This window comes from Rickettsiales bacterium, assembly GCA_041396965.1.
Classification (GTDB): domain Bacteria; phylum Pseudomonadota; class Alphaproteobacteria; order Rickettsiales; family SXRF01; genus SXRF01.
Window position 1 is genome coordinate 1,668,840 of record JAWKXN010000001.1, and the last position, 57,671, is coordinate 1,726,510.

The 57,671-nt window shown below is 39.8% G+C and carries 64 protein-coding genes, 2 rRNA genes and 1 pseudogene (2 of these 67 cut by a window edge); 37 read left to right on the top strand and 30 right to left on the bottom strand.

The window, feature by feature from the left end:
• The 6 genes from R3D71_08790 to R3D71_08815 all read left to right on the top strand — a co-directional run.
• Positions 1 to 873, top strand: a 23S ribosomal RNA gene (locus tag R3D71_08790); it begins 1,872 nt to the left of the window's first position.
• A 266-nt stretch (positions 874 to 1,139) separates the two neighbouring features.
• Positions 1,140 to 1,255: ribosomal RNA gene (rrf, locus tag R3D71_08795) — 5S ribosomal RNA — on the top strand.
• Complete coding sequence (locus tag R3D71_08800) at positions 1,241 to 1,795, top strand: hypothetical protein (protein ID MEZ5691745.1); 555 nt, start codon at positions 1,241 to 1,243, stop codon at positions 1,793 to 1,795. Before rrf ends, R3D71_08800 begins: the two co-directional genes overlap by 15 nt.
• 173 nt (positions 1,796 to 1,968) lie before the next feature.
• Positions 1,969 to 2,205 carry a type II toxin-antitoxin system prevent-host-death family antitoxin gene (locus tag R3D71_08805; GenBank protein MEZ5691746.1) on the top strand — a complete coding sequence of 79 codons (237 nt, stop codon included), beginning with the start codon at positions 1,969 to 1,971 and terminating at the stop codon, positions 2,203 to 2,205.
• Positions 2,202 to 2,615 (top strand): type II toxin-antitoxin system VapC family toxin, encoded by a 414-nt coding sequence (locus R3D71_08810; GenBank protein MEZ5691747.1) that lies wholly within the window; start codon positions 2,202 to 2,204, stop codon positions 2,613 to 2,615. Before R3D71_08805 ends, R3D71_08810 begins: the two co-directional genes overlap by 4 nt.
• 206 nt (positions 2,616 to 2,821) lie before the next feature.
• A complete protein-coding gene (locus tag R3D71_08815; protein ID MEZ5691748.1) occupies positions 2,822 to 4,108 on the top strand; it encodes a hypothetical protein in 1,287 nt (428 codons plus the stop codon).
• Here the strand turns inward: R3D71_08815 and tnpA are convergent.
• Positions 4,041 to 4,472 (bottom strand): IS200/IS605 family transposase, encoded by a 432-nt coding sequence (gene tnpA / locus R3D71_08820; protein ID MEZ5691749.1) that lies wholly within the window; start codon positions 4,470 to 4,472, stop codon positions 4,041 to 4,043. The two genes, R3D71_08815 and tnpA, sit on opposite strands and share 68 nt — an antisense overlap.
• An 841-nt stretch (positions 4,473 to 5,313) precedes the next feature.
• On the opposite strand from tnpA, the gene R3D71_08825 reads away from it, so the two are divergent.
• Positions 5,314 to 5,553: a DUF2061 domain-containing protein gene (locus tag R3D71_08825; protein ID MEZ5691750.1), complete on the top strand. Its 240-nt coding sequence runs from the start codon at positions 5,314 to 5,316 to the stop codon at positions 5,551 to 5,553.
• Positions 5,554 to 5,704: 151 nt separating this feature from the next.
• Here R3D71_08825 and R3D71_08830 read toward each other — a convergent pair whose 3' ends face one another.
• A complete protein-coding gene (locus R3D71_08830) occupies positions 5,705 to 6,157 on the bottom strand; it encodes an FYDLN acid domain-containing protein (protein MEZ5691751.1) in 453 nt (150 codons plus the stop codon).
• A gap of 174 nt (positions 6,158 to 6,331) precedes the next feature.
• On the opposite strand from R3D71_08830, the gene grpE reads away from it, so the two are divergent.
• The 11 genes from grpE to R3D71_08885 all read left to right on the top strand — a co-directional run bounded on the left by grpE (position 6,332) and on the right by R3D71_08885 (position 14,965).
• Positions 6,332 to 6,958: a nucleotide exchange factor GrpE gene (grpE, locus tag R3D71_08835; protein MEZ5691752.1), complete on the top strand. Its 627-nt coding sequence runs from the start codon at positions 6,332 to 6,334 to the stop codon at positions 6,956 to 6,958.
• Between the two features lie 125 nt (positions 6,959 to 7,083).
• A complete protein-coding gene (locus R3D71_08840; protein MEZ5691753.1) occupies positions 7,084 to 7,956 on the top strand; it encodes an FtsX-like permease family protein in 873 nt (290 codons plus the stop codon).
• A 20-nt stretch (positions 7,957 to 7,976) separates the two neighbouring features.
• Complete coding sequence (locus R3D71_08845; GenBank protein MEZ5691754.1) at positions 7,977 to 8,537, top strand: YdcF family protein; 561 nt, start codon at positions 7,977 to 7,979, stop codon at positions 8,535 to 8,537.
• Between the two features lie 14 nt (positions 8,538 to 8,551).
• Positions 8,552 to 9,346 carry a lysophospholipid acyltransferase family protein gene (locus tag R3D71_08850; GenBank protein MEZ5691755.1) on the top strand — a complete coding sequence of 265 codons (795 nt, stop codon included), beginning with the start codon at positions 8,552 to 8,554 and terminating at the stop codon, positions 9,344 to 9,346.
• Positions 9,339 to 9,896: a tetratricopeptide repeat protein gene (locus tag R3D71_08855; GenBank protein ID MEZ5691756.1), complete on the top strand. Its 558-nt coding sequence runs from the start codon at positions 9,339 to 9,341 to the stop codon at positions 9,894 to 9,896. The genes R3D71_08850 and R3D71_08855 overlap by 8 nt, the downstream gene beginning before the upstream one ends.
• Entirely contained in the window at positions 9,897 to 10,628 is a 732-nt protein-coding gene (gene rph / locus R3D71_08860) for a ribonuclease PH (protein MEZ5691757.1), read from the top strand.
• A gap of 29 nt (positions 10,629 to 10,657) precedes the next feature.
• Positions 10,658 to 11,290 carry an RdgB/HAM1 family non-canonical purine NTP pyrophosphatase gene (gene rdgB / locus R3D71_08865; GenBank protein MEZ5691758.1) on the top strand — a complete coding sequence of 211 codons (633 nt, stop codon included), beginning with the start codon at positions 10,658 to 10,660 and terminating at the stop codon, positions 11,288 to 11,290.
• Entirely contained in the window at positions 11,291 to 11,842 is a 552-nt protein-coding gene (locus tag R3D71_08870) for an NAD(P)H-dependent oxidoreductase (protein MEZ5691759.1), read from the top strand.
• Between the two features lie 54 nt (positions 11,843 to 11,896).
• Positions 11,897 to 12,508, top strand: a complete 612-nt coding sequence (locus R3D71_08875) for a YceI family protein (protein MEZ5691760.1) — start codon at positions 11,897 to 11,899, stop codon at positions 12,506 to 12,508.
• A gap of 13 nt (positions 12,509 to 12,521) precedes the next feature.
• A complete protein-coding gene (locus tag R3D71_08880; protein MEZ5691761.1) occupies positions 12,522 to 14,351 on the top strand; it encodes a protein-disulfide reductase DsbD family protein in 1,830 nt (609 codons plus the stop codon).
• A complete protein-coding gene (locus R3D71_08885; protein MEZ5691762.1) occupies positions 14,348 to 14,965 on the top strand; it encodes a DNA-3-methyladenine glycosylase in 618 nt (205 codons plus the stop codon). The genes R3D71_08880 and R3D71_08885 overlap by 4 nt, the downstream gene beginning before the upstream one ends.
• Positions 14,966 to 14,977: 12 nt before the next feature.
• Here R3D71_08885 and R3D71_08890 read toward each other — a convergent pair whose 3' ends face one another.
• Together R3D71_08890 and R3D71_08895 are read right to left on the bottom strand one after the other, a co-directional pair.
• Positions 14,978 to 15,274, bottom strand: a complete 297-nt coding sequence (locus R3D71_08890) for a helix-turn-helix domain-containing protein (protein MEZ5691763.1) — start codon at positions 15,272 to 15,274, stop codon at positions 14,978 to 14,980.
• A gap of 14 nt (positions 15,275 to 15,288) precedes the next feature.
• Positions 15,289 to 15,597 carry a transcriptional regulator gene (locus R3D71_08895; GenBank protein MEZ5691764.1) on the bottom strand — a complete coding sequence of 103 codons (309 nt, stop codon included), beginning with the start codon at positions 15,595 to 15,597 and terminating at the stop codon, positions 15,289 to 15,291.
• Between the two features lie 142 nt (positions 15,598 to 15,739).
• On the opposite strand from R3D71_08895, the gene purB reads away from it, so the two are divergent.
• Positions 15,740 to 17,032 (top strand): adenylosuccinate lyase, encoded by a 1,293-nt coding sequence (purB, locus tag R3D71_08900; protein ID MEZ5691765.1) that lies wholly within the window; start codon positions 15,740 to 15,742, stop codon positions 17,030 to 17,032.
• Between the two features lie 112 nt (positions 17,033 to 17,144).
• Here purB and R3D71_08905 read toward each other — a convergent pair whose 3' ends face one another.
• Positions 17,145 to 18,650, bottom strand: a complete 1,506-nt coding sequence (locus R3D71_08905; GenBank protein MEZ5691766.1) for a hypothetical protein — start codon at positions 18,648 to 18,650, stop codon at positions 17,145 to 17,147.
• Positions 18,651 to 18,882: 232 nt separating this feature from the next.
• On the opposite strand from R3D71_08905, the gene ilvC reads away from it, so the two are divergent.
• From ilvC to era, 5 genes are read left to right on the top strand one after another with little or no spacing between them, the layout of a single operon-like run.
• Positions 18,883 to 19,902: a ketol-acid reductoisomerase gene (ilvC, locus tag R3D71_08910; protein MEZ5691767.1), complete on the top strand. Its 1,020-nt coding sequence runs from the start codon at positions 18,883 to 18,885 to the stop codon at positions 19,900 to 19,902.
• 36 nt (positions 19,903 to 19,938) lie between these two features.
• The gene (locus R3D71_08915; GenBank protein MEZ5691768.1) at positions 19,939 to 20,184 is read left to right on the top strand and encodes a YMGG-like glycine zipper-containing protein; all 246 of its coding nucleotides are present in this window, start codon (positions 19,939 to 19,941) and stop codon (positions 20,182 to 20,184) included.
• A gap of 18 nt (positions 20,185 to 20,202) precedes the next feature.
• Positions 20,203 to 21,006: a signal peptidase I gene (lepB, locus tag R3D71_08920; protein ID MEZ5691769.1), complete on the top strand. Its 804-nt coding sequence runs from the start codon at positions 20,203 to 20,205 to the stop codon at positions 21,004 to 21,006.
• Complete coding sequence (gene rnc / locus R3D71_08925) at positions 21,006 to 21,665, top strand: ribonuclease III (protein MEZ5691770.1); 660 nt, start codon at positions 21,006 to 21,008, stop codon at positions 21,663 to 21,665. The genes lepB and rnc overlap by 1 nt, the downstream gene beginning before the upstream one ends.
• Entirely contained in the window at positions 21,662 to 22,579 is a 918-nt protein-coding gene (era, locus tag R3D71_08930) for a GTPase Era (GenBank protein ID MEZ5691771.1), read from the top strand. Before rnc ends, era begins: the two co-directional genes overlap by 4 nt.
• Before the next feature lie 12 nt (positions 22,580 to 22,591).
• On the opposite strand, the gene R3D71_08935 is transcribed toward era, so the two are convergent.
• Entirely contained in the window at positions 22,592 to 22,801 is a 210-nt protein-coding gene (locus tag R3D71_08935; protein MEZ5691772.1) for a hypothetical protein, read from the bottom strand.
• Between the two features lie 258 nt (positions 22,802 to 23,059).
• Complete coding sequence (locus R3D71_08940) at positions 23,060 to 24,358, bottom strand: DNA recombination protein RmuC (GenBank protein MEZ5691773.1); 1,299 nt, start codon at positions 24,356 to 24,358, stop codon at positions 23,060 to 23,062.
• 128 nt (positions 24,359 to 24,486) lie between these two features.
• Here R3D71_08940 and glmU point away from each other — a divergent pair, with 128 nt between their 5' ends.
• Both glmU and R3D71_08950 read left to right on the top strand, forming a co-directional pair.
• Positions 24,487 to 25,797 carry a bifunctional UDP-N-acetylglucosamine diphosphorylase/glucosamine-1-phosphate N-acetyltransferase GlmU gene (glmU, locus tag R3D71_08945; GenBank protein ID MEZ5691774.1) on the top strand — a complete coding sequence of 437 codons (1,311 nt, stop codon included), beginning with the start codon at positions 24,487 to 24,489 and terminating at the stop codon, positions 25,795 to 25,797.
• Positions 25,798 to 25,799: 2 nt separating this feature from the next.
• Entirely contained in the window at positions 25,800 to 26,165 is a 366-nt protein-coding gene (locus R3D71_08950) for a DUF983 domain-containing protein (protein MEZ5691775.1), read from the top strand.
• Positions 26,166 to 26,181: 16 nt separating this feature from the next.
• Here R3D71_08950 and R3D71_08955 read toward each other — a convergent pair whose 3' ends face one another.
• Positions 26,182 to 27,468 (bottom strand): L,D-transpeptidase family protein, encoded by a 1,287-nt coding sequence (locus R3D71_08955; protein ID MEZ5691776.1) that lies wholly within the window; start codon positions 27,466 to 27,468, stop codon positions 26,182 to 26,184.
• Between the two features lie 101 nt (positions 27,469 to 27,569).
• On the opposite strand from R3D71_08955, the gene R3D71_08960 reads away from it, so the two are divergent.
• Complete coding sequence (locus R3D71_08960; GenBank protein ID MEZ5691777.1) at positions 27,570 to 28,397, top strand: carbon-nitrogen hydrolase family protein; 828 nt, start codon at positions 27,570 to 27,572, stop codon at positions 28,395 to 28,397.
• Positions 28,398 to 28,526: 129 nt separating this feature from the next.
• Positions 28,527 to 29,561, top strand: coding sequence for an EAL domain-containing protein (locus R3D71_08965; protein ID MEZ5691778.1), 1,035 nt, complete (start codon positions 28,527 to 28,529; stop codon positions 29,559 to 29,561).
• A gap of 1 nt (position 29,562) precedes the next feature.
• Here the strand turns inward: R3D71_08965 and R3D71_08970 are convergent, their stop codons facing one another.
• The 9 genes from R3D71_08970 to R3D71_09010 form a co-directional block, all read right to left on the bottom strand.
• Positions 29,563 to 30,057 carry a hypothetical protein gene (locus R3D71_08970; GenBank protein ID MEZ5691779.1) on the bottom strand — a complete coding sequence of 165 codons (495 nt, stop codon included), beginning with the start codon at positions 30,055 to 30,057 and terminating at the stop codon, positions 29,563 to 29,565.
• 227 nt (positions 30,058 to 30,284) lie between these two features.
• Positions 30,285 to 30,926: a Holliday junction branch migration protein RuvA gene (gene ruvA, locus R3D71_08975; GenBank protein MEZ5691780.1), complete on the bottom strand. Its 642-nt coding sequence runs from the start codon at positions 30,924 to 30,926 to the stop codon at positions 30,285 to 30,287.
• Positions 30,923 to 31,429, bottom strand: coding sequence for a crossover junction endodeoxyribonuclease RuvC (ruvC, locus tag R3D71_08980; GenBank protein MEZ5691781.1), 507 nt, complete (start codon positions 31,427 to 31,429; stop codon positions 30,923 to 30,925). The genes ruvA and ruvC overlap by 4 nt, the downstream gene beginning before the upstream one ends.
• An 11-nt stretch (positions 31,430 to 31,440) precedes the next feature.
• Positions 31,441 to 32,190: a YebC/PmpR family DNA-binding transcriptional regulator gene (locus R3D71_08985; protein ID MEZ5691782.1), complete on the bottom strand. Its 750-nt coding sequence runs from the start codon at positions 32,188 to 32,190 to the stop codon at positions 31,441 to 31,443.
• A gap of 32 nt (positions 32,191 to 32,222) precedes the next feature.
• Positions 32,223 to 33,674 (bottom strand): hypothetical protein, encoded by a 1,452-nt coding sequence (locus tag R3D71_08990; protein MEZ5691783.1) that lies wholly within the window; start codon positions 33,672 to 33,674, stop codon positions 32,223 to 32,225.
• A 119-nt stretch (positions 33,675 to 33,793) separates the two neighbouring features.
• Entirely contained in the window at positions 33,794 to 34,576 is a 783-nt protein-coding gene (locus tag R3D71_08995; GenBank protein MEZ5691784.1) for an inositol monophosphatase family protein, read from the bottom strand.
• A 112-nt stretch (positions 34,577 to 34,688) separates the two neighbouring features.
• Entirely contained in the window at positions 34,689 to 35,255 is a 567-nt protein-coding gene (gene efp, locus R3D71_09000) for an elongation factor P (GenBank protein MEZ5691785.1), read from the bottom strand.
• Entirely contained in the window at positions 35,245 to 35,907 is a 663-nt protein-coding gene (thiE, locus tag R3D71_09005; GenBank protein ID MEZ5691786.1) for a thiamine phosphate synthase, read from the bottom strand. Before thiE ends, efp begins: the two co-directional genes overlap by 11 nt.
• On the bottom strand, positions 35,908 to 36,837 hold the full coding sequence (locus R3D71_09010) for a class I fructose-bisphosphate aldolase (GenBank protein MEZ5691787.1): 930 nt from the start codon (positions 36,835 to 36,837) through the stop codon (positions 35,908 to 35,910).
• A gap of 464 nt (positions 36,838 to 37,301) precedes the next feature.
• Between R3D71_09010 and R3D71_09015 the strand changes: the two genes are divergently transcribed.
• From R3D71_09015 to R3D71_09045, 7 genes are all read left to right on the top strand, one after another.
• Positions 37,302 to 38,480: a hypothetical protein gene (locus tag R3D71_09015; protein MEZ5691788.1), complete on the top strand. Its 1,179-nt coding sequence runs from the start codon at positions 37,302 to 37,304 to the stop codon at positions 38,478 to 38,480.
• A 3-nt stretch (positions 38,481 to 38,483) separates the two neighbouring features.
• Complete coding sequence (locus R3D71_09020; protein ID MEZ5691789.1) at positions 38,484 to 40,016, top strand: hypothetical protein; 1,533 nt, start codon at positions 38,484 to 38,486, stop codon at positions 40,014 to 40,016.
• Between the two features lie 232 nt (positions 40,017 to 40,248).
• On the top strand, positions 40,249 to 41,199 hold the full coding sequence (gene rpsB / locus R3D71_09025) for a 30S ribosomal protein S2 (protein MEZ5691790.1): 951 nt from the start codon (positions 40,249 to 40,251) through the stop codon (positions 41,197 to 41,199).
• 144 nt (positions 41,200 to 41,343) lie between these two features.
• The gene (gene tsf / locus R3D71_09030; protein ID MEZ5691791.1) at positions 41,344 to 42,519 is read left to right on the top strand and encodes a translation elongation factor Ts; all 1,176 of its coding nucleotides are present in this window, start codon (positions 41,344 to 41,346) and stop codon (positions 42,517 to 42,519) included.
• Positions 42,520 to 42,744: 225 nt separating this feature from the next.
• Positions 42,745 to 43,167, top strand: coding sequence for a hypothetical protein (locus R3D71_09035; GenBank protein ID MEZ5691792.1), 423 nt, complete (start codon positions 42,745 to 42,747; stop codon positions 43,165 to 43,167).
• Between the two features lie 147 nt (positions 43,168 to 43,314).
• Positions 43,315 to 43,620, top strand: a complete 306-nt coding sequence (locus R3D71_09040; GenBank protein MEZ5691793.1) for a hypothetical protein — start codon at positions 43,315 to 43,317, stop codon at positions 43,618 to 43,620.
• A gap of 242 nt (positions 43,621 to 43,862) precedes the next feature.
• On the top strand, positions 43,863 to 44,753 hold the full coding sequence (locus R3D71_09045) for a hypothetical protein (protein ID MEZ5691794.1): 891 nt from the start codon (positions 43,863 to 43,865) through the stop codon (positions 44,751 to 44,753).
• A 77-nt stretch (positions 44,754 to 44,830) separates the two neighbouring features.
• Here the strand turns inward: R3D71_09045 and R3D71_09050 are convergent, their stop codons facing one another.
• From R3D71_09050 to pdhA, 12 genes and pseudogenes are all read right to left on the bottom strand, one after another.
• Positions 44,831 to 45,784 (bottom strand): prepilin-type N-terminal cleavage/methylation domain-containing protein, encoded by a 954-nt coding sequence (locus R3D71_09050; protein MEZ5691795.1) that lies wholly within the window; start codon positions 45,782 to 45,784, stop codon positions 44,831 to 44,833.
• Between the two features lie 20 nt (positions 45,785 to 45,804).
• On the bottom strand, positions 45,805 to 47,208 hold the full coding sequence (gene lpdA / locus R3D71_09055) for a dihydrolipoyl dehydrogenase (GenBank protein MEZ5691796.1): 1,404 nt from the start codon (positions 47,206 to 47,208) through the stop codon (positions 45,805 to 45,807).
• A 58-nt stretch (positions 47,209 to 47,266) separates the two neighbouring features.
• Positions 47,267 to 47,566, bottom strand: coding sequence for a hypothetical protein (locus R3D71_09060; GenBank protein MEZ5691797.1), 300 nt, complete (start codon positions 47,564 to 47,566; stop codon positions 47,267 to 47,269).
• 15 nt (positions 47,567 to 47,581) lie between these two features.
• Positions 47,582 to 48,031: a DUF4440 domain-containing protein gene (locus tag R3D71_09065; protein MEZ5691798.1), complete on the bottom strand. Its 450-nt coding sequence runs from the start codon at positions 48,029 to 48,031 to the stop codon at positions 47,582 to 47,584.
• Between the two features lie 126 nt (positions 48,032 to 48,157).
• Positions 48,158 to 49,438, bottom strand: a complete 1,281-nt coding sequence (locus tag R3D71_09070) for a pyruvate dehydrogenase complex dihydrolipoamide acetyltransferase (protein ID MEZ5691799.1) — start codon at positions 49,436 to 49,438, stop codon at positions 48,158 to 48,160.
• Positions 49,439 to 49,498: 60 nt separating this feature from the next.
• On the bottom strand, positions 49,499 to 49,978 hold the full coding sequence (locus R3D71_09075; protein ID MEZ5691800.1) for a hypothetical protein: 480 nt from the start codon (positions 49,976 to 49,978) through the stop codon (positions 49,499 to 49,501).
• 21 nt (positions 49,979 to 49,999) lie between these two features.
• Positions 50,000 to 50,236 (bottom strand): annotated as a pseudogene (locus tag R3D71_09080) (HepT-like ribonuclease domain-containing protein).
• A 123-nt stretch (positions 50,237 to 50,359) separates the two neighbouring features.
• Positions 50,360 to 50,581: a hypothetical protein gene (locus tag R3D71_09085; protein ID MEZ5691801.1), complete on the bottom strand. Its 222-nt coding sequence runs from the start codon at positions 50,579 to 50,581 to the stop codon at positions 50,360 to 50,362.
• 9 nt (positions 50,582 to 50,590) lie between these two features.
• Complete coding sequence (locus R3D71_09090; GenBank protein MEZ5691802.1) at positions 50,591 to 51,586, bottom strand: pyruvate dehydrogenase complex E1 component subunit beta; 996 nt, start codon at positions 51,584 to 51,586, stop codon at positions 50,591 to 50,593.
• 308 nt (positions 51,587 to 51,894) lie between these two features.
• The gene (locus R3D71_09095) at positions 51,895 to 52,179 is read right to left on the bottom strand and encodes a hypothetical protein (GenBank protein MEZ5691803.1); all 285 of its coding nucleotides are present in this window, start codon (positions 52,177 to 52,179) and stop codon (positions 51,895 to 51,897) included.
• A gap of 63 nt (positions 52,180 to 52,242) precedes the next feature.
• A complete protein-coding gene (locus R3D71_09100; GenBank protein ID MEZ5691804.1) occupies positions 52,243 to 52,425 on the bottom strand; it encodes a hypothetical protein in 183 nt (60 codons plus the stop codon).
• Positions 52,391 to 53,371, bottom strand: coding sequence for a pyruvate dehydrogenase (acetyl-transferring) E1 component subunit alpha (gene pdhA / locus R3D71_09105; GenBank protein ID MEZ5691805.1), 981 nt, complete (start codon positions 53,369 to 53,371; stop codon positions 52,391 to 52,393). The genes R3D71_09100 and pdhA overlap by 35 nt, the downstream gene beginning before the upstream one ends.
• Before the next feature lie 360 nt (positions 53,372 to 53,731).
• Between pdhA and R3D71_09110 the strand changes: the two genes are divergently transcribed.
• The gene (locus R3D71_09110) at positions 53,732 to 54,142 is read left to right on the top strand and encodes an ABZJ_00895 family protein (GenBank protein MEZ5691806.1); all 411 of its coding nucleotides are present in this window, start codon (positions 53,732 to 53,734) and stop codon (positions 54,140 to 54,142) included.
• A 329-nt stretch (positions 54,143 to 54,471) separates the two neighbouring features.
• Positions 54,472 to 56,451: a DNA topoisomerase IV subunit B gene (parE, locus tag R3D71_09115; protein ID MEZ5691807.1), complete on the top strand. Its 1,980-nt coding sequence runs from the start codon at positions 54,472 to 54,474 to the stop codon at positions 56,449 to 56,451.
• Between the two features lie 65 nt (positions 56,452 to 56,516).
• Here parE and R3D71_09120 read toward each other — a convergent pair whose 3' ends face one another.
• On the bottom strand, positions 56,517 to 57,671 hold the 3' portion of the coding sequence (locus R3D71_09120) for a S8 family serine peptidase (protein MEZ5691808.1). 633 nt of this gene lie beyond the right edge of the window; 1,155 of the gene's 1,788 nt are visible here — the last part of the coding sequence; its start codon lies beyond the right edge, outside the window; it ends in the stop codon at positions 56,517 to 56,519.

Genomic DNA, 57,671 nt, shown 5'->3' on the forward strand with positions numbered 1-57,671 from the left:
GAATTCTCCGTGAAGATGCGGAGTTCCCGCGGTTAGACGGAAAGACCCCGTGCACCTTTACTGTAGCTTTGCACTGGCATTATGAAATATTTGTGTAGGATAGGTGGGAGACTTTGAAACTTGGGCGCCAGCTCGGGTGGAGTCATCCTTGAAATACCACCCTGATGTTTTGTGATGTCTAACCATGATCCGTTATCCGGGTCTGGGACCATGCATGGTAGGCAGTTTGACTGGGGCGGTCGCCTCCTAAAGAGTAACGGAGGCGCGCGATGGTAAGCTCAGGTTGGTCGGAAATCAACCTTTAGAGTGCAATGGCAAAAGCTTGCCTGACTGCGAGACCCACAAGTCGAGCAGAGACGAAAGTCGGTCATAGTGATCCGGTGGTTCCATGTGGAAGGGCCATCGCTCAACGGATAAAAGGTACGCCGGGGATAACAGGCTGATCTCCCCCAAGAGTCCATATCGACGGGGAGGTTTGGCACCTCGATGTCGGCTCATCACATCCTGGGGCTGTAGAAGGTCCCAAGGGTACGGCTGTTCGCCGTTTAAAGTGGTACGTGAGCTGGGTTTAGAACGTCGTGAGACAGTTCGGTCCCTATCTGCCGTGGGTGTAGGAAAATTGAGAGGAGCTGTCCTTAGTACGAGAGGACCGGGATGGACGCACCGCTGGTGTACCTGTTGTTCTGCCAAGAGCATACGCAGGGTAGCTACGTGCTGAAGGGATAACCGCTGAAAGCATCTAAGCGGGAAACCCACCTCAAAACAAGTTTTCCCCATTAGGGTCGTGGTAGACCACCACGTTGATAGGCTGGGTGTGTAAGTGTGGTAACATACTAAGCTAACCAGTACTAATAACCCGATTGATTTATTTATCACTGATGTCTGATTATAACGTACAGTGCCAAGCGGCTTAATTGCTCGTAAGAACTGTCAATAAAATAATCTGATTATATCAGAGCCTCATTAGTTCAGAAAAACCTATATCGCATATAAAGCAAAATTTTTAATGGCTTTATATGAGATGGATGTTAAGCAATTTTGTTCACAGCGAATAAACGTACCTATATGGTACGTGTTGGGCGAGTACAAAATTAACGACACAGACACTCATAGAAAACATTAATAGTGGGCTTATATGACTTGGTGATTATAGCAAGGAAGGTCCCACCCGTTCCCATTCCGAACACGACCGTGAAACTCCTTAGCGCAGATGGTACTATGTCTCAAGGCATGGGAGAGTATGTCGTCGCCAAGTCTTATAAGCCCATTTTTTTTTGGAGGTTTTATGAGTTTCCTAAAATGGTTGTTGTACCCATTTGATAATATAAGAGAGTCCAAAAAAAATGCTATGTTGATTTACAGGACGCCACGTATTGTCCTAATTATAGTATTTTTAATCTTTATTGCTCTTGATTTGATTGTAATCAAACTTAACATATCCAGTTTTTTTGCTGTGCTTTTTGCATATGTAAGCGCATTAATTTTGTTATTGGAACTTATCCATGAAACTGGAATAAAGGTATTCTCTGAACATCTTGGTATGTCAAAAAATCAAAAAAATATTGATGATAAAAAAAACTTAGACTTGAAAATTCCTTTTTTCTACTGGTCATTAACATATTTATGGTTTGTTACACCAGTTAACAATTTTATAAGAAAAATAATAGGAGTACAATTATTTGGATGGTCAAAGGAAGAAGACATGATAAATACTTATAAACTGCGTTTTATAGCTTTCATATTTTTAATTTTTGCTATTAATTTTGATGTTTGCACACGTATATTTGGCAAATAATTTCTAACACGACCGTGAAACTCCTTAGCGCAGATGGTACTATGTCTTAAGGCATGGGAGAGTATGTCGTCGCCAAGTCTTATAAGCCCATTTTTTTGTTTAAGTTGACATTTTATATATAAATGCTAGACTAGTTATCTAGTTAGATTAATAAAAGCTATTTATGTGTATTTATGGAAAAAGTTGGAATTTTTGAAGTAAAAGCTAACTTATCACACCTTATTGAAAGGGTAATAGCCGGTGAGGAGATCACTATTTCTAGACGTGGCGTTCCTGTCGCCTTGCTCAGCCCAATTGAGAATAAATCCAAGAAAAAGAAAACTTTACAATCTCTAAAAAAATTCCGTGACAACCATAACACCAACGGTATTAGCATCAAGGAACTGATTACGGAAGGGCGTAAATATTGAAAAAACTGGTTATAGACGCCTCCGTAGCCATTTCTCTTTGCTTAAAAGATGAAGGTTCAACACTTACCGAGGATTTATTAACTGAATTAGATAATTATCAGCTGTTAGTACCTCCACATTGGAGTGTAGAAGTTGCCAATGCTCTTTTTATGGCATTTCGTAGGAAAAGACTTGAATTTACAGAAATATCCGTAGCGTTTAACCTACTTATGGATTTAGAACCCAAAATTATCTCTCTCCCCTACACCGCTATATCAGCAAATATGTTTACCCTAGCTGAAAAACATGGGCTTACTATATATGACACCTACTACCTACAAGTTGCTATAAATAACTCTGCTATTTTAGCGACCCTTGATAAAGAGCTTCACAAAGCAGCCTTAAACGAAAATATAAAAATATTTGAATAATCAACCAACTATTAAAGGAATATATCATCTATTCTCACATTCCGACACTCTTCCGCAACAAGCGCGAGACGAAACTCCTTGAGATTATTATGGTAACTTAAGTCTTAAGGCATCCACCTTCGCTAAAGCTGCGGCGGACAAGTGGAAGAGTATGTCGCCCGTAAGTCTTATAAGCCTATTTTTTGTTTTAATTATAAATTATAAAAATGCATGTTGATTTTATAGAACTGGAAAAGAATGAGCTATTCCGCAGTGATATGCTCTATTTTATCCGTATGGCGAATCCCTATATAAAAACTATTTTTTGGGATATTTTTTCAGTACACAATAAAAACCGTAGAAAACTCCTCTATCAAATCGCTGAAGCTAATCTAGCCAAAAAGAATAAAAACGGAAATTATAATCTAAACGAAAAATATCTGCTAGACTCTATTATCCCAGACCATAACAACAATGGTCGCCGCAGTCCATTACCTATGGATTGTATAAGCAGCACATTTGTTAATAAAATATTGAATATTATTGCCAAAGAGGAAAATGGCAATTTTATTTATGAAGGATTAGTAAAAACCTTTAATGAAAAACTCAGGGAAAACTTTGCCATTTTTGGCAAGAACGGGAAAGATAGCTTCACCATTTTTAGAGAAGCTATAACTACCTTGTATAAAAGACGTAATTTATTGGAACATTATAACGATCCATATAAAAAAAGTGAACCTCTCTCACAGAAATCTAATAATAAAAACCGTAATGACACTAAGTCTAAAAAAGGTGAATTTCTACATACTGATGAAAAACTTATAGAAGCTCTTGGTTTGTTCTTGCTCCCAGACATCACATCGCACCTAGTGGGAAGAATTATTCATTATGAAAAAGCAATGAAAATTGATAGGGAAAAGCTCCAGTCTCATTTTGTAAGGGAGATGTTTATAAAACATACAGCAGAAAGAAAAGGAAGTACAAAACTACTGTTTTCTAGTGAGAGAACAAGAAAGAATATAAAAGATAAGCGTAAAAGAAAATCTATGGTAAATGAGTCATCCCTGCGTAAAAAACCATGGTATATCGCATACGAAAATGAATATAAGAAACTACCTAATAATAAAACAAATTACCGTGTCCATGAGTTCAAGTTACGCTATTATTTTATCGGAGAAAATAATATAGCCAAAATTAAAAACTTACTGAGTGAAAGCGATAACAGCCTATCTTTCAAACATGATATAGAAGCGTTTTATATTTTGACCGCGAAGATAAACCTATTCATCCAGCGTTATCTTTTTATAGCCTTAAACAACTATAACGGGTTACCAGACGAAAACCTATCAACCACCCTAAAAGATATACGCAATAGAATCGCTCACAATGGCTTCTTTTGGGATGTAAGAAAACAAAGTGAATCTCCGCCAGCTTACGCAGGCGGTTTCACTCTAGTTCAAGCTTCGCTTGGCCACAATCTTCCTGCCCTTGTTTTTCTATATAACGCTGTATAATCTTTTCATTTATCCCCACCGTAGAAACAAAATAACTGCCCGACCATATACTATCTGTACCCCAATACACCTTTTTGAGAAACGGAAACTTTACCTTGATTTTGCGTGCTGTATTCGTCTTAATTATTCGTACAACATCTCCTACGCTCATCTTTGGAGGAATAGACACAAGAATATGTATATGATCTTTATCATCATTATATTCCATAATATCTATTTCTGGATAATGTTCCGTTATTTCATAGAGTCTATTCCTCAAAAATTCGCTAACACCTTCGTTGATAATCTTACGACGGTATTTAGTCGCAAAAACAAGGTGATAGTGACATAGATAGATGCAGTTATTTTGTTTCCTGTAACTCATATATTATTTGTAGCAGGAAGATTGTAGCTGCGCTACATCCGCCAGCTCACGCAGGCGGTCTTAGAACGCGGATAAAGAAGTATACAGTATAGATGAGATATTCACTTCACTTATAAAATTTTGCTACTATCATGAGGGAAATAACTGTGCTAACGACTTCTACACACAAATTACCTCATTACTGAAAAAACAAAAATTCTCCGTTGTCCACGTAAAGAATGGTGACCAACATAAATATTTATATATCAAAAGATGGACAAAGAATAATCGTGATAACTATCTTAGGAATCAGGATATAATCGTAGATAAAAGAAAAAACTTTTATAATCAAATAGCAAAATGGAAATTAGACTTGGATAAATCTCTAAAAAATGTTACTTTAAGTTTGGTTTAAGATGGTTTTTTACCATTTTTGTGATTCCATTGGGCAATATTATAGTTGTATATCAATTTGTTAGTATTGTTCTGTTATACACCACTCCTATACGGCGTGGTTGTATGACCTACTTCAGGGATTTTTGTCATTCACTAGAAAGCCTTCTTAATTTGTCATTGCAATCGCATTTAGATACAATGTCACCCCGCACGTGGTTAGCGGGGTCTGGTGGGTTGCAGAGCAATCCAGTAAAAAGCTCTGCTTTTCACAACCGGATGCCGTCATAAAGACGGCATGACAGTATCATGTTCAATGCCTGATACCCAAATGCAATCGCCATGCTTAATTTGTAAAATCTTTTATTGCAAATGATTCTTATTCGCATTATAATGAAAATATAAGACATTAAACTATAGTAATATAATATACTGTTTATCAATAATAAAATACGAATTAGGGGTAGTTATGAGCAGGTTAATATTTGAACACCAAACCACGATGAAAACCCTCACCTACTGCCTGATGCATTTTGTAGTGGCGATTACCGTCGCTTATCTTTTAAGTGGAAACTGGGCGATTGCCCTGTCTATAGGCATCATTGAGCCGCTGGTACAAACCTTTTGCTATAACCTGCATGAACGTGGCTGGAAAAAAGCTGCCGATGGCTATCAGCGCAAATATCTCGGACTTATGATAACCAACTAATACTCAACAAAATAACCATAATCATTTGAATAAGAATTTCCTATTTCAAGTAACAAGGCTACGACAGTAAGATCACCACTCACGCAACACCAGCAACGTATAAGCGCACATCTAGCTTTTCAAGAAAAAGCAGAAAGACTATAAGTTTGAGTTATCTGTCCTCTTCATCATCCTCGTCTTCATCGTCCTCATCTATGTGATCTATAAGCGTATCATCATCTATTGTTATATCATCATCCATCGGCTCTTCCGGCTCAACATCATCAAGCTCCTCAATATCATCAATATCGTCTATATCTTCCATTTCCTCAATCTCATCCTCACCATCCGCCGGTATAACATCATCAAAATCCTCTAAATCAACCCCTTCAATATTCTGTGTGGATTTCTTAGCTTTTTTCTTAGCGTCTTTACCCTGTTCAATTTTATTGTCACGGCTATCCGCATCCTCCGCGACCTTGCCTTTACGCCTTCCCCTGCCCTTAGTCTCACTACTATTTATAGTTCCACATTTCGGACATATGGCTGGACTTTTACCTAAATCATAAAATTTCGCGCTACAAGAAGAACAAACTTTTTTATTTCCTAAATCATTCTTATCCACAAAATATCTCCTTAAAAATTTCCCCTAATTATACTTTAACAAAATATTATCTAACTGATTAGAGACAAAATATTTTTTTGCAACATAATTTTATTACTTGAAAAATCCATTTATGTTACCACATATTATTAACGTCTTATATATCCCAAATTTTGACTAACAAAGGAAATAGTAATGAATGATTCTAAAAACAATGAAAAAAATGAACAACAGGCTGAAATACAAGAAGAAAAATCCGAATCAGCCATAGAGGCAGAAAAAAATGATACCGTTACCGACTTAAGAGACACAAAAATATCTAGACTTGAGAAGGAATGTGCTGATCTTCATGACAAATGGGTACGCTGCGTGGCGGAAATTGAGAATATCCAAAAACGTTCACAAAAAGCTTTAGAAGATAGTAATAAATACGCTATCAGTGGATTCGCTGGAGATATGGTTAATGTTTTAGAAAACTTAAAAAGAGCTTTAGAAATAATACCATCTGATGACGATAATGATGATAACTCAAATAATGAACTACTTAAAAAGCTTGGTGAGGGAGTTGAGCTTACCATGCAAGAGCTAATTTCTATATTCAAAAAACATGGAATAGAAAGAATAGATCCATTAGGCAAAAAATTTGACCATAATCTCCATCAAGCTCTTTCCCAAGTAGAGGATGATAGCAAAGAAAGCGGAACAGTAATACAAGTCCTGCAAGCTGGATATATGATAGCCGACCGCTTACTACGTCCGGCTATGGTAACAGTCTCAACCACTTCGGCTAAAAATAAACATAAGGTTGATACTACAGCCTAGATTATAGAAAGTCGTGATTACAAATAACCAAGATCGTAAATAATATGTTGAGATAATCAATCCATATATTATAACTTGATTATATATTACAATCTGGAATAACCTTCCACACAAGAAGGATAATCATGCGTACCGATATAGCTTTTTCCTCAGACGACTCTCATCGTTTCCTACCATGGCTTATTGGTATAATGGTGTGTTTGGCTTGTCTTCTCTTATGCTTTGTCATTAGTATAAATAGTTGGATTAACAACCAGCATAATGATTATAGCAATAGTCTTACCGTCAACATTCCGGTAAAAGTTGGAGAGACAATTCCTCAAGAAAAAATTGATGAGATAGCAGAACTACTAAAAAAAAATCCAGCCATCAATAAAGTTAAAAGAATAGAGAAAGACGAGCTGCAAAAAATGCTAGTGCCATGGCTTGGCGAAAATATGGCACAATCTGAATTACCCCTGCCAATAGTGCTGGATGTTGAGCTGTACAAAAACACCGATATAGACACAGAAGAGTTACAAAAAAATATAGATGATATAGTAGAGGAATCTGAGATTGATACTAAAGAGAACTGGGTAAAAGCATTTATAAATTTTTCCTCCACTATTCGCCTGATAATGATAATATTCGCTTCTCTTATTATAGTATCTATTGGGCTTATGATTTCTTTCACCTCCCGTGCCTCCTTGCACCTACATAACAAAGCGGTGAGATTATTACATTCCACCGGCGCTGAGGATAAATATATAACAAAACAATTTCAGTATGAGGCGTTTCTACTTACCATGCGTGGAACAATAGCGGGATGCTTCATAATAGCTCTAGTATTCTGGGCTATAGATTATTACATAACATCTCTTAATAATCCTGCCATACCCTCTCTTGATATGGGAACGACTCATATCAAAATAATTATATTATTCGCGATAAGTTGTGGCGTTGTATCACTAATGTCCGCGAGAATATCAGTTATGAAACAGCTCAAAAAAATGTTATGAAGATTATCAGGAAACTGTTTATGGGACTGATTTCCGTATTCGCTTTGTGGTCTATCGGCTTAGGCTGGTTCAGTGCTCAGATCCCGTATGATGATGTAAATCTTTCCACCGATAACTCAAAAATAATCGTTGTCTTTACCGGCGATAGCGGCAGACTGGAATACGCTCTTAACTTGCTTGCTGAAGAGAAGGGAAAAATCTTGTTTATAAGCGGAGTTGGTAAAAGAGCTACCATAAACGATATAATGCGTTATACACCCAAAGAAATTAACAAAAAAATTGATAAATCACTCATATATATAGGTTATGAGGCAGAGGACACTATTGGAAATGCCATAGAAACAGCGAACTGGTTACATAAAAAATGGCATGATGATAAAAATAAAAAACTAAATAGGAAGGAAATAATATTGGTGACATCAAATTATCATATGCCAAGAAGCCTATTTGAGTTATCAAAAGCGATGCCTGACGTAAATTTAATTCCAGCTCCAGTGATAAACAAAAGCTACCTTCCTATAATATCAGAATATAATAAATATATAGCGAGCAATATAAAACACCTAATGAACAAAAACTAGCCAAAGACTGAATAATGGATAATACTGATAACAACCTACCACCAATAAAAATAACTCCTCTTATTTTTATAAAGTCCTTGCTGTTTAACATTTCCTTTTTTAGCTGGGCGATAATCTGTTCGCTACTACTTTCACCACTTTTTATAGTCTCTGCGCGCGCCTCCCAACTTTCTGGCAAGCCATGGGGATTAGTGTCACTATTTTTCGCTAGAATATTTTGCGGAATAAAATATGAGATACGTGGCCGTGAGAATATGAAGAATTATCCAGTAATATACGCGTCTAAACATCAATCAGCGTGGGATACTATAATATTCCTAATATTGTTTCCCCGTGTCGCTTATGTTCTAAAAAAAGAGCTATTACGCCTTCCCTTGTGGGGTTGGTATCTATGGCGCATGAAAATGATCGCTATTGATAGAAGCGCTGGTGCCAGCAGTATAAAAAAATTAATAAAAGAAAGCAAAGAAGCTATAGAGGAAAAACGCCCTATAGTAATTTTCCCAGAAGGCACTAGAGTTAAGCCAAATTCTGTCCCAGACTACCAACCAGGGATTACCGCCATGTACTCTTCCCTTAAAGTACCAGTAGTGCCAGTTGCCTTAAATTCCGGTGTATATTGGGGGAAAAACGCGTTTTTTAAGCGTAGTGGCACTATAATAATAGAGTTTTTACCAGAAATACCAGCGAATCTTAATAAAAAAGAATTTATTAACAGGCTAAAAAATGATATAGAATTAGTAAGCGGTAAATTAATTGAGGAAGCCAAGCAAACTATAGAAAATGCTACAGGAGGGAAAAATGGATAATAATAAACACAGTAATAAATATAAAAAGGTTAGTATATTATCTATAATCGCGGCGGCTTTATTATGTATCACGTCACAGTCCACATTTGCCTCTACCTTCACATATAATCTATTAAAAAGCATGGCGGATAAAGGTGACACACAAGCACAGACCGCTATCGGCGCAATGTACGCGACAGGTAGAGAAGTTGACAAAAATACTAACGAGGCCATTAAATGGTTCTTAAAAGCCGCGCAAGCCGGAGATCCAAAAGCAAAACAATTGCTCGGTCTAACCTATTATAGCAATAAAGACTACACAAACGCCCTTAAATGGCTTAACATAACAGCGAAAGAAGGGGATATTAAATCACAAGAGATGCTCGGTATGCTCTATAACGGCAATATGGGAATACCAAGAGACCCTAAACTTGCTTATGATTGGTTCAGCGTAGCGAAAAAACAAGATAGTAAACTCGCCGATTTTTATCTTAAACAATTAGAAAAAGAGTTGTACGGTAAGCCTCTTGATGTACAGATAAAAGAAAAAATAGCGAAATCTAAAAAATAAATGCGACCATCCAAGAGAAAAAATGATGAACTGCGGGAGTTTTCCATAACTCCTAACGTAAGCCGTAACGCTGAAGGCTCCTGCTTGATAAAATGCGGCAGCACACACGTTATATGCACAGCCAGCGTAGAGGAGGAAGTCCCACGTTTTCTCAGGAAAACCGGCAAAGGTTGGATAACCGCCGAATATGGAATGCTGCCACGCTCAACCGGAAGCCGGATGGCAAGAGAGGCGGCAAAGGGCAAACAATCTGGCAGGACACAGGAAATACAACGACTTATCGGCAGAAGCCTACGTTCAGTGGTAAATTTAGAGCTTCTTGGAGAAAGACAAATAATAATAGATTGCGACGTAATAGAAGCTGACGGCGGAACCCGTACCGCCTCTATTACCGGCGCATACGTCGCACTGTACCTAGCTATTGATAATCTAATGAAAAATGGTTTACTGAGCAAGTCCCCAATAATTGGGCAAGTAGCAGCCATATCCTGCGGTATATACAATAACGAGACTGTGCTAGACCTTGATTACGCTGAGGACAGTAAAGCCGCTATGGACGCTAACTTTGTGATGACCGAAAAAGGTGGCATAATTGAGATACAATGCACAGCCGAAGACGAACCCGTAAGCGAGAAACAATTCACGCAGCTTCTTACCTTAGCCAAATCTGGTATAACTCAACTTTGCGCGGCTCAGCTTGCTGCTATTACCACGCTACGCATACCCAAATAACCTACTATAAACACAATATAACTATTAGCATGCTAGATAAATTAGTAATAGCCAGTCACAATAAAGGTAAGATTAGGGAAATTTCCGAGCTACTTTCCTCGCTTAATATTACCGTATTATCAGCCGGAGAATTATCTATTGATGAGCCAGAGGAAACTGGAAATAGTTTTGCCGAAAACGCTACATTAAAAGCTAAAAACACATCTGAAAAAAGTGGTCTTGCAGCTCTTGCTGATGATTCTGGAATCGTAATACCCGCCCTTGATGGAATGCCAGGAATATATTCCGCGCGCTGGGCTGGTAAGGATAAAGATTTTTCTGTCGCTTTTGAAAGAATAAAAAATGAACTCACCACAAAAGGAATAGATCCCGAATCCGGTGTGTCCGCTTATTTCGTATGCGTACTTTGCCTGTCTATGCCAGATAAAAAAGAACATATATTTGAAGGCAGAATTGATGGAACTCTTACTTTCCCACCACGTGGCGAAAAAGGCTTTGGTTACGACCCTATATTTATACCAGATGGCTATGATAAAACATTCGCTGAAATACCAGCAATTGAAAAACAGAGAATAAGTCACCGAGCTAAAGCTTTCGTGAAATTCCTTGAGTATCTGCGAGAATCTACCGACGAAAAAATAAATTTAACAGAAGAGGTATAGATGAGAATTTTAGCCTTCGCCGCCTCTTACCGCTCTGATTCTCTGAATAAGAAATTAGTCGCACTTTTAGCGAAAGAGGCTAAAAGGATTGGTACGAAAATAGAGATAGCTGATTATGATGATTTTGATATGCCACTCTATAGGAACGATCACACTGAAATAACTCCTAAATCAGCTAATTATTTTCTAAAGAAAGTAGGAGATTCCAACGGCATAATAATCTCTATGCCAGAATATAACCGTTCTATCCCCTCTTCCCTTAAAAATGTAATTGATTGGACATCAAAAATAGATCGTACCGCTTTTACTGGAAAAACTTTTTTTCTTACATCAGCATCCGCTGGTATTTACGGCGGCATAACTGGCCTTAACCAGTTAAAAACTCCGCTAGAAGCACTCGGTGCTATAGTATTCAATCAAACATTTACTACTATAGGTACTGAAAACGCATTTGACGGATCAGGAGATCTCGTTGATAAACAACAGCAGGATATGCTTTTTTCTATGATAAAAGATTATATTTCCTTTACCGAGAAACTTTCAGTAAAATAGGAACGAATAACCATCTAAGACAATAAATAAACCTGTATTAAAGAAGGAGATCTTATGCTACCAATGCTACCAATTAAAAAAACTTGTCTTCTAACCTGCATGTCAGCTCTTGCCTTTACTACAGCAGCATTTACCACTCCGGCTCTTGCCGCCGATAAATACGAGTTTGATAAATCACACACCAGAATCCTTTTCTATATAAACCATCTTGGATTTTCCGATATGGTCGGAGAATTTACCGACTATGATGGCTATTTTACCTTTGATGAAAGCAAGCCAGAAGAAAGCAGCGTAAATGTTTCCATAAACCCACTGTCAGTGCGTACCAGCAGTGCGGAACTAGATAAAAAACTACAAAATAGTGATTTTTTTAACTCTGAAAAATTCCCTAAAATAACTTTTACCAGCGATAAAATAGAAATAACCGGAAAAAATACTGGTAAAGTTCACGGCAAGGTAACCATGCTTGGTGTAAGCAAACCAGTAACACTGGATGTTACTTTTAATAAGGCGGCCACCAATTCCTATAGCGGAAAATATATCGCCGGATTTAGCGCTAGCTCAAAACTAAAACGTTCCGACTTCAAAATGAATTCATACCTTCCGGCGATCGGCGATGAGGTAAGAGTAGAGATACAAACTGAAGGAATAAAAACTGACAAATAAGGCAGCAAGCTGAATGCAAAAAAAAGCAGTAATAAAAAAATATTATAACTTAGTGACTGCTATTTATCTGTCACTGCTAACCTGCGTATTTTTTGTCATTAGCGGTCACCACAACGCATACGCTCAAAGCTGGTCTATACCAGACTCCTCCCTATCTCTTACCAAACAAAATAATGTGAGCGCTCGTCTGGTAAGTGAGTCAGTATCTCTACAAGAAGGGAAAAAAATCAGACTGGGCGTTATACTTGACGCTGGCAATTGGCACACCTACTGGAAAGAACCGGGTGACGCTGGGCTACCCACCGAATTTAGCTGGACTCTACCAGAAGGATTCAGCGCAAGCGATATTGACTGGCCGCCACCGCAAAAATTCGCTGAGGGTGAGCTAACAACTTACGGATATACCGGAACTACTCTACTTCCAGTTACTATCACCGTGCCAGATAAGCTTGATAGTCAATCATATGACATAACCGTAAAAGCTAACTGGCTAGCTTGTGATAAAATTTGTATTCCTGAATCAGCCACACTTTCCATCAATATGCTAGCAGGGAAAATCTCACCATCTTCCAATATTGGGTTGTTTGACAAACATATATCGGCAAGCTCACAAACAATAAATAATACTCAAGATAGTTCATATTTTCTCATAATAACTACTATTATGCTCGCTCTTGCCGGTGGTCTTATCCTTAATATAATGCCTTGCGTGCTACCTGTTCTATCGCTTAAGGCACTCGCTTTGGCAAAAAAAGCCGGTCATAAACGTGAACACACCATAAAATACGGCGTAGCGTATACTCTTGGGATATTAGTCTCATTTGCCACAATTGCCGCTATACTCATCACCCTCCAGCATGGCGGTGAGAAAATCGGCTGGGGTTTCCAGATGCAATCACCATCCTTTGTCGGCTTTCTTATTTATCTACTATTTTTAGTTGGGCTTAACTTATCGGGAATGTTTCACCTGCCAGTATTAATGGGAAATACCGGAAACAACCTCGCTAATGAGAATTCAGTCAAAGGCAGCTTTTTTACTGGTATATTAGCGGCAATGGTCGCCACTCCCTGTACCGCTCCATTTATGGCTTCGGCTGTTGGCGTTGCTCTTCTTCTGCCAGCATGGGCGGCTATGTTAGTGTTTCTATCTCTAGGATTTGGTCTTGCCCTGCCCTTCCTGCTAATCAGTATTTTCCCATCACTACTTAATTTTCTACCAAAACCCGGTATATGGATGGAAAGATTCAAAGAATTTCTGGCATTCCCGATGTACGCCTCTGTTATCTGGCTTATTTGGGTGCTTGGCATCCAAACCGGAGTACATGGTATCGTGCTTATATTATTTGGATTATTACTAATAATATTTACTATCTGGATACAGAAGATAAACGCGAAATGTAATATATACCACCGTTCCTTTTTCTTTATATCATCAGTGATAATGCTAACTGCTATTCTCATTTCACTTGGTTCCATGTCCACCCAGAAATTGGAGTATAAAAATACTATCGCTTACTCGGAAGAGCTGTTCAAATCCATGCGTGATGATAATAAACCGGTTTATCTTGATGTAACCGCCGCTTGGTGCATCACTTGTCAGCTCAACAAAAAATTCGTGTTAGATAGCGATAACATAAATAAATTGTTTAAGGAGCAAGACGTAGCTCTGATGGTCGCCGACTGGACCAACCGTAATCCTAAAATAACTGAGCTTCTTGGTAGCTTTGGTTATAACGGTGTCCCACTCAATGTTTTTTATCCGGCTAATAATGGGAAACCAGTGATATTACCGCAGATATTAAGTGAGGAAATCGTAACAAAAACTATCAAAGAAAACCAATGACCCCACATTTCTGGAATGACGCTGTAAAACATCTCAGCGAAAAAGACAAAGTTCTAAAAAATATCATAGAGAGTTATAGCGGCGAGGCTTTAATGCAACGCAGCAATGGCTTTTATACTCTAACACGCTCAATCATCGGGCAGCAAATATCGGTAAAAGCCGCCGCCAGCGTCTGGTATAAATTACGGGAAAAACTAGATGAAATAACACCAGAAAAATTGCTCTGTCTGGACGATGATGAATTAAGAAAATGTGGACTATCCGCCCGTAAAATTCGTTATATACAAGGTGTCGCCGAGTATTTCGTGGAAAATGAGGATCGCGTAAATAGCTGGCACGCTATGGCTGATGAGAATGTACTCAGCGAGCTTACCGCCCTTCACGGCATTGGTCGCTGGACGGCGGAGATGTTCCTAATTTTTTACCTAGCCCGCCCCGATGTATTTCCGCTCGCTGATATCGGCCTGCAAAAAGCGATGTTCAAACATTATAATAATGATAAGGAAATACCAAAAGAGAAACTTGTTAAAATAGCCAATAACTGGCAACCTTACCGTTCGGTTGCCACTTGGTATCTATGGCGTAGCCTTGATCCCGAACCAGTCGCTTATTAGAGTTTAAGATGCCTAATTATATGATGATGGCTTTAGTACCTGCTGAATCACATCCGGCCTAGCAGCGGCAATAGTAAGCAAAGCAAGAGCGGCACCAGACGGGTTACGCCTTCCCTGCTCCCAAGCTTGTAAAGTACGTGTACTTACGTGAAGAATGCTAGCAAAACCTGACTGACTCAATTCCAATTTATTACGTACTTTTTTTATATCATCAGATGTATAAACTTTATATCGTTTTCCCTTACCTGACTTAATACTCTCAATAGACTCAAGAATTTCTTGTCCAATATTCCGTTTTTTGCTTTTCATACCATCCTCAACTTCTATTCAAACTGTTCTCGTATCTTCTTTAGTATGTCTGTTGGTATAGTATCATCTTCATTTTTGGCGTAAATGGTAAGTAACCATATTTCACCAATAGAATTTTGTAGATAATATATCACCCTTACACCACTACGCTTACCTTTCCCTTTTGCAGAAAATCTTAGCTTGCGTATACCACCACTACCTTTTATTACATCACCTGAATCTGGTGTATTTGATAAATACCACTGTAAGTCCGTATATTCTCTATCACTCAGATAATTATATACTTGCTTTCCAAATAATGCTGATTCAGCAAATGTATACATTACCTCATTATACTACATAGTAGTATAATGACAAGAATTATTTTTGATATATATACAGTTAACTATTGTTATCTATTGATAATTAATAACGGTTGTTATAAAAACCACTGATAACTAACAACTGATAACTAACAACTGACACATGATACCACGCTATTCCCGCCCTGAAATGGTTAGTATATGGACTGACCAAACAAAATACCAAATCTGGTTTGAGATTGAAGCCCACGCCTGTGACGCTCTGGCTGAACTCGGAGTTATCCCTAAATCCGCAGCGAAGACCATCTGGGAAAAAGGTGGTTTTGACCCTGCACGTATTGATGAAATTGAGCGCGTAACCAAGCATGACGTTATCGCCTTCCTTACCAATGTCGCGGAATATGTCGGCGAGGACGCAAGGTTTCTCCATCAAGGCATGACCAGCTCAGACGTGCTTGACACCTGTCTTTCAGTGCAGCTTTCGCGTGCTACCGATATTTTACTCGCCGATATGGACGCTCTACTTGCCGCCATTAAAAAACGCGCATTTGAGACCAAAGACTTTGTGACTGTCGGTAGAAGTCATGGTATCCATGCCGAGCCACTTACCTTCGGCTTGAAGCTTGCTGGATATTACGCTGAATTTACCCGCTGCAAAGAAAGGTTAATTGTTGCCCGCAAAGAAATCGCCACCTGTGCTATCTCCGGCGCTGTTGGTACATTCGCTAATATTGACCCATTCGTGGAAAAATATGTCGCGGAAAAATTAGGGCTTGAGTCAGAACCAGTTTCCACGCAAGTTATCCCCCGTGACCGCCACGCCATGTATTTCGCGACACTAGGAGTTATAGCAAGCTCTATGGAACGCTTGGCGGTAGAAGTCCGTCACCTTCAACGCACCGAAGTGCTGGAAGCGGAAGAATTCTTCTCCGCCGGACAGAAAGGCAGCTCCGCCATGCCGCATAAGCGCAATCCTGTGTTGTCGGAAAATGTCACGGGACTGGCGCGACTGGTACGTGGTTATGTCACCCCTGCCCTTGAAAATGTGGCGCTCTGGCATGAGCGTGATATTTCACACTCATCTGTTGAACGGATGATTGCACCGGATGCGACAGTTACCACGGATTTTGCCTTAAACCGCCTTACCGGAATTATTGACAAGCTAGTTATTTATCCTGAGCGGATGCAGGCGAATATGGATAAGCTCGGTGGTTTGGTTTTCTCACAGCGTGTGCTATTAGCCCTCACTCAAGCTGGTATCAGCCGTGAGGATTCTTACCGGTTCGTGCAGCGCAACGCCATGAAAGTTTGGGAAGAAGGCAAAGACTTCTATACTGAGCTTTGCGCTGATAAAGAAGTAACTGACCGCCTGCCTCCGGACAAATTAAAAGCGCTATTTGATCCTGCCTATCACACTAAACATGTGGATACCATCTTCAAACGGGTGTTTGAGTGATTCAGAACCTACTGAGTCTGCTGGAAGTTTACTGTATATTCGTCTCCGATATTTCCTACCGAAACCCTATGAGGCGCTGGCTTCTTGTTCCCTAAACCCTAGCACCTAGCCCCTATATAGCAACACCACCCAAGTTATTTTTTCCCGCATTATAATTAGATCGTACATTATCACGCTCCGCGATCTTTTGCTCAGGTCTTATATATTGTCCAAATGGAATTACTGTTTCCTTACCGTCAATTTTCATTTGCAGGAAAAATTTAGTCGCACCGCCCATATCCGGCTTGACATGAAACCGTAGGTTAGTCGCTCCCGACGCTTCATAACTATCTATCGGATGGCTATGCACCAAACTTTCCCCATTCCGGTTAAAACCAACCAGATGCGCTTTCGCTCCCAATATCTCATCAAGCTTAATAGCCTTGCCACTTTTACTTTTTACACTTACTTTAAGAGTCGTATCCTCACCAGCGCTTAATGGAGGATTCGCGTCAAGCTCTATTTCTATATCCCCTTTTTCCGCTGTTAACATATGCTGTATATTAGGACTCACATCATATCTAACAGACGATGGGATAGAATTTTTCGCTATAATATTTTGTCCACTTCCAATCAATGTATAATCAGCCCAAACATCATAACTATTTCGGCTTTTTGGAGTAAAGGACGCGGTAAAAAGACCGGTATTTTCATCGTAAACCGGATGAATATGATGAAAATCTTTCATTGATTTATCAATAATAAGAACATGTAGTTTCTCGGTAAAGCTTTCCTTCAGATCATTACCTGTCAATACTCTACCATTACTATCCTTCAACTGAAATGATAACTCGGTCTCTTTGCCTATTTCAATCTTTGGATTACTAACCAGATTAGTAGAGACATGCTTATCAATATTGTTTTGTAAATCTATATGTCCATTATGATTAGCATGCTCAGTGATTTCTTGTTCAGCTTTCTCACTAGCATACATAGCCCCTGTCACCGAAAGAGCGGCTCCTCCACAAGTTATCAAATGAGTAAACGCGCTACCAAGACCAGAAGCGGCACTCGCCATGTGCATCTCACCAATAGTACCGATTGAGGATGATAAAGCGGACATTACACTCGCGGCAACCTCCGCGCCAGCAAAAGAAGCTATATAAGAAATTCCAACACTAATACCTGTTAGTATACTAGGAAGAGCGATCAGTGCCGACGTAGCGAGGGCAGCGTATTTTATTATCTTTCCCCACGATATTTTTTTGTCATCAACGTCCTTCTCTTTTTCTTTTTTCTCCAGATAATTACCTAACAATACTCCACCAATACCAATGATTCCTGAAGAAGCGGCGGTAGCTATACCACCTTCGGCTAGCGTTTCTCCAACCACAGGTATATTTCCCATAAACCCATTTATAAGACCGGCAAGCCCACTGCCATGACCTGCGCTATGGAATGAATGCATTATATCATTAACACTAGTACCACTTAGTTTAAGCGCCTCACCAACATACGGGGTTATAATGACACCGGAAGTCACAAGACCTGTTTTAAGCAACGCACCATAATGTTTATGCTGTTTATAATCATGGTGATGATCACTTGTATCACTATGTTGACCATGATCTGGTGACATGATAAATAACTTTCAATTTCAATATAATAAAATAATACGGATGTATTATAACAAAAATTAACTATACTCTCATGGTATGGTATTACCAGCATTAATCAAGAATAAACAGTTTGTAAAATAAATATATAAAAATTCTTTGCAAATTACCGCTAATTAGGTAATCTCACATATCCTTTTTAGAGAATAAATTAAATACGATAATTATAAAAACAATCCGGTGGAGCTATGAGATATGAGAGTTTACTACGATAATGACGCTGATCTTAATCTAATAAAAAATAAAAAAATAGCTATAATTGGCTATGGTAGTCAGGGGCACGCCCATGCCGCTAATCTTCGTGATTCTGGCATCAAAGAGGTACGTGTCGCTCTAAAACCTGATTCAATAAGTGTCGCCAAAGCTAAATCAGCTAAGTTTGAGGTAATGACTCCAGCAGAAGCCGCCTCTTGGGCTGATATTATCATGATACTTACTCCAGATGAGACTCAAGCCGACCTATACAACAGTGAGATAGCTCCTAATGTTAAAAAAGTAACTAGCCTTGTTTTCGCTCACGGCTTTAACATTCATTTTGGGCTTATTGAACCAAGAGCGGATATGGATGTGTGGATGGTAGCTCCTAAAGGTCCTGGCCATACTGTTCGCGGTGAATATCAAAAAGGTGGTGGTGTTCCATGCCTAGTAGCCGTGCATCAAGACGCTTCTGGCAATGCTCTGGAACTAGCTCTTGCCTATGCCAGCGCAGTTGGTGGTGGTCGTTCTGGCATAATAGAAACAACTTTCCGTGAGGAATGTGAAACCGACTTATTTGGTGAACAAGCTGTACTTTGTGGCGGTGTTTCCGCACTTATTCAAGCCGGTTTTGAAACTCTTGTTGAGGCGGGATACGCTCCTGAAATGGCATATTTTGAATGCTTGCATGAGGTAAAACTCATTGTTGACCTTATATATGAAGGTGGTATCGCCAATATGCGCTATAGTGTTTCCAACACCGCTGAATACGGGGATTATGTAACAGGAAAGCGCATCATAAATTCCAGAACTAAAGCTGAAATGAAAAAAGTCTTAGATGATATACAATCAGGACGTTTCGCCCGTGACTGGATGTTAGAAAATAAATCTGGCAAACCATCATTTAAGGCAACACGCCGTTTGCAAGCGGAGCATCCGATAGAGGAAGTAGGAAATAAATTAAGGGAAATGATGCCTTGGATTACCAAAAATAAATTAGTGGACAAAGCTAAGAATTAGTTAATATCAGTTTATATTAAATATAAGGATCATATTATGAAAAAAATTTTCGGTACTATTATTGCCTTAACAACTATTGTGCCTCTATCAGCATGTGGCAACACAACTAGTGACCGTGCCTTGAGTGGCGCTGGTATCGGAGCCGGTGTTGGTGCTGTAGGCGGCGCTATAATCGGCGGCGATCCAGTAACCGGCGCGGCGGTCGGTGGTGCGGTTGGCGCTGCCGTTGGTGCTGTAGTAAAAGAAGAGAATTTAGATCTTGGCAAACCAATCTGGAAATAGGTTAGATCATATTGACTTATGGATAAAATAGAAACCACGGACAAAGATACTGACGTTAAGGAGAAGGAATATCCTTGGGATGGCTTTCTTAAAACGATAGTTTTTGCCGTACTGTTGGCTTTAGTTGTCCGCAGCTTTCTGTTTGAGCCTTTTCACATCCCATCTGGTTCTATGAAAAGCAACCTTCTGGTTGGTGATTACCTGTTCGTTTCTAAATATTCCTATGGATATAGCAGATATTCCTTTCCTCTTGGTCTACCTTTATTTTCGGGAAGGGTAATGGCTTCAAAACCCAAAAGAGGAGATGTAGTAGTATTTCGCTACCCTCCACACCCTCGTATTGACTACATAAAAAGGGTTATCGGGCTTCCCGGTGATATGGTTCAAGTAAAAGAAGGTTATGTTTATATAAATGGCAAAAAACTTGAGCGTAAACGTGTGGCGGACTTTTCTGACATTGAAGGCAATATAATAGAGACTATACCACGTTTTGTAGAAACCCTTCCAGAAGGCAAGAATATAACCATATTAAAGGAAAACCTACCAGATCCTTATATGACTACGGGAGAGGAAATTGAGAGTTATTATCTGGCTAATAATACTCCTGAATATACAGTACCGGAAGGGCATTATTTTGTTATGGGCGACAATCGTGATAATTCACGTGACAGCCGTTTTGAAGTTGGGTTTGTTCCTGAGGAAAATTTAGTGGGAAGAGCCGAGATAATCTGGTTTTCAACCAATGGCACATCAAAGCTTCTTGAGCCTTTCAGTTGGTTCAAGACCATGCGCATAGAACGTTTTTTCAAAATTATTAATTAATGAAACAATTACAAAAAAATATCGGCTATACTTTCAACGATACAAGTTTGCTGGAATTAGCCCTTACTCATCCCAGTGTAAATAAAAAGAAAAACTACCAACGCCTTGAGTTTCTTGGTGATTCAGTTGTTGGAATGTTGGTCGCCCACATCATTTATGATATGTTCCCACAAGAAAAAGAAGGAGAACTAGCACGCCGCCTTTCCCTATTAGTGCGCGGTGATACATTGGCTAAAGTAGCAAATAAAATTGATCTTGGAAAATATCTTATAGTCTCAACAAGCGAAGAAAAATCTGGTGGCAGAGAACGTTCCTCAAACCTTGAGGACGCTATGGAAGCGTTAATCGGAGCGATTTATCTGGATGGTGGGATAAAAGCGGCTACCGATTTCGTAACTCCTCGTTGGAAGGAAATTGCCGCTGATATTCCTGAAGCGGTAAAAGACGCGAAAACCGAACTACAAGAATGGGCACAAGGTAGAGGGCTACCACTTCCTTCCTATAAAATGATTAAAACCGAAGGCTCTGACCACTCTCCAATATTTACCATAGAAGTAACGGTATCAGGTTACGCTCCAGCGACCGCGAGCGCTGGCTCTAAGAAAACCGCTCAACAGGAAGCGGCAACAGAATTACTCGGCATACTGAAAAACCTATGACCACCAGTAACAACTCAACCGATAAACAAAAATGTGGGATTATCGCTATTGTCGGCGCACCAAACGCTGGCAAATCCACTTTACTGAATTATATGATCGGCGGAAAACTCTCTATAGTTACTCCAAAAGTACAAACCACCAGATTTAATATACGTGGCATCTATACCCATGAGAACTCTCAATTAGTATTTATAGATACACCGGGAATTTTCAATCCTGATAAAAAATTTGAACAGGCAATGGTAAGTGCCGCATGGTCAGCCATTTCCGATAGCGATATTGTCTTACTATTAATAGACGCGGCAAAAGGTATAAATGATGGCTTGCTTACCATTATCAGCAAGCTAAAAGAAAAAACCGATAAACCAGTCTGCCTACTGCTTAATAAAATAGATGCTATAAAAAAATCTGAACTATTTGACCTTGCCGCCGCCTGCGATAAAGTCGGCAACTTCCACAAAATATTTATGGTATCAGCCCTAAAAGGAAGTGGTGTAAGTGACGTAACCTCATATCTTGCTAATAACATCCCTGCCCATCCTTGGTTATATCCTGACGCGCAGATAAGTGATATATCCATGCGTATGCTTGCCGCTGAGATAACACGGGAAAAGTTGTTTTTACGCCTCAATAAGGAAATTCCTTACTCAATTATGGTAGAAACCGAAAGCTGGGATGAGAAAGATAATTCCATAAAAATAGCGCAGGCTATATATGTACAAAAAGAAGGACAAAAGAAAATCGTAATCGGCAAAAATGGCGCGATGCTTAAAGCGATAGGAATAGCGTCCCGCAAAGAACTAGAAAAACTAACTGATAAAAAAATCCACCTTTCCCTATTCGTAAAAATAAAGGAAAGATGGAAAGATAATAGCGAAACTTATAAGCTTCTAGGGTTAGAATTTAAGAGGTGATTTCTACTAATATTAGGCTCTGCCTTCATACTTACCAGCGTTACTAGCTCTACCTTGCGGAACTGATACTTCATTACTATCAGAAAGGACTATATCTTTATTACCACCAAGCGCTTTTTCCGCCGCGCTAAAAGCAACATTTACCACATTTTCCGCTACAGGAACCACTTTCGTAATCCGCTCAGCTCCCTCTATCATCTCACCAAAACTAACTTTACTCATCTCTAAACTCCTAAAATAAACTTATCTAAAAATTATGTTCCCCTATATATTTTTATCATAACCTATTTTATTTTTATTTGGGTTACAATTTTGTGAAGGTTTATTTTTCATATGTATGACAGTTATATTACATGAAAAAAGTGAATATGTTATTAACTATCATATTGTAATAAAATGAGATTTTTTAAGAAAGCAACCACTTTGGAATAATCAATTAGTTACAGGATAATTAACATAAAATTTTATATTCACCCTTCCTTAACCTTCCGCCACTTCAACCTCTATAAACCGCCCATTTCCTTCGTCAAAATCACTTTCCAGCTTATCCTTCAAGGAGTTAGGCAGCGATTTATTAGCTTTTATTCCCAGTTCCTTCAGTTTTTCCGTTTGCCTTAACATATTATCACGACCATCTACCAGCTTACCACGAGCTGAATCATAGGTTTTTTGCAATCTCCCGATATGCTCATCTATTTTTTCCATATCCTCCATAAAACCCATTATTTTGTCATATAATTTGCCACCCTGCCTCGCTATCTCCTGAGCGTTTAGATTCTGCCGCTCAATCCGCCAAATAGAGGCTATAGTGCGCAGTGTGGCAAACATGGTGGAAGGGCAAACCAGTACTATCTTTTTATCCCAAGCATATGAATGAAGATCACTATCCTCCTGTAAAGCCAATGAGAATGCCCCTTCAATCGGCAAAAATAACATTACAAAGTCGGGAGTTTTAAGAGACTCTATATTATGGTAACTCTTATCGCTAAGATTATTTACGTGCGCTTTTATTGAACGGATAAATTCCTTGATAAGCAATTTACTCGCGTTTTCATCACTCTCAGCGCAATAACGTTCATACGCGGTAAGCGATACTTTGGAATCTATTATTATATGTTTCTCATCCGGTAAATTCACTATTACATCTGGTTGCAGACGACTACCATCATCACCTTTCAAACCCATGCCGGATGCCTGTACTATATATTCCTCACCAGAACGTAGTCCTGATTTTTCAAGTATCCGCTCTAGCATAACCTCACCCCAATTTCCTTGCGCTTTTGAATCACCCTTTAGGGCTTTGGTCAAACTATCGGTTTGCAATACTATTTTTTCTATTTCCGCCTTTAGAGTATGCGTCTCTTTGCCTTGCGCGGAAAATGACTCTTCCATATTCTTTTTGAACTCACCAAGACGCTCTTTCAGTGGATTTAATATCTCGCTTATTTTCTGCTCAGATTTTATGGAGAATTTATCGCTAAAACTCTCAAATATATTGTTCGCCGTATTTTTGAACTCAGCGCGTAATTTTTCCTGTGTATTATCTAGCTCTTTGCTCAGGACTTCGTTCTTGGTTTCCGCCGCTATCGCTCGCTCATAAAACCCTTGTTTTTCCTGTATATGCAGTTCAATTTCTTTTTTAAGCTCATCTAATTTCTGCTGAGCTACTTCAAATCTGCCAGAAATACCACTCCTACGACCATTCGCGATTATCCACGCCGCAAGAAACCCTATCACTAAAGCAAGAGTAGCCATAAGTATCGTAGTCATTATTTCCATGTCATCACCCCAGATGTTATTGATTTATTGAGCGAATTAGATTATTCATTCTTCTATCGTAAAAACTATAGTAGCCCCTACAAAATGTCAATTTTGTGGTTACTTCCGTGTAAAAATAAGGAGAGTTTATGACTTCTTTCGCCTGCGTAATACTTGCTGCCGGTAAGGGTACTAGAATGAAATCCACCATGCCAAAAGTTATGCATGAGGTCGCCGGAATGCCGATGATTAATCATGTAATAACCACTGTATCAAAACTTAACCCTGATAAAAAAATAGTGGTGATCGCCGATCATATGGAATCAGTAAAAGAATCCGTAAAAAAGATTGATAACAAAGCGTCCTTTGCCATCCAACATGAACAGCTTGGCACGGCTCACGCTGTATCACAAACCAAAGAATATTTATCATCATATAGCGGGAAAGTGTTAATATTATACGGTGACACTCCACTCATAACATCTGATACTCTGGAAAGAATGCTGGAGAAATCCGTATCAGCGGAAGTTACGGTTCTTGGTATGCGCCTTACCAACCCATACGGATATGGTCGTCTGCTACTTGATGAGAAAGGGCATATAAGTGAGATAATAGAAGAAAAAGACGCAAACGATGCCCAGAAAAAAATTAATCTCTGCAACTCAGGGGTTATGGTTGTAAGTGGCAAATATCTTTTTGATATTCTTTCTAAAATCACTCCAAACAATAAAGCCGGTGAATATTATTTAACGGATATTATAGCGCTCGCCGGTGATATGAATCTACATTGCTCTGTGGTAGAAGCTGACGCTTCTGAACTTTCAGGAGTAAACAGCAGAGCGCAACTTGCTGAGGCTGAATCCGTAATCCAAAACCGTCTGCGTAAGAATCTGCTTGATAGCGGTGTTACCATGACCGATCCAAGCAGTGTATATTTACGCGGCGACACTAGAATAGCGCCAGATGTAATAATCCATCCAAATGTTGTTTTTGGTGAAGAGGTAAATATTGAGGGTGGCGTTTTGATAAAATCATTTTCTCATATTGAGGGGGCACATATAAAATCAGGAGCGGTCGTGGGACCATTCGCCCGTTTGCGTAAAGGCAGTGTAGTAGGTAATAACGCTAACATCGGAAATTTTGTTGAACTAAAAAACACCACACTGGGAGATAATGCCAAAGCCAATCACCTAAGCTATGTAGGTGATAGCGAAGTTGGCAATAATGCTAATATCGGAGCCGGAACAATTACCTGTAATTATGACGGTGTAAACAAGCATAAAACAATAATTGGTGAAGGAGCGTTTATCGGCTCTAACAGCTCGCTGGTAGCTCCAGTAAAAATTGGAAATAACTCTATAACCGGAGCGGGAAGCGTAATAACCACCGATGTACCAGAAAACAACCTAGCCATAGAAAGAAGTGAGCAAATAAATAAACAGAAAAAAGTTGGAAAATAATCATGAGTGATGATAAACTTAGTTTCCCATTAGTTGTTGTTCGCGGTTCTTTTTCCCTTTGTCCAAATTGTGGAGAGGGAAAAATATTCAAATCTTACCTTAAACCCGTAGATAATTGTCAAATATGTAAAACTGAACTTGGCAGTATACGGGCTGATGATGGTCCAGCGTGGTTTACCATGATAATAGTTGGCTGCCTGCTTACACCATTTATAGTTATTACATTTCCTATGATTAATCTTCCACTATGGGTTACCGCAATATTCTGGCCAAGCATCGCTATTCTCTTAGCGCTATTAATTCTACCTAGAGCTAAAGGAGCGTTTATCGGAGCTTTGTGGTTGCTAGATAAAAGAAAAAACAACTAACGGCAAAAACCGCAACCTACTTATCAGCAATTTTATTTTCTCTAACTATCCTATTTATATTATCTTTTTCCAGCTCATAAATATCAGGATAAAAATAAGGCTTACCACTTTTTTCATCAACCCACGCTGTCCAATAAACGGCGTGTACAGGAACTTCTTTTATCATCACAATTTTAGATTCATCACTATCATAAGTTTTATCTATACGCGAGCTGTCCCAACCAGAGCGTCCTTTCATAATAAAATGAGTAAGTTCTTTTGGTTTCTCAACCCTAATACAACCATGACTTAACGCTCTGTTTGTCTTATTGAAAAGTTGTGGATATTTCGTGGAATGCAAATATATATTATGATTATTTGGAACATTAAACTTTACTTTACCAAGAGTATTACCCTTTCCAGGTAATTGTTTGAAACGGTAATAATCACCACTTTCAACTTCCGCATCAATATCCTGATTTTCTATAACATCCCCATAAACATCCGTTACCACATAGTTACCGTCAGTTAAAAAATCTGGATTTTCTTTTATCTTAGCCATTATCTCTTCTGAGGCTATGCTTTTTGGCACATACCATGGTGGATTAAAACTCACATGATTTATTTTATTATTAAAAATAGGAGTATTATTTTTGACATCACCAACAATTACTTTTGATTTTATTATATCTTCACCATCTTCAACCGCCGACAGATAATATCCAGCTATATTCACCAGAATATAACGTCCGCCAAGCTCTTTCATTTCCTGCATGCGCTTTAATGTCGCCTCTATCTGAGCAATACGGAACTCCACAGGAACAAGCATCGCCGCCTGTGTATTCTTGCCTATCATACCGTCTATTTCAAGACCATGCCTTTTCTGAAACTCTTTAACAGCCTCTACCAACCTTTTATCAAAAACATCTTCGGATTGTTCAGTATCAGTTTCTTCATCTTCTTTACTTTCTTCTTTTTTGTAATCACCCATCACTGAAAGTATACTGCGAATAGTAGGAATACGACTATCACTCATCTGCGGCTTTATGGTTTTGCCAAGCTTAAAACTCGCCCAACCACCATCTGCCTTTATTTTTTCGTACTTGTTCCTGACCTCTTGTAAAGGCTCTATATACTTAACGTAAACAACGGAATCATTTTCCGATTTCTCATCCGCGATTTTTTCTACAGATTGTTCATTGTCGCCTGATATATTTCCTCTGTCTTTATCCACACTATCAGCGGCAATAGAGTCATAACCATAAACATTGATGGTAAGTAATAAAAAATATATCAGTGTATTTCGTTTGCTTATGTTATACATTCATAACACTTTCATTTACTTGATTGAAGTCAGGCTATACTACAGGAATAATATTAATCTTTGGTTATTTTTATTAAACAAGAACTTATATAAAATACATCATGACAATGGACAAACTAAAAATAGCGTGCGTACAATTTACCGCCAGTGATGACATTGAAAGCAATATCATTAAAGTTGAAAAAATGGTGGAAAAATCCGCGCTTCAAGGCTGTTCTCTTATAACAACTCCTGAAAATACATTCCGCATGGAAAAAACCGATAGCGATAAAAAATATTATAATCAAGATGATCATCCGGCGATAATCGCTTCTTCCAATATGGCAAAAAAACATAATATATGGCTACTTATTGGCAGCATAGCCATACTGTCGCAAGATGGCACAAAATATCAAAAAAACTTTAACCGCAGCCTACTTTTTAGTCCCGATGGAAAAATAGCCGCCTATTACGATAAAATACATTTATTTGATGTAGAGGTCGGCGACAGTCATTCATATCAAGAATCTAAAAGAATAAAGGCTGGAAATAAAATGGGAATCGTAGACACTCCATGGGGCAAACTAGGTATGACCATATGCTATGATTTAAGATTTCCACAACTATACAGGCAACTTGCAAAAGCGGGAGCTAGAATAATAACCGTACCAGCGGCGTTTACCCAAAAAACTGGGGAGGCTCACTGGCACACATTACTAAGAGCGAGAGCCATTGAGAATAGCTGTTTCATCATAGCCCCAGCTCAAACCGGCACCCATGACGATGGAAAACAAACCTACGGACATTCGCTAATAATTGACCCATGGGGAAAGATTATCGCTGACGGCGACGTTGATGAGACAATAATAACCGCAGAACTTGACTTAACAATTGTAGAACAGGTCAGAAAAAACCTACCAAGCCTAACCCATGATCGGGATTTTTCTTAATCTTTATGAGTAAAAATAAAGTTATATAACTACAGGCTATAAAAGCATTATTAATAAAAAAGTAACTAACTTACCATATCCTATTGTAACCCATTGTTTATAATTATAATATATCGCTCTCTTTTTATTATGCCTGAATCCCAACAGAAAATATTCAATATACCGTACTTGCAGTACGATAATTACTGGTTAAACCTGTTCTCAAAATCAGGTGCTCTCAATTCAGACATCGCCAATAAATTGCAGGGAATCGGCTACCATAAAGAGAAAGATGGTAGATGGGTAGCGCAAACCACTCATAAATGGGCGGAGCTGTGGGCAAAAACCTATAGTATTTTACAAAAGAACCAACTCACCTCAGCCATTGAAGTCGCTCTTACCACACAAGAAGAAATACATAACGATGAGGAACTTAAAAAAGCGTCATCAATTCAGAATATCGCGGAAAATTTATGGCTTGGCGAAGCATTAAAAGAAGATAGGATAATGTGCTACTTACAGCCAATCGTAACCGATAAAAAACAAAGATTTGGCTTTGAGTCATTTGTCCGCGCCAGCTCCGCTGACGGAAAAATCATAAATGGTGGTGACATAGTAAAAGCAAGCAAAATACTTAATATAGAGCATATAATAGATCGTCACTTACATGTGCAAGCAGTCCAAACTTTCGCGTCTGGTAAATGCTTAGGATTTCTGTTTGTAAATTTCTTTCCGGGTTTTATCCACCGCCCGTCTGTCTATTTAGAGGGACTAGGGCAAGCAGCTAAAATGTTTTCAATAATACCAAAAAATCTAGTCTTGGAGTTCACCCGTTGCGAAAGCAAACACGATCTGAAACATGTAAAAAGCGTTTGCGAGTACGCCCTTTCCCAAGGTTATTCAGTAGCTCTTGATGATATTACTACCTTTGATAACGCTAAAAAGCTCATACAGGAAATACGCCCTGATTTTGTTAAGCTAGACATACAGGAACTCGGTGGAATTTCTAACCCAGATACTCGTACCACTATAAACCAGATAAACACGCTAGCAAAAAACACCGGATGTACAGTTATAGCCGAAGGGGTTGAAACAGAGGAAGAGTACAACGAACTAAAACACCTAAATATTACGTTATTTCAAGGCTATTATTTCGCACCACCCTCACCGATTGATAAGCTATAAACTAACCTATCGCCATCTCGCCTGATTTTTCAGCGTGCTCGGAGAGTGTTTTAGATTTTATATCACCTTTTTTAAGACTATTATCAGCGAACTCTTTTTTATCACAGCCTTTACAATCACTATCCTTATTCTTAAGTGACAAATTAGTCGCTAGAGCCGGATCCTCTACATTAAAAGTGTGACCTCCTCTATCAAGCTTAATATAAGAATGTGGTCCCATCCGCTCACGCTCAAGAGACAAATCATGTGCCCGATTACGAGTGAGGAAAGAGCGCACTACCTGTATTATACCAACTATATTTAATATGGATGCCGCCCAAGATAGTCCTGTAGATGGGCTAGCTTTACGCAAATTATAATTATCAACAGCGACTCCAACAAGCCCCGACACCGCGCCCGTTGAGAACTGCGACTCCGCCTTATAATTAAGCTTACTCGCCTGTTCTTTCAGCTTGTTTTGCTCATAATCTTTCTGTGTTTCATAAACCGTAGCCATAAACCACCCTCATATACAATAACAACCGCACGATGATAGCAATTATACGAACAAACCACAATAATTGAAATATTATGTTTTTATTACATATAATAAAAACCCTACCGGCGGCACATCCGGTATACAGCAAAGACCGACAGGCACGATAAACCAGAGATAATGCGAACCTTCAGCACGCCTCATGGAATCCTAAGTAGAAAACATCAGACCCAAAAAATATATATTTATCAAGCACCCGCTAATTCTTTAAGAGAAAGCTTTATCAATTCATCAACAGCTTGATTTTCATCATTTTTCACTATTTTTGCCACCGCCCCATAAGCATCACCACGATTATATCCAAGATTAACCAAAGCGGAGACAGCATCATCGTTTAGATCATTCCTTATAACAGCCTGTTTCAGATTTTTCCTAACAATATTACCTTTACTACCGGTCGCCACATCAACCACAAACTCCGAAGTTGGAAGTTTAAGAGCTTTATCCTTAAGCTCACTTACAATACGTTCGGCAAGCTTCGCGCCTATACCGCTGATGGTCTTAAAAGAAGCCGCGTCTTTTGCCATAATTAGCTGGGAAATACGCACCGGAGAATAAGCCGCCAAAATAGCGATAGCCACCTTATTACCTACCCCCTGTACTGTAGCGAGCGTACGGAACCAATCACGCTCCATATTATCTAAGAACCCATATAAATGTATATGGTCTTCTCTAACATTAGTTTCTATAACCAATTTTATTTCTTCACCAACCGACAACTCAGAGAGCAATCTAGTAGAGACAAAAACACCATAGCCAACCCCTCCCACATCAATGATCAGCGAATCATCATTAATCTCCTCTACTATGCCTCTAAGCCTTCCTATCATGTCATTACCATATTGTTATTTTTTATATTGTTAAAATCTCTCCTATGCGCGTGACAAATAGCAACCGCAAGAGCGTCAGAAGCGTCAACGGCAACAGCGTCGCTTTCCGGCAATAGCCTTTTTACCATCATCGCCACCTGATTTTTATCGGCATGTCCTACCCCCACCACAGATTTTTTCACAAAATTAGCGCTATACTCGCAAACAACAATATCACGCAAACCAAGAGTAAGCAAGATAGCTCCCCTCGCCTGTCCCAGCTTAAGGCTAGAGGCATTATTCTTATTTACGAAAGTCTCTTCTACAGAAGCTTCGTAAGGATTATATAAATCAGCTATTTTAATAATCCCATCATGTATCTGACGCAATCTTGTTGATATATTATCACTGGAATTACTTTTAATCACGCCACAAGATATAAAAGAAACACTATTACCAGAGGAATTTATAACCCCCCATCCTGTGTGCCTTAATCCGGGATCAATTCCTAAAATCGTGACCATAAATAAATGCTTCAATCATTTATACGCTGCAATATATCATCAGAAATCTCAAAATTAGAGAATACTTCCTGCACATCATCATTATCATCCAGCAAATCTATCATTTTAAGCAAAGTCCTAGCTTGCTCCTCATCAACTGACACCGTGTTTTTCGGCTGCCATATCATCTTAGCTGATTCCGGCTCACCAAACCTATTTTCAAGACCGTCACGAACCTGCCCGAACTGCTCCAAAGCACAACTTATTATATGAGTATTATCATCAAACTCGCAATTATCAGCGCCAACTTCTATGGCCGCCTCAAACATTCCATCCTGTGTAGCTATTTCCGCTTTATAAACAATACGCCCAATATAATCAAACATGAAGCTTACACTTCCAGACTCTCCCATCGTACCACCAAACTTACTAAACGCCGCCCGTATATCTGGTGCTGTACGATTACGATTATCAGTCAGCGCTTCTACGATGATAGCTATTCCGCCAACCCCGTACCCCTCATAACGTACCGACTCAAAATTATCAGTATCAACATCCCCACTACCACGTTTTATGGCAGCTTCTATCCTATCTCTTGGCATATTCTCACTACGTGCCCAAGATATAGCACTACGTAAACGAGGATTAGAAGCTGGATCAGGATTACCCACCTTACACGCCGATATTATCTCTCTTCCAATCTTGGTAAATAATTTACCACGCTTAGCGTCCTGCGCTCCCTTACGGTACATTATATTCTTAAACTGTGAATGACCAGCCATTTAATAATTACCTTAAATGATGATAGATGATGCTACAACCTACCACCTGCTAGGAAAATATCAACCCTGTCAGGAGCTCCTCTCTTCAGATCATCATTACCCTCAGCACGAACACTTATATTTATCCTCTCAACACCATTTTCAATCAAGAAAGCTCTTACCGCAAGAACCCTAGAAAATGACACACGCTTAGCCGAAGTCACCTGATCCGCTGACTCACTAGCGTAGGATATTAAAGTCACCCTCTCGCCGCTTTCTTTAACTTTCTTAGCTAGCTCCTTAAGATCAGGCTCAATAGAAAGCGGAAGCACGGTCTCGGTACTAATAAACTTAATTGTCATGTCTGGAGCATCAGCTGCCTTGCCTTTAACGTCCGGCTTCTTTTCTTCCTTTTTATCTTCCACTACATCGTTGTCACCGCCATCACTTCCTAAAGCCTTAGCGAACTCCTCATCAATATTTGGTGGCGGAGCGGTAGGTGTGATTTTCACATCAGAAGCCTTCTTTTCCTCTGGCTCTTTATCATCAATCAATACCGGTGGAACTGGCAACACAGGAACTTCCACATCAACCTTTGGATGCTCTATCTCTACCGCTGGCGGCACTGGAAATTCAGGAATTTTTGCGGCTGAATCATCAAAATGTGGCAATTTAGGCGCTTCTGGAATTTTTGGCATATCAATGTCAACTTTCGGCTTTTTAACATCAACCTCTGGCATTTTCGGAATATTTGGAACATCAGGAACTATTTTCACCTTATCCTCAACTACAGGCTCAACAACTGGTGGCGCTGGAAATTCAGGAGTTTCTATAATTTTCCCTTTCGGAGGTGTTACCTTAACACTATCAATTTTGTTGATAACTGGATGAGTTGCAGGAGATACATCTTTCTTAACTATATTCTCCAAATCACTGCTCTTAGGAGGCTTAATATCCTTAGTTTTATCAACTAACACCTTATCATTTATTTTAGGGATTTTAACATCAGACTTGACCTCTACCGGCTTATCTTTTTTCAAATCCTTCTCGGTAAATTTAGGAACTGGTTTTATTTCCGGTTTTTTATGTATAACCGGCTTTTTAACAACCTTCTTACTGGTCTTAGCTTTAGACTTATTATTGTTTTTAGCCTTATCAAAAACATCATCAACCGGTGAATATGAAGGCTTATAACCGGCTTTGCTTTCCGGCATTTTCATAACTTTACTACCGCCTGAGGGTTTAGATGATGTTTTTCTAGTGTCATTACTCTGTGACTTAGTGGCTGACTTAATAGCAGGAGCGAAAGGATCCTTCCTAACCGGTGCCAATTTGTCCAAAACTCCAAGATTAACCTCCACGCTTGGCTTTGCTCTTTGCTTTTCACGAGCTTCCGCACTTTGAGTAAACATAAAAGAACAACACAGAGCGGATATAGCTAAAATTGATGACGTACGGTAAAAAACCGATTTAATATTTTCGTCCTTTGAAGTCTTATAAAGCATAAAAACCCTTCACTATCATATTGAATATTTCATTTATTACATAAGTAAAGCATCTATTTATCTATAAAATCAACAAAAAACATAAATACCCATTTAACATTCACACGAAATGGATAGATTCACGATTTATCAGACGCTATTTTCTTAACAGAATCAAACAAAAACGGGCTGCTAGCAAGAATTGAGTTAGAATATATATCTATATCAGCACCATCTATTTTCCTACAAACGCCACCGGCTTCCGTGACAATAAGCATACCAGCGGCTATATCCCATGGCTGGACGTTATTATGCCAACAAGCATCTATTCTTCCAGCGGCCATATTGGCTAAATCCAATGCGGAAGCCCCAAAATGCCGGATAATTGAACCACATTTTTCCATCCGCTCACAAGCTGCTATAGCGTCTCTTGGACTGCCGGTAGCCAGCATTAATTCCTCAAAATTACTACGGCTAGCGATTAATATCTTACGGTTATTAAGTAACGCTCCTTTACCTTTTTCCGCTGAAAATAGCTCATTATGTATCGGGTCAAATATAACACCGGCTGTAATTTCTCTTTTGCCATTATTTTTCAATTCCTCCAAAGCTATTGAAATACAAAAATAAGGTATGGCGTGAATAAAATTACTTGTTCCATCAAGAGGATCTATTATCCAGCGATGCTTCTTGTCTTTTCCTTCTATTTCCCCTTCTTCTTCCATTAAAAACCCATAATCAGGGCGAGCTACAGAAAGCTCCTTACGCAATAGCTTCTCGGTGCGTATGTCGGATTTAGTAACGAAGTTTGAAGCTCCTTTACGAGAAATCTGTAATTTATCTACCTCACCAAAATCCCGCAATAAGCCTTTACCAGCTTTAATCGCGGCGGAGGTCATAACATTTATAACAGGAGAAGCCATAGAAAAAATCAAATAATATAAGAAAAATCAAAATACTACAAATAATATACTGTATTATAAAGGATAATAGACTATCAACATTAACCAATAGTTAAAACACAAAAAACCAATTTTACTCTTTAGCTCTCTCAACATACTCAAAACTGCTAGTATCCACTACCACCGTCTCTCCCGCCGGAATAAATGGCGGCACCATAATTCTCACGCCATTTTCTAAAATAGCTGGCTTATACGAGGAAGAAACCGTCTGACCTTTTATTACCGGATCAGCCTCCGCTATTTTTACCGATACTTTTGGCGGCAAAGCGACAGATAACGGTGTTCCTTCATGAGTCTGCACCTCAACGGTCATCCCGTCCTGCAAAAATGCCGCCGCGTCACCTAAAAATTCTTTATTTATAATAAATTGCTCATAATTCTCATTATCCATAAATGTGTAATTATCACCATCAACAAACAAAAAATTACATGAACGTGAATCCAGTGAGACCCGCTCTATTTTCTCTGATGATGAAAAACGTGGCGTGTTTTTAGTACCGGTCTTTACGTCTTTAAGCTCAACCTGATTAAAAGAACGCAGATTTCCGGGTGTCCTTATCTCATGTTTCACCACAAACCACAGCCTATCATTCCAATCAATCACCATTCCCGCACGCACCGCACCACCATCAATTTTCATAATTTTTTGCCTTTTTTATCACCTCATTAAACTCCGCCACCGCCTTTTGCGGTGAAACCGGATGATTCCACACTGCCTGTATCACCGCAATAAAATCAGCCCCCGCCTTTATGAGTGACGAACAGTTCTGCGGGTTAATACCACCAATAGCCACGCAGGGCAAGAGCATATATTCCTGCCACCAGCTTAATATCTCAGGATCTGGAGTTCCATATTTCGCCAAATCCTCAGGGCTCTTACTATTAGTAGGATAGAAAGCGCCAAACGCCACATAATCCGCTCCCTCCTCTCCGGCAACCATAGCCAAATGCTTGGAATCATGGCAAGAAATGCCTATTACCGCGTCATCACCAAGAAGCTTACGAGCGGATATTATACTACCATCATCCTGCCCAAGATGCACACCATCAGCGCCAATTTTGGCGGCAATATCAGCTCTATCATTGATTATAAAGGCAACCTCACATTGTGCGCAAATAGGTCGCAATAGCTCCGCCACCTTTAATATTTCCTCATCGCTCACATTTTTTAGACGCAACTGAAAAGCGCCAACATCACCACCATCAAACGCCTGCTTTAGCTGTTCACTAAAATCGGGAACATTAATAGACGGTGGACTAATGAGATAAAGGCGGCAGGAACCCTCGTACAATTATTTATCACCCTTATAAATTTTGATAATATTATCAAGCAGAGCTAGCGCCTCAGCACGCGGACGCTGGAAGGTATTACGCCCGATAATAGAACCATTACCACCACCATCACGAATAGCGCGGATCTCATCCATAAGCTCTGTCTCTCCTTTGGCGTTTCCACCGGAGAATACCACAATACGCCGTCCAGCGAAACACGCTTGCTTAATATGCGCTATACGATCGCTAAGAGTGCCAATAGCGATTTTTTCTGCCTCATACACTTTTTTCGCTTCCGCTTGCTCTAAAGCTTCTGTTGGCGGCTTAACCTTAATTATATGCGCGCCAAGCAAAGCGGCGATATGGGCGGCATAAGCTGAAGTATCCATAGCGGTCTCACCGACCTTACTTATATCCTCACCTCGCACATATGACCAAATAACCACAGCAAGACCATAAGCTTTGGCTTCTTCTGCCATATCGCGGATTTCTTCCATCATATCAAACATATTGTTGGATCCGGGATAGATGGTAAAACCAATCGCCGAGCAACCAAGACGAAGAGCGTCCGCCACTGATGCGGTCACCGCTTGATTAGGAGCGTCCGCCTTAGGGGCAAAAGAATTAGAACTATTTACCTTTAGTATCAATGGAATTTGACCAGCGAAACTATCAGCTCCTGCCTCCAACATACCAAGAGGAGCGGCGTAAGCGGAAAGCCCAGCGTCAACCGCCAGTTGAAAATGATAATGTGGATCATACGCGTCAGGATTTTTAGCGAAACTACGAGCAGGACCATGCTCAAACCCTTGATCCACCGGAAGAATTACCAGCCTTCCAGTTCCTCCAAGCTTGCCTTGCATCAACATACGAACCAAATTCGCTTTTGTTCCAGCGTTATCACTTTCGTAAAAAGACAGAATTTTCTTAACTTTTGGCGTTATTTTCATAAACTTACCCCTTCCAAATAATACATATAACAATATAATTTTGATATTTTTATCTTACAAATTCTGCGGAACAATACAGCCTTATTCGCCAATTTCAATAGCTGACTTAATAAAAACTTTAAAATATGTTTTACCTCCGAAAAAATCTACTGATTTTCACACTTGTCTCGCCGTAGCGCAAAGACGCAAAGGCGGATGAGGCATGCTCAAGGCTGGCGTGACCGGTAGGTTATGCTCTTTATCCTCTCTACTTCAGAGATATGAAAGCAGATATACGTGCCAAAATTATATTAAGATTATTTTACATAAACCATTAATATATCGCAAAAATTAACTAATTTGTTACAGTTGTGTTAAATTTAGGGTTACACAACTATATATTCTTGAGAATACATATTATGTCGTGTTAAATTCAATAGTGAGGGAGTGTTTAACCAAAAAAAGCTAAAAAAGCAAAAAATAAAATGAACTGGCAGGAAAAAATAAATCCAACAAAATTTGACGGCATCAAGAAAGCCGCCATTTCTGCTGTTGAGTATCCAGCCAAATTCTTAAATAACGGTCACCATGCGTTCCAGTCACTCCCTTCACAACATCGTCTATCATCTGCCGCCGGTATGGCGCTTGGCTGGAAGACGGGTGATTATTTAAGAGATATAATGTTTGGTGTAAACCAATTCGCTGAGGGTGAGTATGAGGAAGTAAAACGCAAGGATGTTCCTGCTCCTTTGCGTTTCCTACATAAAACCATTGACTGGAATCCTCATTCCGACGCTCCTGACCAACAATGGAAAAAACTCGCTCATCAAATGCTACCCGCTGTGTTCGCTGGTGTTGGAACAGTTATCGGCAGCACATTTATTTTTGAGAAAGACGGCAAAGAGCAAGCCTTTATAGCCGCTAAAAAATCTAAATCGCCACTTACATTCATGGACGCGGAAAAGCACGCGCACTATAATCAGGCGAAAGTAATGCGTGTTCTCACAGCGGCTACCGGTGGCTTTAGTACCGCCTCCATGCTTACCATCATTTACGGAGCCATGCTTAATATGGCTTTCGCTACCGCCAATGGGGCGAGAATATTTACTGGCGACCTAGCAAAAGGCAACGCCGCGCCAGCAAAATCTCTTGACTCTATGCTTGGTAGTGTTGGTGAATATACTAAGCTAGCGGAAAAATCCGGCGGCAAAGTAGATGAAAGATGGGCAAAAGGACTTGTAACAAGAGTATTAGAGCCACTTTTTGGAGAAGATCTTAAATCACCGGAAGCGCAAGAAAGAGTACGCGGCAAAATACAGGAAATATTCCAAAAAACTTTTGACAAACACAAGAACCAAGACGGTGTTATAAACCCCGAAAAACTCGCTGAAGCGGTAAGCGCCGATATGAAAAAAATATTCGGCAATCATAACGATATAAACGAAAAAAATTTCGCGCAAGGATTTGATAAAGCTATTGAAGAGTTAGGGTTAAATCCTAAGAACGCTAAATTTGGCAACGCTATACCGTTAGTACGCTGGATAAATGAAGCACTAGAATTAGTTGGGATTGGCAAAAATAATAGCGCTAAGAGTTTCTCTGATAGGATAGTTAAAGAAAGAAACACTCCTACTCATCATTCAACATCACCAGCGGGGGCGTAGGATATGGAACAAGCTACGCCAGAAATCGGAAGGGAAAGAAGTTATCGCGATGTAGAAAACCCAGCTACAAATAGCTCTTCTTCTAAGGACTTCGCTCCGGTAGCCGGAATAACTCACCCTGAGGTAAGCACTAAAGGAAAAAGTGCCGGTGACTACGCTTATGAAATGATGAGGCTAAATCAAGAGCAATATAAACATCAAGGCAAAGCCCCACCACCTGCTGTTAAATGGATTGGTGACGCTTCGCTTGCCGTTCTTCCCATGAATCGTTTGGACAGTGCTATCGGGCTACTTATTGGTCTACTTACCTTTGGTTCAATCGCCAATATCGCGACAGGTCGTAACCTAGCCAACGGCAATGCGATAGCTGCTGACAAAACACCTTCTTTCCTAAAACCCATACACGGTATAGTAAAGAACTATAATCCCAAAGGTCTTACCAGTCGCGATAAATGGATAAAATACGCTCATGTCGGATTTTACTCGCTCGGTGGATTGCTGGGGGTTAAAATTGGTTCTGACATCGCCTACAAAGATGTTAAAGAAGCCAATAAAAATCCGCGCTATCTCGAGGATTACTTAACTAGTGTGTCGCATATACAAGGCGACACATGGAGCTGGCTATCAGCTTCCTCCGGTGTATTTGGTTCAGCATCAGGTACATGGGCAATGCCAATACCTGGAATAAATTATGGGATAGGTATGGTTGGACGTGTTACCAGCATGCAAGATCGTAATACTATGTTCAAAGGTCTAAATGATAAGACTTCAGGAGCGACCACTCCCTCCTACCTACGCCTTAAAGAAGGGGCGTATTATCTAGCACACCATGCTGTTGACAATCCGGCGAAAGATCCAACTCAAATTGAGTATCTAGCATACACGTTACTTGGTCCCGTATTCCGTGACAAGCTTACTGCTGATCACATAAAACAGTTCACTAATGCGGTACACCGTGTACGTGACCATTATTGGCAAGAAGGTGGAATACCAAAAGAAAAAAGAACTGAAGCACTAAACACGATGAAAGAGGTATTTACCGGCGCTGGTCTTGAGGTGTTATTGGTGAATATGGGGTTAAATCCGGCGACTGTCGCTTTTGATGATATAAATGGTTGGATCGGAAAAATCGGTAATGTCGGTCAGAAAAAAGAAATAAAAGAGAAGCAAGAAGAATATTGGAGTTCACTACAGAACCGCCTCCCTAAATATGTTCAGGCTGGAATTATGACGCAAGAACGCGCCAATTGGGTAAAAGAAGGTATAGAAGATATGCGCCATGGCAAACGTCAAGAGGCTCTTCCTCCCGATTATCAGGAACAAACACACCTTAAAATTGATGACGTTATTACAACTCATAAAGATGAATTCTCCAAGAAGCCGGAAATGGCGGGGACAGTAGCTGAAAAGCTTGATATAAAGCCAAAAACCAGCCTTGATAAACTGCTAGAATCAGCCAAAGGTGAAGGGGATTTTCGTGAAAAAATCCTTAAAGAGAGACAAAATATGACCTCTCCTCGATTTGTTTTTGAGTAAAACTGGGAAAATATCTATAAAATCGCATTATTTCCTTGAATTATTAACCAACTTGAACTATAAGCCCACTACTCTTTATTAAAAAAGAGAACTCACAGATTGTACGTACGGCAGTAGCACGGTGTGTTACTTCCATCCGGTGTTCTTATTTCTGGTAGTGATGTAGACTAGACGAAACATAAGAATTACAAACTTACAATCAAGGTATTAACTGGAAAAAAAGGATTTTATAATGTCTCTACCCGCATTTAATATGCGCGAGCTTATTGAAGCTGGCGTTCATTTTGGTCATAAAACAAAACGTTGGAATCCACGCATGGCTCCATATATATATGGAACCCGTAACGATATTCATATTATAGATTTAGGCAAAACTGTTCCCATGATTCATCAGGCGTTAATCGCCGTTCGTGATGTCGCCGCGCAAAATGGCCGTATACTTTTTGTTGGAACAAAACGCCAAGCAGCGGAACATATAGCTGAATCAGCGAAAAATTGTGGTCAGTATTATATCAACCAACGCTGGTTAGGCGGACTTCTGACCAACTGGAATACTATTCAAGTTTCTATCAGAACTCTACGCAAACTTGAAGAGCAATTATCTGGTGAAAACGCTGGCTTTACCAAGAAAGAATTGCTGTCCATAAGCCGTCAACGTGACAAGTTAGAAAGCTCCCTTGGTGGGATAAAAGATATGGGCGGTCGTCCTGACCTTATCTTTATTATTGATACCAATAAAGAAGACCTCGCCATAAAAGAAGCGCAAAAACTTGGTATACCTATTATCGCTGTTATTGATAGTAACAGCTCACCAGAAGGAATCACCTATCCAATCGCAGGCAATGATGACTCAATACGTGCGATTCGTATGTATTGTCGTCTGATTTCTGATGCTGCTCTTGATGGTCTACAACAAAGCATAGCGAAATCAGGTCGTGATGTTGGCGCTGATGAAAACGCTGGAGAGAATTTGCCAGAAGACGTGGAAGAAAATACACAATCATCAGGCGATAATACTGTTACTGAGTCGGAAAAATCGGAGGAAGATAGTAAGGGTAATGAAAAATCAACACGTAAAAATACTCGTGGACATAAATCCGATGACTCTTCTAAAGAAACTAAAAAAGCTCCGACAGTAACGGTAAAAAAATCCAGAGCGAAAAAACAGGATGATACTAAATAATTATAGTAAATTATTGTAATAACTTTCTGTCATCCCAAATAACCTAATTACCAAGATCTAATCTGGTGATGTAATAGTTGTTAGATTTACTTCTAAAGTAACCTACTACATCTGGGATGACAGCCAAGAGAAAAGGAAATTGAAATGACACAAGTAACAGCAGCAATGATTAAATCCCTTCGTGAATCAACTGGGGCTGGAATGCTGGATTGCCGTAAAGCTCTTACCGAAAACAACGCTGATATGGATGCCGCCATCGCTTGGCTTCGTAAAAAAGGTCTATCAGCGGCCGCTAAAAAATCTGATCGTGTAGCCGCTGAAGGTGTAGTAGCAGTAGTTACCGAAGGAAACAAAGGAGCGCTTATAGAGCTTAACTCCGAAACAGACTTTGTAGCACGCAATGAGCAATTCCAAGAACTAACCAGAAAAATAGCTGAGATTGCCCTAAATAAAGGTGATGATGTTGAAAAATTAAAAGCTGAGGTAGAAACTGATATAACTAACGCTATAGCAACCATTGGTGAGAACATGACCTTACGTCGTAGCGCTACCATGACCGCTAATAACGGAACAATCTCATCATATGTTCACGGAGCGGTATCCGCTGGCATGGGTAAAATCGCTGTTCTAGTCGCGCTAGAATCCACTGGCGATAAAGAAAAACTAGAGGATTTTGGCAAAAAACTAGCTATGCATATAGCAGCATCTAATCCAGTATATCTTACTAAGGAAGAAGTAAGCGCTGATGTCATCAAACGTGAAGAAGAAGCAGGTAGTGAACAAATTAAAAAATTCTTTGATAGTTACGTATCTTTTGAAAACGCTGTCGCTAAATACAAAGACAAAATGACTTCAGAACGTGCTTTTTCAGAAAAAATAATTGAGCAAAAACTTGCTGAGTTAACGCAAACCGTTCCTAATGTTGATGAACTACTTTCTGACTACGATAGACAAAGCGTGAGTGAGGATCTTAAAGAAAAACAAAATGCCAGTAAGACTAAAAAACTATTGGATGTTTTCTTCCAAGAAGCCGCTTACCTACTTAAGAAAGTCCGCTCATATGGCGATGATAACGCTATAAAACAAAAAATGGCGCAACTAAGATTGGATCGCTTCTTTGAGGAATCTGTTCTTAGCGAGCAAATTTTTGTAATTGATGGAAAAAGCAAAATAGCAAAAGCGGTTGAGGACGTATCCAAAAAACTTGGCTCTGATATAAAAATAGCCGGATTCATCAATTATCGTCTTGGTGAGGGTATTGAAAAAACCCAGTCTGATTTCGCGTCAGAAGTCGCCGCCGCCGCTGGAACAGCCGCATAAAATTAAAATAGTAATTTATTCCAATAGGATATAGCTTTCGGGCTATGTCCTATTTTTTATGTCATAAAAACTTAACTTTTGTTTGCAAATTCCAATGATACAATAATCTACATGTTGCTGTTACACTAATTTAATATAGTTATTACTATAAACAGCTATAAAAACCCTATCTAAAGATAAGGCTTCATACCGCAAAGCAAGTAAAATAATTTGATGAGGTAAAAAATGTCAGATAATGCTGATAATAAGGTTAATCTATTAGCTATAAGCGTACAAGCTCTGCAGAATGACCCAAGAACAGAAAAACAAGTAATGGGTTACGAAAACCCAGAAAATACTTTTGTAATATTTTCCGGTACCGACAAACGAGCGGAGCATAAAGAGGTAATGAACAAAGCAGGTCTTACATCTAATGTTACGTTTAACATTAGCATTCCAGGAACACAGCACGCCTACGCCGAGCTTAACACTGTCAGTAATAGTAGTTATTTAGATAAACGCTATCCAAATGCCAATATAGCAATTGTTGGGGCCGTTGATGAACTTAAAACAAGATATCAAGAAAAATACAAACAGCCATCTACTAGTGTGGATGAAACAACAAAAACAGAAATGAAAACCTCTACCTTAGCTGCTGGAACCAGTTAAACCTGTATAATGCGTTATAAAAAAGCGCACACTATTTCTGTTACATGAATCATATTTAATGTTCTCTTAATATCTAGTTATTGTACAATCCTCCACAATAAAAACTGTGAAGTAAGATATTTTTATTAATATTATATGGAGGAAATTATGAAAAAAATTATGTTATCAGCAATAATAGGTAGTGGTTTATTAATCGGCTCCTCAGCAAACGCGAAAGCTGGCAGTATTTTCCATTTTGGTCTATTTTTACCAGCTCCTGTGGCGGTCGCGCCAGTAGTTCCCGTTCCGGTATATGAAACACCTCGTGTATACAGCTACTCATATTATCAGCCATACTACTATGGGGCGTACTACAATGGCGGCATAAATAAAAAACATCATAGGAATTACTATAAACATCAAAGAAACAAACACCACGCCGAGTATCGTGGTCATCACAGATACCATCATTAATATACTTGTTTTAGATAAAAATTATCCAAAACAAGTATGAAGACCTTATCCGAAAGATAAGGTCTTCCGCTGCGAAGCAAGCGTAAAATTGAATAAAACCATGTAATGTTTTTATTCATAATAGGCATAATTAAAAAAGTGTGATGCTAGAATCTGCATAATTGCTTTATAAAACAATGCGATATACTGTATTTTTAAAAAAGGATTATAAAAGTGTCTAAAAACGCTGTGTAAAATGCGGTTTGAGCAGCATAAAAAGCAATGGCAAATTGCGTGGTCGTAAACGGTATCGTTGCAACTTGTGCTTACATCAATGGGTTGATAAGCGCGGCAAAAAAACCGACTATAAGCGTTACTATTTAGACTGGCTGCACAAACGCCGAACACTAGCAGAAATTGCTAGCATTCTTGATATTTCCATCCCCAAGCTCACCAAGGAATTTGATGCTCTTGAGTGGGCAGAAGGATTAATTTTTCCTGCCTCAAAAGAAGCGATTAACCTGCTCATGGATGCGTCTTTCTTCGGCAGAGAATATGGCTATTTCTGTGCGCATGATGGCAGCAGAATCATTTATTACCAAGAGATCAAAACCGAATCAGTGAAGCATTTGCGTGAAGCTTTGCATGAGCTTGTGCAGGCAGGATATTGCTTCAAATCAGTGACCATTGATGGGCGCAAAGGGTTTTATGAAAACATCAGAAAAACACTTGGTGGAGTACCAATTCAAATGTGTATTTTCCATCAAAAAGCGATTGTAAGGCGATATACTGGAAATAATCCAAAGCTCCGTCCTGCAAAGGATTTGAAGGAGTTGATGGAAAAATTATGCAATACCGAACCAGAAGATTTTGTGGCTCAATTTTACGCTCTGGCAGAGCAGCACAAAGGATTCCTGAATGCCAAAAAGGGTGGAAGATTTACGCACGGAAGGACGCGTTCTGCATATAATTCCGTGCAAGAAAATCTGCACAGGCTATTTACATACAAGGAATTTCCAGAACAGAATATTCCGCCAACAACCAACCATCTAGAAGGCTTCTTCTCTCACCTCAAGGAAAGAATAAATATCCACCGTGGGTTGAAACTCCATAGAAAGAAAAAAGCTATAAAAGCTTTCCTCAATTCTTTCTAAAAAGCATCACACTTTTTTAATTATGCCTCATAATAAGTATAATGGATAAAATCCCCTTCTATATAGAAGGGGATTTTCTATTCGTAGGAAGCTCTTAAGTCAGAACGAGTAGAATAAAATAATATATCGTCAAACCCATCATCAGTTAATGGTTTTTGTACGAAGCTTGCGGTAAAGGTGGTAGCTGTCGCTGAGCTGTTGCATTTACAATTGGTAAGCTCGTCACTATCCCCACTATAATTCACAAAACGACTGCTACTACCGCTGCGGTTATAAGAGCCGTGCCCATTCTCTCCATAACTTAATAATAAATATATGGCGGAATTCTCCTTATCATTTAATGCTGGATCTTTAATTTTTATACGGTTTACAGAAGAATCATCAACCGGCACATGAGAAAACGCTCCATCCGTAGTTAAATTCACATCAACCATATACATAATACGCCTACCCCAACCATCAATAGCGTAATCATCCGACAATTTTAAGGCTTTCACCGGCACCATTCCCCCAGCTACAGTATTATAACTTATAGTAACACCACTACCAGTCGCCGTCGCGTCAGCGCTTATGGTAATTTGCGAACTACTATCAATACTTATAATCCTCGCACCCGCTGGAATTCCTGTTCCAGATACCAACGTACCAACAGCAAGTGAGGTGGTAGAACTTATAGATGATATAACAGCGGAATTATTAACAGTATCTCCGGTAACACTACTACTTGCCACTGAAAAGTTAGCTGCCGGAGTTCCATCACAAACTCCTTTATTTTGCGCTTCTACACCGTAATAATTATTACTGGTGGCATCCATTTGCACAGTAGCGTCAGCTGGACAAGGCAAACGATTAAAAGCCAGACGGTAATGTAACAAAGTCTCCTTTATTTTATCCATCTTCATCTTCGTCTCATCTACCTGACGCTGGTTAAGAGCTTTATCAAAAATCAATAAACCTCCACCTAGTAGCACTGATATAACCAGCAGCACTATAGACATCTCAAGAAGAGTAAAACCTTTTCTATTACTCATAAATTACATATGCCCATAAATCACATATGAATTACTTTACCAAAAGCATCTAAAGTTGACTCATGCATCATTTCTGAAAGAGTAGGATGTGGGAATACTGTGTGCATAAGATCTACCTCAGTAAGCTCACCGGATTTCGCTATAACATACCCCTGAATCATCTCGGTTACTTCCGCGCCTATCATATGCGCGCCAAGCAATTCTCCGGTTTTAGCGTCAAACACAGTCTTAACCAAACCTTCCGGCTCGCCAAGAGCAATCGCCTTACCATTTCCGATGAACTGAAAACGACCAACTTTAACATTGTGACCTTTTTCCTTAGCTGCTTTTTCGGTTAGCCCAACGCTCGCAACCTGCGGATGGCAATAGGTACATCCTGGAATATTTTCTGTCTTAAGTGGGTGCACGCCCTTCTCGCCAGCGATTTTCTCAACACAGATAACACCTTCATGACTGGCTTTGTGAGCAAGCCATGGCGCGCCGGTAAGATCACCAATAGCGTAAACATTCGGCTCACCCGTCGCTCCCCACTTATCGGTTACAACATGGGTTTTCTCCACTTTTACCTTAGTTCCCTCTAACCCCAAATTTTCTACGTTACCAACGATACCAACAGCCAATATTACCCTATCAACAGTCACCTCACTGGTTTTTCCACCAGTCTCTAAAGTAACTGTAACATTGTTCTTACCTTTCTTAAGAGCTTTCACCGTAGTTTTCGTATGAATTTTCATTCCTTGCTTTTCAAAAGATTTCTGTGCCATTTTAGAGATCTCCTCATCCTCAACCGGAAGTATTCTATCCATAACCTCAACAACAGTTACTTCCGCTCCAAGTGTGCGATAGAAGCTTGCGAACTCAATTCCAATAGCGCCACTACCAACTACCAAAAGTGACTTAGGCATGGAATCAGGCAACATCGCCTCTTTATATGTCCATACCAGTTTTCCGTCTGGTTCCAAATTAGGTAAGGTACGCGCACGCGCTCCGGTCGCTAGAATCACATTTTTATAAGTAACCTCACTAACTTTCTTACCATCTTTTTCAACAACCACCTTACCTTTTCCGGCAAGCTTTCCATAGCCGTCAATTACCGTTACCTTATTTTTTTTCATAAGTCCCGATACACCTTTAGAAAGCTGTGATGACACGCCACGTGAACGCTCAACAACCTTCTTAAGGTCAAATTTTATATCCTTCGCGGTAAGACCAAAGGCTTCACCATGCTGCATCAAGTAATAAATCTCACTGGAACGCAGTAAAGCCTTTGTTGGTATACAACCCCAGTTAAGACAAATACCACCCATATGATTAGCTTCTATAACCGCTGTTTTCATGCCCAACTGCGCCGCGCGTATCGCCGCCACATAACCACCCGGACCACCACCAATAATCACAGTATCAAAACTAACTTTCTCTGTCATAACTCTTCCTTTTTCTTATTATATAAATTGTCTTTCTATAAACCTATAAACAAATGGTCTAGCCCTTAAATCCACGAGTCATCCAAACACCAACTGGGAACATAATTAATAACAATAATGGCGGTATAAAAATCATAGCCATACGTTTCATCTGCAAATTATCTCTATCTGACTGGGTATTTTTTGATATACCTTTTTCATCAATCCTAAACTGTGATTCCTTAGATAAAGCAATGGTTATACCACTATCTTTATATTTCTGAGCATCCTTGTATTGATACCAACTCATACCACCTACCCATAGTATAGTTAATACTATCCAAACCCTAAACATACCTTTTGTCACATTTTTACTCATAACCATTTCCTCTATTTATTCCGCAACCGGAACCGCAGATGAATGATGATCAACTATAATCCATTTACCATCACGCAATTGATAGACAAATGAAAAACGGGCGGGAACAACCACCTCCTCACCTTCCTGAGTGTAACTTAGCACATATTTTCCAGTATTTACCGCCATGTCACCAAACTGACGAGGATGAGTATCCTCTATTTTCACCCGTACATCAGGATTCTCTATAACTTTTTTGTAGTAACCAACTAATTCCTCACGCTTGGTCATTGGCTGAAGGACAAAGGTAGAGATCATAATAGCGTCTTTGTCATATAAAGATAATATCTTATCAACCGATTTTCCCTCAACCGCCTGTTTCCAATCAACAAGGGCGGAAGAAATATCAGGAGCTTCTCGCAACTCTTTACCAAACGCAAAGCCAGAAAACGGCATGACCAAAAGTAAATTAAATAGAAAAGACAATACAAAATTTCTACACATCATATATGAGTACCATATTTTTCTTTTTCAAAGGTCAGTAACCACCATAAAAAAACTCCCAAAACTATTAACTGGCAAAAACCCTGTCTTCACAGGGACTACAGAAACTTATAATAGCATCAGGCTTGGGCTTTCTATATAATATTTAAGAGCTTGTAGGAATTGCGCGCCGATCGCGCCATCAACCACACGGTGATCAACCGACAAAGTCAGATCCACCATATTACGGATTTCCAGTTTACCTCCACGAACAACTGCTCGTTCCTCACCAGCTCCCACAGCTAAGATACAACCTTGCGGCGGGTTTACGATAGCTGAGAATTGCTTAACTCCGAACATACCAAGATTTGAGATGCTGAAGCCACCACCTTGAAATTCCTCAGGAGCGAGTTTTCCAATTTTAGCGCGAGCGGCTAAGTCTTTCATCTCACCTGATATAGTTATTACATCTTTCTGGTCAGCGTTTTTTACTATCGGTGTGATAAGACCACCATCAATAGCGACCGCCACTGAAATATCCACATTATTATATTGCAACACCGCCTCATCAGTCCATGAAGCATTAGCGCTTGGCACTTTCTTCAGCGCAAGAGCGGTAGCTTTTATAATAAAATCATTCACCGAGAGCTTATAGGCAGGTTTTTTATCCTTTCCAGCCGTTGCCTGCGCGTCACTATTAATCTCTTTGCGCACTTCCAACAATTTATCCAGTTCACAATCAACGTTCAGATAAAAATGTGGAACAGTCTGCTTAGACTCGGTAAGACGGCGAGCTATAACCTTACGCATGTTATTATTTGGAATTGAGGTAGTCTCAACCGGATTGCGCAGAACTCTATCTCTACCACCAGTACCACCCATAGCTATCGCCTTCATCACATCATCTTTTACGACACGTCCATGTGGACCAGTGCCAGCGACCATATGCAAATCAATACCCTCAGTGGCGGCAATCCTCTTTGCCAGAGGCGATGCTTTTATTCTATCGCCATGCGATATGGTTGGTTGCGGAGCCACAGAAGGAACAGGCGACGCTGGAGTAGAAGTCGGTGCCGCCGAAGCCTCTGACTTAGTCTCTGGCTTTGCTTCTTCCGGCGCGGCAGTGGCGGCAGATGGCTTATAGCTGTCAAGTACCGATTTATCCTCTCCGTCCTCTAACAAAAGAGCGATAAGTTGGTTAACCTTCACACCTTCCGTTCCCGCGTCAACTATTATCTTACCGACAATACCCTCATCAACAGCTTCCACCTCCATAGTAGCTTTATCGGTCTCAATCTCGGCGATAACCTGACCAGATTTAACCTCATCGCCGACCTTCACGTTCCACTTAGCTAGATTACCTTCTGTCATGGTTGGTGACAAAGCTGGCATTAAAATCTCAATAGGCATTTTTTTCTCTTTACATTATTCTTGATATTATTTTTGTATATTAACTACTAAATCAAATTACTAGAAGCTTTTCATCATTTTATAGCAATTTCCACCAGTTTTTCTATTACTATTGTAATTTACTCTTACATCAAAATCTTTCTTTTCCAAAAATTCCGCAAGCTTAAAAGCATCAGATGAATTACCGAGATTATAGGTCGCTCTCCCATCTAAATAATAGCTAGATGATTCTCTGCTATAGCCGTTATAACGATTATTGTTACCACGCAGATTATAATTTACATTACTTATTATTATCTTGGATATCTTTTGTTCCTTAGCGTATTTGGAAACGTCATCTATTCTCTTATCATACTCCGCTTTTGCTTTTGTCACGCTATCAGCGCCAATCTTAAAATTGACTGAAACAGTCACTCTTTCTTCCATCGGACATTCTTTTTCTATATCTTGTATAGAGACATTCGCACTATCTTCAGCCAGCACAGCAAAAGAAGTCAACAAACTAGCACCTAAAACCGGAAATAATATACTTTTTCTCATAATAATTCTCCTTACACAAAATTAATCATAACTATAGTCACACCCTGTCAGTTCTTTATAAAGAATCAACAAATCATTCTTAAGTTTAGGCAAATCGTCCTTAATTATTTCACCGATCCGCCGCAAATTTATCTCCTCATACTCATGGCCGAGTATATTACGGACACCCACAATTTTCTGCCACGTAATATGCTCATTCTTACTTTTTATATCATCATTGACACGTTTGCAAGCTTCTCCAAAAACTGTAAAAGACCGTAGAACCGCATGACAACAACCATCTGATCATACAAATCACCACGCTGCGTAAATTTTCAATATGCTCAATTTCATAGAGCATATCCCAAATATAAACTTCAGGATTCTTGCCCAATTTCTTACTCATAAAGGAACCGCATCCTTAAGCATGTAACGTTTACGAAGAGGGTTTTTTACAGCATCAACCTCGACAAGATCTATTTTCCCACATAAAATATTTTCTATTCTATCCTTGAATTCCAGAAGATGAAAAAGTGAACCAAAAACCCAAATATCACTAACTCCATACTTAGAAGCAACATCCATAATTTCTGGTTTCTTAGCGCGCAACTCAGCAAGATTCATATAAACAACTCAAGCAACCATCAAATCACGAGCACAAACCTCTCTAACCGCCTCAACGATATGATCGGCCTGTGGCAAAGCCAGCTTCTCAAGATTAGCGGCATAAGGCAGTGGAACATCAGCACCAGCTACACGAGCTACCGGAGCGTCAAGATAATCAAAGGCGTTTTCCATGATAACAGCCGCAATCTCAGAGCCAATACCAGCAACTGCCCAACCCTCCTCAACGCTTACGCACCTGTTGGTTTTCTTTACTGATTCAACAATAGTATCAACATCAAGCGGGCGGATGGTACGCAAATCTATAACTTCCGCGCTAATTCCTTCCTCTGCTAATTTTTCCGCCGCTTCCAGAGCCTTACCAACCATAATGGAAAAAGCTGTTATAGTTACATCACTTCCCTCACGTACAATCTCCGCTTTGCCTATTTCAAGCACGTAGTCATCATCGTCAGGAACGTCAAAACTCTGACCGTACAAAATCTCATTTTCAAGAAATATAACCGGATTCGGATCACGAATAGCGGCTTTAAGAAGAGCTTTAGCAGAAGCAGCGTCATAAGGAGCTATTACCTTAAGACCCGGTACGTGCGCGTACCAGCTAGCGTAACATTGTGAATGCTGCGCCGCCACCCGTGAAGCCGCTCCATTCGGTCCACGAAATACAATTGGGCAACGAATTTGTCCACCAGACATATAATTAGTTTTAGCCGCTGAGTTTATTAGATGATCCATCGCCTGCATAGCAAAGTTGAACGTCATGAATTCTACAACTGGTTTAAGCCCCATCATCGCCGCTCCCACACCAAGACCAGCGAACCCATGTTCTGTAATTGGAGTATCCACTACCCGTCTGTCACCAAATTCGGCGAGCAACCCTTCGGTCACCTTATAGGCTCCCTGATATTCGGCTACTTCCTCACCCATCACAAATACTTCCTCGTCACGGCGCATTTCCTCCGCCATAGCATCTCTTAACGCGACTCTTACCGTTTGTTGTGACATAAACAATCCTTATTTCCTATTTACTTTTTACTTTTTATTTTGTATACCAAGCTACCCAAAAAATGAGCTTCTACCATACCGCATACTTATAATGTTGCAAGATTTTTTCATCATCGTTTATTAATTTTGCGTTGCACAATGTAGCTTCAGCCACTATTAGCCAGTCAAACACATCTCGCGTCCAACCTTACTATAGGAGAGTATAATACCTCACCTTCAAGAACATTTTTTCACCCGCTTGCTAAAATTCTTTGCAGAACCCTTAACAACCCACAATACAATATTGGTATCTATAAAAATAGATTGTGTCATATATCAATATCATTGCTGTACCAGCCGCCCAGCAATTTTTCCCAATCGATAGAACGGTAAAATTCGTCATCTTCAACCAACGCATCAGGAAGGGTTTTCATTTTTGACAGGTCATTCTTTATTTTAGGTTTACTCTTTTTCTTACCTGTTTTTCTGGAAAGACTGATAGTCAAGTTTTGGTTGTTCCGGTGCACAGTAACCGGCTCGCCGGTATTTATTACCCCATCAATAATGGCGTATATATTACTCCTAAGCTCAGTGACCGTGATTTCCTGTTTCATAACATAACATCATACACGTACGTACGCTGTCAATCAACTTTGCAAACAATCCTCAACTGAATATTACCCATCATCCTCATAGTCTTCGCTGAACTCATCCCAGCAATATCCTAAATATTCTGACGCATTCCTAGAATTATCCCAATCCCCTACCGCGCAATAACACCCGCTTAGTAATAACAGCAAAAAAACCGCTCCAATTTTTTTACTGTTAAGCAAGAACATCTGTCCATAATTCAGATTCATCCGGCTCCGGTGATTTTTTTGCGAACTCAGCGGCATCATTCGCCACCGCTTTTATTTCTTTATCAATTTCCTTTAGCAAGTCCTCACCAGCGAATTTTTCTTTGATCAACCTAGCTTTCATAGTCTCAATCGGATCATGATTTTCTTTATAATCCGCGACCTCTTCTTTGCTACGATACTTAGCCGGATCCGACATTGAGTGTCCACGATAACGATAAGTTTTCATTTCTAGTAAGAATGGACCCTTGCCGGAACGAACATACTCCACCGCTTCTAAACCAGCCTCACGAACAGCGACAACATCCATGCCGTTAACCTGTTTACCAGTAATTCCAAAAGCCTCTCCCCTGCGATAAAGTTCGGTGGTTGAGTGGCTGCGCTTCACGCTTGTTCCCATAGCGTACTCATTATTCTCTATAATATAAATAACCGGAAGCTTCCACAAACTCGCCATATTAAACGACTCATAAACCTGCCCTTGATTTACCGAGCCATCACCAAAATAAACCAGACTTATATTGCCATTATTACGATATTTATGGGCAAAGCCAATTCCTGTACCTATCGGAACCTGCGCGCCAACTATTCCATGACCACCGTAAAAATGTTTCTCGGTGGAAAACATATGCATAGAGCCACCCTTACCTTTGGAAAATCCATCAATCCGTCCGGTAAGTTCCGCCATTATGCCTTTAGGATCCATACCACAAGCCAGCATATGCCCATGATCCCGATAGCTAGTTATAACCGCGTCGTCTTTGGTTATACAACTTTGCATTCCAACAACCACTGCTTCCTGCCCGATATATAAGTGACAAAAACCACCGATAAGCCCCATACCATAAAGCTGCCCCGCTTTTTCCTCAAAGCGCCGAATCAAAAGCATTTCTTTATATAATTTTAACAATAATTCCTTACCAACCGAAACATCGTTCTTGGAAGTCATATCAGCAGTTTTCTTTGCCGCTTTAGCCATTAAGCACCTCGTAATATTTAACGTATAACAAATATTCGCAAACATGGCCATCTGAAATAAAAAACCATTATTCAGATAACAAGGCTGCGACCGCTGCCCGCCGCCCGTGCGGCGTAAGCCTCAGCGGCGTCTGAGCGCCTATTCAGCTTTTTCCCAAAAAAGTTAAATAGAAAGACCATAGATACGAAAATCTGAAGATTTTGCAAGCAATTAATGAAATATTATATGCTGCGCTGCGGTATATTTACTGGTTATAGACATACAAATATATTCTTGTTACAGACAAACAATACTCTATATTTCACATCAAATATTAAATAAAAATAGATCATGCTAAACAAGTCACACGTAAAAACCATATTACTATTTTCTTTATTGTACGCGGCTGAAGTAATAGCGGTAGGCAGTCTCGCGCTGTATTTTGGTATAAAAATACCAGCTCTTAAAATCCTTATAATATTTATTGCCGCCCTAATCGCCATCATCTATTTTATGAAGGAAGAGCGGAGAAAACCATCAGGTAAAGATGTATTCGTACTAACCTCTGGATCTTTAATATGCTTTCTATTGATAGTGCTAATATTGCAACACATAGCAGGGTTACCATTTATGTTGCCAATATTCATACAGCAATCTATCACTGGGCTTGTAGCCATTTATCTGGTGTACGGATTCCTAGCGAAAAATCATCTTTTTAAGGGTATGAATTTTGATGATGAGGATAAACAAAAAGAGAAATAAAAGCCATGAACTTCATAAATGATAGAGAATTAGCCAGACGATTCAAGAATGGCAGCGTACCTTCTCGTGAACGCTTCATATATCTTATTATCACCACAACACTTTTGCTTATATTCACATCTCCATTTATTACATTATCTAAATTCATCCATAAAATTAGCCTCACATTAGCAATAACTCTATAAATCACCACCACTACCCGCTTGCAGAAAATATATTTCCTGCTATTGGTATGGCTGTGATTTATTTTGTCTCCGTGAAAATCTACTGACCTCGTTTCTTGTCCCCACAACAAAAATACTATTTTACTTTAATGAAATCTAAAAAACATGACCGATTTATTCGCTGATAAAAAGAAATTAAAAGACAATTCATACACCGCTGATGACATAGAAGTTTTAGAAGGGCTTGAGCCAGTGCGCCGTCGTCCGGGTATGTATATTGGTGGCACCGATGAAACCGCGATGCACCATCTAGTAAATGAGATATTTGACAACTCAATGGATGAGGCAGTCGCTGGATTCGCCAGCCGTATTGAGTTTGAGATGCGTCCTGATAACATCATTATCATACGTGATAATGGACGAGGGATTCCAGTTGACCCACACCCTAAATTCCCAAAAAAATCAGCTTTAGAAGTAATCCTTACCACGCTTCACTCCGGCGGCAAATTTGGTGGCAAGGTTTATGACACATCCGGTGGTCTGCACGGTGTTGGTATATCAGTAGTAAACGCTCTTTCCGATTATTTAGAAGTTGAGGTAGTGCGTGATAAAACCATCTACCGTCAATCATACAGCAGAGGCGAGCCTGATGGCAAACTTAAAAAAATGGGAGAAGCCCCCAAAGGTAGAGGAACTACCATAGCCTTCCGTCCTGACAGTGAGATATTTGGCAAAATTAAATTTCGCCCTGAGAAACTCTACAAACTAGCTAACTCCAAAGCCTATCTGTTTCGTGGTGTGGAAATAATCTGGAAATGCGATCCATCATTACTTACAGAAAATAGTGATGTTCCAGCTAAAGACACCATCCATTTCCCTAACGGTCTACGTGACTTCCTGTCACAAAAGCTTGAGGGAAAAGAAACTATAACCACTAGCCCTTTTTGCGGAGAAGCGGATCTTGCCGACAAGATGGGACGTATAGAATGGGCAGTTGATTGGCCAACAGATGAGGAAAGTTACATAACTACTTATTGCAACACCATTCCAACACCCGATGGAGGCACTCATGAATCAGGGCTACGCTCGGCGATAAATAAAGGAATACGAGCTTATGGTGAGCTTACCGGCAATAAAAAAATAGCGCAAGCGCAAGGGGAAGATATTTTAGGTGGTGCGGTCATCGTCCTTTCACTCTTTATAAAAGATCCACAATTTCAAGGACAGACCAAAAACCGCTTAGTCAGCACCCAAGCCTCAAAACTAGTGGAAAACGCTATGCGGGATCATTTTGATCACTATTTAAGTGGTGATACTGAAAATAGCGGCAAAATTATTCAGGCGATAATGAGCAGACTAGAAGAACGCTTACGTCGTAAATTCGAAAAAGAAGTAAGTCGTAAGGCGGCGACCACCCGCTTGCGCCTTCCCGGAAAACTCGCTGACTGCTCACGCTCTACTAACAAGGGCACAGAGATTTTTATCGTAGAAGGCGATTCGGCGGGAGGAAGCGCGAAACAAGCACGCAACCGTGAGACACAGGCTATATTACCACTGCGTGGAAAGATATTAAATGTCGCAAGCGCCACTATTGACAAAATAAAAGCCAACCAAGAACTATCAGACCTTGTGCTAGCTCTTGGTTGTGGCAGCGGAACTCATTATACACCATCGGCATTACGCTATGAGAAAATCGTGATAATGACCGACGCGGATGTTGACGGCGCGCATATAGCCTCTTTACTTATGACCTTTTTCTATCAGGAAATGCCGCAAATAATCAATGGTGGACATTTATTTATCGCTCGCCCACCACTATTTAGAATAACCGTAAGCAATAAAACCTATTACGCACAGGATGAAAAAGAAAAAGAAAAAATTATCGCCAAACACGCCAAAGGAAACTCAAAAATAGAGGTGGGACGCTTTAAGGGGCTTGGTGAGATGACACCGGCGCAACTTAAAGAAACCACAATGAATCCCGAAAACAGAGTGCTGCTTAAAGTCATTATAGAAGAAGACGATCTAGACAAAACCAACGAGAGAGTAGAACACCTTATGGGTAGAAAACCCGAACATCGCTTCGCTTTCATTCAAGAACAAACTCAAAGTAGGGAAAACATACTTGATGAGTTAGATGTATAAAAATACCCGCCTCCAGTGGCAACCAGAGGCGGGCTAGGGGTAAAACAGGCTAACAACAGCCCGCGTTACTTCGTTACATTGATAGAAGAAGCGCCAACGTTACCCGCGGCATCCTCAGCTATCACTGATATTACATGTGAACCATTTGATACTTTTTTAGTGTTCAAATTACATGATACGGTAGTTGTATCTACAGATGAACAGAGGTTTTTACCATCAAACAGAACTGATAACTTCTTAACTCCAACATTATCACTGGCAGAACCTTTGATAGTAACAACACGTTTACTAATCTTAGTAAGAACATCACCCTCATTCGGGCTATCAACTTTCGCTACTGGCGCTATCTCATCAGCGACAGGAGCTTGGTTACTTACAACAACAGAAACATTAGAAGCTGTGCTAGTATTACCAGAAGTATCAATAGCGTAAGCTGTTATAGTAGCGTTACCATTTGACGCTTCAGTGGTATCCCACGAAAGTCTATATGGAGAAGAACTAGCGCTACCAAAGAATGTTCCGTTAATGTAATAATCAACCTTTTCCACACCAACATTATCAGAGGCGGTAGAAGTTAGATAAACAGTGCCACTAAGTGTTGAGCCAGAAGCTGGACTGCTTATAGCGACCAAAGGAGGTGTAGTATCAGGCGGCGGGTTACCACCACCTCCCGTAGTGGCTTTAGCAAGCTCAACAGCTTGATAAGCGTTCACCCGACCATAACCATAATAAATATCATAGCCGGTAGCGCCTATATCATCAGCGGAATCTTTAAGTATCTGCTCTATTTGAGTAGATGTTAAAGCTGGATTAGCGCTTTTTACCAAAGCAGCGACAGCGGCAGTGATAGGGCTGGAAAATGAGGTGCCCCAACATGTGCCATATGCCCATGTACTTCCTGTACAAAAAACATCCTGACCAGGAGCTGATAGATCCACGTACGAACCATAACTTGACCATGAAGGGCGTACATCACTAGAATTGGTAGCACTTACCGTTACTAAATACGGAGAATTTTTATGTGATAATTGGGTGCCAGTATTACTTGCGGAATTAAATACAAGCCCCCCTTTACCTTGCATATACTGCGCCACAGATAAAACACTTGAACAATCTAAAACACCAGCATAACTAATATTAGCTATATCAGCTCCATTATCAACTGCCCAACTAAGCCCCCTATCAACGTCACTACAAGTAGCCGGACATCCTCTTGAAGT

Excerpts from the sequence above, each read along its gene's own strand:
- rnc (MEZ5691770.1), top strand. The coding sequence starts at position 21,006 with ATGAAACAATTACAAAAAAATATCGGCTATACTTTCAACGATACAAGT.
- R3D71_08815 (MEZ5691748.1), top strand. The coding sequence starts at position 2,822 with ATGCATGTTGATTTTATAGAACTGGAAAAGAATGAGCTATTCCGCAGT.
- R3D71_08965 (MEZ5691778.1), top strand. The coding sequence starts at position 28,527 with ATGCCTGAATCCCAACAGAAAATATTCAATATACCGTACTTGCAGTAC.
- R3D71_09020 (MEZ5691789.1), top strand. The coding sequence starts at position 38,484 with ATGGAACAAGCTACGCCAGAAATCGGAAGGGAAAGAAGTTATCGCGAT.
- R3D71_08880 (MEZ5691761.1), top strand. The coding sequence starts at position 12,522 with ATGCAAAAAAAAGCAGTAATAAAAAAATATTATAACTTAGTGACTGCT.
- R3D71_08895 (MEZ5691764.1), bottom strand. The coding sequence starts at position 15,597 with ATGTATACATTTGCTGAATCAGCATTATTTGGAAAGCAAGTATATAAT.
- R3D71_09015 (MEZ5691788.1), top strand. The coding sequence starts at position 37,302 with ATGAACTGGCAGGAAAAAATAAATCCAACAAAATTTGACGGCATCAAG.
- glmU (MEZ5691774.1), top strand. The coding sequence starts at position 24,487 with ATGACTTCTTTCGCCTGCGTAATACTTGCTGCCGGTAAGGGTACTAGA.
- R3D71_09070 (MEZ5691799.1), bottom strand. The coding sequence starts at position 49,438 with ATGCCTATTGAGATTTTAATGCCAGCTTTGTCACCAACCATGACAGAA.
- R3D71_08995 (MEZ5691784.1), bottom strand. The coding sequence starts at position 34,576 with ATGGCTTCTCCTGTTATAAATGTTATGACCTCCGCCGCGATTAAAGCT.
- efp (MEZ5691785.1), bottom strand. The coding sequence starts at position 35,255 with ATGAAAATTGATGGTGGTGCGGTGCGTGCGGGAATGGTGATTGATTGG.
- ilvC (MEZ5691767.1), top strand. The coding sequence starts at position 18,883 with ATGAGAGTTTACTACGATAATGACGCTGATCTTAATCTAATAAAAAAT.
- grpE (MEZ5691752.1), top strand. The coding sequence starts at position 6,332 with ATGAATGATTCTAAAAACAATGAAAAAAATGAACAACAGGCTGAAATA.
- R3D71_08970 (MEZ5691779.1), bottom strand. The coding sequence starts at position 30,057 with ATGGCTACGGTTTATGAAACACAGAAAGATTATGAGCAAAACAAGCTG.
- R3D71_08960 (MEZ5691777.1), top strand. The coding sequence starts at position 27,570 with ATGACAATGGACAAACTAAAAATAGCGTGCGTACAATTTACCGCCAGT.
- rdgB (MEZ5691758.1), top strand. The coding sequence starts at position 10,658 with ATGCTAGATAAATTAGTAATAGCCAGTCACAATAAAGGTAAGATTAGG.
- R3D71_08940 (MEZ5691773.1), bottom strand. The coding sequence starts at position 24,358 with ATGGAAATAATGACTACGATACTTATGGCTACTCTTGCTTTAGTGATA.
- R3D71_08875 (MEZ5691760.1), top strand. The coding sequence starts at position 11,897 with ATGCTACCAATGCTACCAATTAAAAAAACTTGTCTTCTAACCTGCATG.
- R3D71_08850 (MEZ5691755.1), top strand. The coding sequence starts at position 8,552 with ATGGATAATACTGATAACAACCTACCACCAATAAAAATAACTCCTCTT.
- R3D71_08870 (MEZ5691759.1), top strand. The coding sequence starts at position 11,291 with ATGAGAATTTTAGCCTTCGCCGCCTCTTACCGCTCTGATTCTCTGAAT.
- R3D71_09090 (MEZ5691802.1), bottom strand. The coding sequence starts at position 51,586 with ATGTCACAACAAACGGTAAGAGTCGCGTTAAGAGATGCTATGGCGGAG.
- R3D71_08935 (MEZ5691772.1), bottom strand. The coding sequence starts at position 22,801 with ATGAGTAAAGTTAGTTTTGGTGAGATGATAGAGGGAGCTGAGCGGATT.
- lpdA (MEZ5691796.1), bottom strand. The coding sequence starts at position 47,208 with ATGACAGAGAAAGTTAGTTTTGATACTGTGATTATTGGTGGTGGTCCG.
- ruvC (MEZ5691781.1), bottom strand. The coding sequence starts at position 31,429 with ATGGTCACGATTTTAGGAATTGATCCCGGATTAAGGCACACAGGATGG.
- R3D71_08855 (MEZ5691756.1), top strand. The coding sequence starts at position 9,339 with ATGGATAATAATAAACACAGTAATAAATATAAAAAGGTTAGTATATTA.
- R3D71_08955 (MEZ5691776.1), bottom strand. The coding sequence starts at position 27,468 with ATGTATAACATAAGCAAACGAAATACACTGATATATTTTTTATTACTT.
- R3D71_08890 (MEZ5691763.1), bottom strand. The coding sequence starts at position 15,274 with ATGAAAAGCAAAAAACGGAATATTGGACAAGAAATTCTTGAGTCTATT.
- R3D71_08845 (MEZ5691754.1), top strand. The coding sequence starts at position 7,977 with ATGGGACTGATTTCCGTATTCGCTTTGTGGTCTATCGGCTTAGGCTGG.
- tnpA (MEZ5691749.1), bottom strand. The coding sequence starts at position 4,472 with ATGAGTTACAGGAAACAAAATAACTGCATCTATCTATGTCACTATCAC.
- R3D71_08905 (MEZ5691766.1), bottom strand. The coding sequence starts at position 18,650 with ATGTCACCAGATCATGGTCAACATAGTGATACAAGTGATCATCACCAT.
- R3D71_09110 (MEZ5691806.1), top strand. The coding sequence starts at position 53,732 with ATGCTAAACAAGTCACACGTAAAAACCATATTACTATTTTCTTTATTG.
- R3D71_09040 (MEZ5691793.1), top strand. The coding sequence starts at position 43,315 with ATGAAAAAAATTATGTTATCAGCAATAATAGGTAGTGGTTTATTAATC.
- ruvA (MEZ5691780.1), bottom strand. The coding sequence starts at position 30,926 with ATGATAGGAAGGCTTAGAGGCATAGTAGAGGAGATTAATGATGATTCG.
- R3D71_09060 (MEZ5691797.1), bottom strand. The coding sequence starts at position 47,566 with ATGAGTAAAAATGTGACAAAAGGTATGTTTAGGGTTTGGATAGTATTA.
- R3D71_09010 (MEZ5691787.1), bottom strand. The coding sequence starts at position 36,837 with ATGAAAATAACGCCAAAAGTTAAGAAAATTCTGTCTTTTTACGAAAGT.
- R3D71_08950 (MEZ5691775.1), top strand. The coding sequence starts at position 25,800 with ATGAGTGATGATAAACTTAGTTTCCCATTAGTTGTTGTTCGCGGTTCT.
- R3D71_08800 (MEZ5691745.1), top strand. The coding sequence starts at position 1,241 with ATGTCGTCGCCAAGTCTTATAAGCCCATTTTTTTTTGGAGGTTTTATG.
- R3D71_08990 (MEZ5691783.1), bottom strand. The coding sequence starts at position 33,674 with ATGCTTTATAAGACTTCAAAGGACGAAAATATTAAATCGGTTTTTTAC.
- era (MEZ5691771.1), top strand. The coding sequence starts at position 21,662 with ATGACCACCAGTAACAACTCAACCGATAAACAAAAATGTGGGATTATC.
- R3D71_09095 (MEZ5691803.1), bottom strand. The coding sequence starts at position 52,179 with ATGAAACAGGAAATCACGGTCACTGAGCTTAGGAGTAATATATACGCC.
- pdhA (MEZ5691805.1), bottom strand. The coding sequence starts at position 53,371 with ATGACTTCCAAGAACGATGTTTCGGTTGGTAAGGAATTATTGTTAAAA.
- R3D71_08825 (MEZ5691750.1), top strand. The coding sequence starts at position 5,314 with ATGAGCAGGTTAATATTTGAACACCAAACCACGATGAAAACCCTCACC.
- lepB (MEZ5691769.1), top strand. The coding sequence starts at position 20,203 with ATGGATAAAATAGAAACCACGGACAAAGATACTGACGTTAAGGAGAAG.
- R3D71_08840 (MEZ5691753.1), top strand. The coding sequence starts at position 7,084 with ATGCGTACCGATATAGCTTTTTCCTCAGACGACTCTCATCGTTTCCTA.
- R3D71_08985 (MEZ5691782.1), bottom strand. The coding sequence starts at position 32,190 with ATGGCTGGTCATTCACAGTTTAAGAATATAATGTACCGTAAGGGAGCG.
- R3D71_09035 (MEZ5691792.1), top strand. The coding sequence starts at position 42,745 with ATGTCAGATAATGCTGATAATAAGGTTAATCTATTAGCTATAAGCGTA.
- parE (MEZ5691807.1), top strand. The coding sequence starts at position 54,472 with ATGACCGATTTATTCGCTGATAAAAAGAAATTAAAAGACAATTCATAC.
- R3D71_09100 (MEZ5691804.1), bottom strand. The coding sequence starts at position 52,425 with ATGAATCTGAATTATGGACAGATGTTCTTGCTTAACAGTAAAAAAATT.
- R3D71_08805 (MEZ5691746.1), top strand. The coding sequence starts at position 1,969 with ATGGAAAAAGTTGGAATTTTTGAAGTAAAAGCTAACTTATCACACCTT.
- tsf (MEZ5691791.1), top strand. The coding sequence starts at position 41,344 with ATGACACAAGTAACAGCAGCAATGATTAAATCCCTTCGTGAATCAACT.
- rph (MEZ5691757.1), top strand. The coding sequence starts at position 9,897 with ATGCGACCATCCAAGAGAAAAAATGATGAACTGCGGGAGTTTTCCATA.
- R3D71_08885 (MEZ5691762.1), top strand. The coding sequence starts at position 14,348 with ATGACCCCACATTTCTGGAATGACGCTGTAAAACATCTCAGCGAAAAA.
- purB (MEZ5691765.1), top strand. The coding sequence starts at position 15,740 with ATGATACCACGCTATTCCCGCCCTGAAATGGTTAGTATATGGACTGAC.
- R3D71_09050 (MEZ5691795.1), bottom strand. The coding sequence starts at position 45,784 with ATGAGTAATAGAAAAGGTTTTACTCTTCTTGAGATGTCTATAGTGCTG.
- rpsB (MEZ5691790.1), top strand. The coding sequence starts at position 40,249 with ATGTCTCTACCCGCATTTAATATGCGCGAGCTTATTGAAGCTGGCGTT.
- R3D71_09085 (MEZ5691801.1), bottom strand. The coding sequence starts at position 50,581 with ATGAATCTTGCTGAGTTGCGCGCTAAGAAACCAGAAATTATGGATGTT.
- R3D71_09075 (MEZ5691800.1), bottom strand. The coding sequence starts at position 49,978 with ATGAGAAAAAGTATATTATTTCCGGTTTTAGGTGCTAGTTTGTTGACT.
- R3D71_08915 (MEZ5691768.1), top strand. The coding sequence starts at position 19,939 with ATGAAAAAAATTTTCGGTACTATTATTGCCTTAACAACTATTGTGCCT.